Annotated in this window: 55 protein-coding genes, 1 tRNA gene and 1 pseudogene (1 of these 57 only partly in view); 40 read left to right on the forward strand and 17 right to left on the reverse strand. The window is 64.4% G+C overall.

Features of this window, described 5'->3' with window-relative positions:
• Positions 1-119: 119 nt before the first annotated feature.
• From IM738_RS06185 to IM738_RS06220, 8 genes are all read left to right on the forward strand, one after another.
• Entirely contained in the window at positions 120-359 is a 240-nt protein-coding gene (locus tag IM738_RS06185; RefSeq protein ID WP_236965016.1) for a TIGR04438 family Trp-rich protein, read from the forward strand.
• A gap of 107 nt (positions 360-466) precedes the next feature.
• Positions 467-2,326 carry a dihydroxy-acid dehydratase gene (gene ilvD, locus IM738_RS06190; protein WP_236965017.1) on the forward strand — a complete coding sequence of 620 codons (1,860 nt, stop codon included), beginning with the start codon at positions 467-469 and terminating at the stop codon, positions 2,324-2,326.
• Between the two features lie 111 nt (positions 2,327-2,437).
• Positions 2,438-3,241: a prolipoprotein diacylglyceryl transferase gene (lgt, locus tag IM738_RS06195; protein WP_236965018.1), complete on the forward strand. Its 804-nt coding sequence runs from the start codon at positions 2,438-2,440 to the stop codon at positions 3,239-3,241.
• Positions 3,242-3,396: 155 nt separating this feature from the next.
• Complete coding sequence (locus tag IM738_RS06200) at positions 3,397-4,065, forward strand: GntR family transcriptional regulator (RefSeq protein ID WP_236965019.1); 669 nt, start codon at positions 3,397-3,399, stop codon at positions 4,063-4,065.
• Positions 4,062-5,390, forward strand: coding sequence for a malonyl-CoA decarboxylase (locus tag IM738_RS06205; protein WP_236965020.1), 1,329 nt, complete (start codon positions 4,062-4,064; stop codon positions 5,388-5,390). Before IM738_RS06200 ends, IM738_RS06205 begins: the two co-directional genes overlap by 4 nt.
• 35 nt (positions 5,391-5,425) lie before the next feature.
• Positions 5,426-6,412 carry a Bug family tripartite tricarboxylate transporter substrate binding protein gene (locus tag IM738_RS06210; RefSeq protein ID WP_236965021.1) on the forward strand — a complete coding sequence of 329 codons (987 nt, stop codon included), beginning with the start codon at positions 5,426-5,428 and terminating at the stop codon, positions 6,410-6,412.
• A 19-nt stretch (positions 6,413-6,431) separates the two neighbouring features.
• Positions 6,432-7,199 (forward strand): enoyl-CoA hydratase/isomerase family protein, encoded by a 768-nt coding sequence (locus IM738_RS06215; RefSeq protein ID WP_236965022.1) that lies wholly within the window; start codon positions 6,432-6,434, stop codon positions 7,197-7,199.
• A 22-nt stretch (positions 7,200-7,221) separates the two neighbouring features.
• Positions 7,222-8,763, forward strand: a complete 1,542-nt coding sequence (locus IM738_RS06220; protein WP_236965023.1) for a malonate--CoA ligase — start codon at positions 7,222-7,224, stop codon at positions 8,761-8,763.
• A gap of 134 nt (positions 8,764-8,897) precedes the next feature.
• Here the strand turns inward: IM738_RS06220 and IM738_RS06225 are convergent, their stop codons facing one another.
• Positions 8,898-9,341 carry a universal stress protein gene (locus IM738_RS06225; RefSeq protein WP_236965024.1) on the reverse strand — a complete coding sequence of 148 codons (444 nt, stop codon included), beginning with the start codon at positions 9,339-9,341 and terminating at the stop codon, positions 8,898-8,900.
• 197 nt (positions 9,342-9,538) lie between these two features.
• Here IM738_RS06225 and IM738_RS06230 point away from each other — a divergent pair, with 197 nt between their 5' ends.
• The 10 genes and pseudogenes from IM738_RS06230 (at position 9,539) to IM738_RS06275 (ending at position 17,916) form a co-directional block, all read left to right on the forward strand.
• On the forward strand, positions 9,539-11,872 hold the full coding sequence (locus IM738_RS06230) for a heavy metal translocating P-type ATPase (protein WP_236965025.1): 2,334 nt from the start codon (positions 9,539-9,541) through the stop codon (positions 11,870-11,872).
• A gap of 54 nt (positions 11,873-11,926) precedes the next feature.
• Entirely contained in the window at positions 11,927-12,049 is a 123-nt protein-coding gene (gene ccoS / locus IM738_RS06235) for a cbb3-type cytochrome oxidase assembly protein CcoS (protein ID WP_422290279.1), read from the forward strand.
• 67 nt (positions 12,050-12,116) lie between these two features.
• On the forward strand, positions 12,117-13,562 hold the full coding sequence (gene ccoN, locus IM738_RS06240; RefSeq protein WP_236965027.1) for a cytochrome-c oxidase, cbb3-type subunit I: 1,446 nt from the start codon (positions 12,117-12,119) through the stop codon (positions 13,560-13,562).
• 13 nt (positions 13,563-13,575) lie between these two features.
• A pseudogene (ccoO, locus tag IM738_RS06245) lies at positions 13,576-14,187 on the forward strand (cytochrome-c oxidase, cbb3-type subunit II); the annotation flags it as partial.
• Positions 14,188-14,298: 111 nt separating this feature from the next.
• On the forward strand, positions 14,299-14,598 hold the full coding sequence (locus tag IM738_RS06250) for an OmpA family protein (protein ID WP_236966257.1): 300 nt from the start codon (positions 14,299-14,301) through the stop codon (positions 14,596-14,598).
• 14 nt (positions 14,599-14,612) lie between these two features.
• Positions 14,613-14,750 carry a cbb3-type cytochrome oxidase subunit 3 gene (locus IM738_RS06255; protein ID WP_236965028.1) on the forward strand — a complete coding sequence of 46 codons (138 nt, stop codon included), beginning with the start codon at positions 14,613-14,615 and terminating at the stop codon, positions 14,748-14,750.
• 27 nt (positions 14,751-14,777) lie between these two features.
• Entirely contained in the window at positions 14,778-15,686 is a 909-nt protein-coding gene (gene ccoP, locus IM738_RS06260) for a cytochrome-c oxidase, cbb3-type subunit III (protein ID WP_236965029.1), read from the forward strand.
• A gap of 104 nt (positions 15,687-15,790) precedes the next feature.
• Complete coding sequence (gene ccoG / locus IM738_RS06265) at positions 15,791-17,218, forward strand: cytochrome c oxidase accessory protein CcoG (protein ID WP_236965030.1); 1,428 nt, start codon at positions 15,791-15,793, stop codon at positions 17,216-17,218.
• Positions 17,219-17,250: 32 nt separating this feature from the next.
• Positions 17,251-17,550, forward strand: a complete 300-nt coding sequence (locus tag IM738_RS06270) for a nitrogen fixation protein FixH (RefSeq protein WP_236965031.1) — start codon at positions 17,251-17,253, stop codon at positions 17,548-17,550.
• Positions 17,551-17,622: 72 nt separating this feature from the next.
• On the forward strand, positions 17,623-17,916 hold the full coding sequence (locus IM738_RS06275) for a hypothetical protein (RefSeq protein WP_236965032.1): 294 nt from the start codon (positions 17,623-17,625) through the stop codon (positions 17,914-17,916).
• 66 nt (positions 17,917-17,982) lie between these two features.
• Here IM738_RS06275 and fnr read toward each other — a convergent pair whose 3' ends face one another.
• On the reverse strand, positions 17,983-18,702 hold the full coding sequence (gene fnr / locus IM738_RS06280; RefSeq protein ID WP_236965033.1) for a fumarate/nitrate reduction transcriptional regulator Fnr: 720 nt from the start codon (positions 18,700-18,702) through the stop codon (positions 17,983-17,985).
• 176 nt (positions 18,703-18,878) lie between these two features.
• Here fnr and hemN point away from each other — a divergent pair, with 176 nt between their 5' ends.
• Complete coding sequence (hemN, locus tag IM738_RS06285) at positions 18,879-20,258, forward strand: oxygen-independent coproporphyrinogen III oxidase (protein ID WP_236965034.1); 1,380 nt, start codon at positions 18,879-18,881, stop codon at positions 20,256-20,258.
• A gap of 120 nt (positions 20,259-20,378) precedes the next feature.
• The gene (locus tag IM738_RS06290) at positions 20,379-21,050 is read left to right on the forward strand and encodes a sulfite exporter TauE/SafE family protein (RefSeq protein WP_236965035.1); all 672 of its coding nucleotides are present in this window, start codon (positions 20,379-20,381) and stop codon (positions 21,048-21,050) included.
• On the opposite strand, the gene IM738_RS06295 is transcribed toward IM738_RS06290, so the two are convergent.
• Positions 21,051-21,929, reverse strand: coding sequence for a DMT family transporter (locus tag IM738_RS06295; protein WP_442908489.1), 879 nt, complete (start codon positions 21,927-21,929; stop codon positions 21,051-21,053). It lies immediately after the preceding gene.
• 363 nt (positions 21,930-22,292) lie between these two features.
• Here IM738_RS06295 and aceA point away from each other — a divergent pair, with 363 nt between their 5' ends.
• Both aceA and IM738_RS06305 read left to right on the forward strand, forming a co-directional pair.
• Positions 22,293-23,624: an isocitrate lyase gene (aceA, locus tag IM738_RS06300; RefSeq protein ID WP_236965037.1), complete on the forward strand. Its 1,332-nt coding sequence runs from the start codon at positions 22,293-22,295 to the stop codon at positions 23,622-23,624.
• A gap of 271 nt (positions 23,625-23,895) precedes the next feature.
• Entirely contained in the window at positions 23,896-24,291 is a 396-nt protein-coding gene (locus IM738_RS06305; protein WP_236965038.1) for a DUF4189 domain-containing protein, read from the forward strand.
• An 83-nt stretch (positions 24,292-24,374) separates the two neighbouring features.
• Here IM738_RS06305 and IM738_RS06310 read toward each other — a convergent pair whose 3' ends face one another.
• Together IM738_RS06310 and IM738_RS06315 are read right to left on the reverse strand one after the other, a co-directional pair.
• Complete coding sequence (locus IM738_RS06310) at positions 24,375-25,079, reverse strand: hypothetical protein (RefSeq protein ID WP_236965039.1); 705 nt, start codon at positions 25,077-25,079, stop codon at positions 24,375-24,377.
• 47 nt (positions 25,080-25,126) lie between these two features.
• Positions 25,127-27,568, reverse strand: coding sequence for a glycosyltransferase (locus IM738_RS06315; protein ID WP_236965040.1), 2,442 nt, complete (start codon positions 27,566-27,568; stop codon positions 25,127-25,129).
• Positions 27,569-27,588: 20 nt separating this feature from the next.
• Between IM738_RS06315 and IM738_RS25900 the strand changes: the two genes are divergently transcribed.
• The 10 genes from IM738_RS25900 (at position 27,589) to IM738_RS06360 (ending at position 36,072) form a co-directional block, all read left to right on the forward strand.
• Positions 27,589-27,711, forward strand: coding sequence for a hypothetical protein (locus IM738_RS25900; protein WP_272907806.1), 123 nt, complete (start codon positions 27,589-27,591; stop codon positions 27,709-27,711).
• 210 nt (positions 27,712-27,921) lie between these two features.
• Entirely contained in the window at positions 27,922-29,829 is a 1,908-nt protein-coding gene (gene thrS / locus IM738_RS06320) for a threonine--tRNA ligase (protein WP_236965041.1), read from the forward strand.
• A 108-nt stretch (positions 29,830-29,937) separates the two neighbouring features.
• A complete protein-coding gene (gene infC / locus IM738_RS06325) occupies positions 29,938-30,546 on the forward strand; it encodes a translation initiation factor IF-3 (RefSeq protein WP_272907868.1) in 609 nt (202 codons plus the stop codon).
• Between the two features lie 182 nt (positions 30,547-30,728).
• Positions 30,729-30,932 (forward strand): 50S ribosomal protein L35, encoded by a 204-nt coding sequence (gene rpmI, locus IM738_RS06330; RefSeq protein WP_066151481.1) that lies wholly within the window; start codon positions 30,729-30,731, stop codon positions 30,930-30,932.
• Positions 30,933-30,956: 24 nt separating this feature from the next.
• Entirely contained in the window at positions 30,957-31,316 is a 360-nt protein-coding gene (gene rplT / locus IM738_RS06335) for a 50S ribosomal protein L20 (protein WP_066151478.1), read from the forward strand.
• Between the two features lie 128 nt (positions 31,317-31,444).
• Positions 31,445-32,497, forward strand: a complete 1,053-nt coding sequence (pheS, locus tag IM738_RS06340) for a phenylalanine--tRNA ligase subunit alpha (protein ID WP_236965043.1) — start codon at positions 31,445-31,447, stop codon at positions 32,495-32,497.
• Positions 32,498-32,515: 18 nt separating this feature from the next.
• Positions 32,516-34,942 (forward strand): phenylalanine--tRNA ligase subunit beta, encoded by a 2,427-nt coding sequence (gene pheT, locus IM738_RS06345; protein WP_236965044.1) that lies wholly within the window; start codon positions 32,516-32,518, stop codon positions 34,940-34,942.
• Positions 34,943-34,980: 38 nt separating this feature from the next.
• On the forward strand, positions 34,981-35,307 hold the full coding sequence (locus IM738_RS06350; protein ID WP_159594477.1) for an integration host factor subunit alpha: 327 nt from the start codon (positions 34,981-34,983) through the stop codon (positions 35,305-35,307).
• Positions 35,308-35,507: 200 nt separating this feature from the next.
• On the forward strand, positions 35,508-35,960 hold the full coding sequence (locus IM738_RS06355; protein WP_236965045.1) for a MerR family transcriptional regulator: 453 nt from the start codon (positions 35,508-35,510) through the stop codon (positions 35,958-35,960).
• A gap of 35 nt (positions 35,961-35,995) precedes the next feature.
• Positions 35,996-36,072 (forward strand) — tRNA-Pro (locus IM738_RS06360).
• Between the two features lie 205 nt (positions 36,073-36,277).
• On the opposite strand, the gene IM738_RS06365 is transcribed toward IM738_RS06360, so the two are convergent.
• From IM738_RS06365 to IM738_RS06415, 11 genes are all read right to left on the reverse strand, one after another.
• Positions 36,278-37,252: a Bug family tripartite tricarboxylate transporter substrate binding protein gene (locus IM738_RS06365; protein WP_236965046.1), complete on the reverse strand. Its 975-nt coding sequence runs from the start codon at positions 37,250-37,252 to the stop codon at positions 36,278-36,280.
• Positions 37,253-37,287: 35 nt separating this feature from the next.
• Positions 37,288-38,757 carry an NAD-dependent succinate-semialdehyde dehydrogenase gene (locus IM738_RS06370; protein WP_236965047.1) on the reverse strand — a complete coding sequence of 490 codons (1,470 nt, stop codon included), beginning with the start codon at positions 38,755-38,757 and terminating at the stop codon, positions 37,288-37,290.
• Between the two features lie 12 nt (positions 38,758-38,769).
• Positions 38,770-39,789 (reverse strand): dihydrodipicolinate synthase family protein, encoded by a 1,020-nt coding sequence (locus tag IM738_RS06375; RefSeq protein ID WP_236965048.1) that lies wholly within the window; start codon positions 39,787-39,789, stop codon positions 38,770-38,772.
• Positions 39,790-39,816: 27 nt separating this feature from the next.
• On the reverse strand, positions 39,817-40,836 hold the full coding sequence (locus IM738_RS06380; RefSeq protein ID WP_236965049.1) for an ornithine cyclodeaminase family protein: 1,020 nt from the start codon (positions 40,834-40,836) through the stop codon (positions 39,817-39,819).
• A 109-nt stretch (positions 40,837-40,945) separates the two neighbouring features.
• The gene (locus IM738_RS06385; protein WP_236965050.1) at positions 40,946-41,848 is read right to left on the reverse strand and encodes a LysR family transcriptional regulator; all 903 of its coding nucleotides are present in this window, start codon (positions 41,846-41,848) and stop codon (positions 40,946-40,948) included.
• Positions 41,849-41,928: 80 nt separating this feature from the next.
• Positions 41,929-42,483 (reverse strand): NUDIX hydrolase, encoded by a 555-nt coding sequence (locus tag IM738_RS06390; RefSeq protein WP_236965051.1) that lies wholly within the window; start codon positions 42,481-42,483, stop codon positions 41,929-41,931.
• Between the two features lie 81 nt (positions 42,484-42,564).
• Positions 42,565-43,662, reverse strand: coding sequence for a TRAP transporter substrate-binding protein (locus IM738_RS06395; RefSeq protein WP_236965052.1), 1,098 nt, complete (start codon positions 43,660-43,662; stop codon positions 42,565-42,567).
• A gap of 202 nt (positions 43,663-43,864) precedes the next feature.
• Positions 43,865-44,560: a fumarylacetoacetate hydrolase family protein gene (locus tag IM738_RS06400; RefSeq protein WP_236965053.1), complete on the reverse strand. Its 696-nt coding sequence runs from the start codon at positions 44,558-44,560 to the stop codon at positions 43,865-43,867.
• A gap of 78 nt (positions 44,561-44,638) precedes the next feature.
• Positions 44,639-44,962, reverse strand: coding sequence for a 2Fe-2S iron-sulfur cluster-binding protein (locus IM738_RS06405; protein ID WP_236965054.1), 324 nt, complete (start codon positions 44,960-44,962; stop codon positions 44,639-44,641).
• Positions 44,963-44,982: 20 nt separating this feature from the next.
• Positions 44,983-46,461 (reverse strand): glutamine synthetase family protein, encoded by a 1,479-nt coding sequence (locus IM738_RS06410; protein WP_236965055.1) that lies wholly within the window; start codon positions 46,459-46,461, stop codon positions 44,983-44,985.
• Positions 46,458-47,846: an aromatic ring-hydroxylating dioxygenase subunit alpha gene (locus tag IM738_RS06415; protein ID WP_236965056.1), complete on the reverse strand. Its 1,389-nt coding sequence runs from the start codon at positions 47,844-47,846 to the stop codon at positions 46,458-46,460. The genes IM738_RS06410 and IM738_RS06415 overlap by 4 nt, the downstream gene beginning before the upstream one ends.
• A gap of 78 nt (positions 47,847-47,924) precedes the next feature.
• Between IM738_RS06415 and IM738_RS06420 the strand changes: the two genes are divergently transcribed.
• From IM738_RS06420 to pgeF, 6 genes are all read left to right on the forward strand, one after another.
• The gene (locus tag IM738_RS06420; RefSeq protein WP_236965057.1) at positions 47,925-48,644 is read left to right on the forward strand and encodes a GntR family transcriptional regulator; all 720 of its coding nucleotides are present in this window, start codon (positions 47,925-47,927) and stop codon (positions 48,642-48,644) included.
• Between the two features lie 148 nt (positions 48,645-48,792).
• On the forward strand, positions 48,793-50,364 hold the full coding sequence (locus tag IM738_RS06425; RefSeq protein ID WP_236965058.1) for a thymidine phosphorylase family protein: 1,572 nt from the start codon (positions 48,793-48,795) through the stop codon (positions 50,362-50,364).
• A 4-nt stretch (positions 50,365-50,368) separates the two neighbouring features.
• The gene (locus IM738_RS06430; RefSeq protein ID WP_236965059.1) at positions 50,369-51,283 is read left to right on the forward strand and encodes a ribose-phosphate diphosphokinase; all 915 of its coding nucleotides are present in this window, start codon (positions 50,369-50,371) and stop codon (positions 51,281-51,283) included.
• Between the two features lie 270 nt (positions 51,284-51,553).
• Positions 51,554-51,934: a hypothetical protein gene (locus tag IM738_RS06435; RefSeq protein ID WP_236965060.1), complete on the forward strand. Its 381-nt coding sequence runs from the start codon at positions 51,554-51,556 to the stop codon at positions 51,932-51,934.
• 226 nt (positions 51,935-52,160) lie between these two features.
• Positions 52,161-52,802, forward strand: a complete 642-nt coding sequence (maiA, locus tag IM738_RS06440; protein ID WP_236965061.1) for a maleylacetoacetate isomerase — start codon at positions 52,161-52,163, stop codon at positions 52,800-52,802.
• Positions 52,799-53,629 (forward strand): peptidoglycan editing factor PgeF, encoded by an 831-nt coding sequence (pgeF, locus tag IM738_RS06445; RefSeq protein ID WP_442908490.1) that lies wholly within the window; start codon positions 52,799-52,801, stop codon positions 53,627-53,629. Before maiA ends, pgeF begins: the two co-directional genes overlap by 4 nt.
• On the opposite strand, the gene IM738_RS06450 is transcribed toward pgeF, so the two are convergent.
• Positions 53,549-53,872 (reverse strand): hypothetical protein, encoded by a 324-nt coding sequence (locus tag IM738_RS06450; protein WP_236965062.1) that lies wholly within the window; start codon positions 53,870-53,872, stop codon positions 53,549-53,551. The genes pgeF and IM738_RS06450 overlap by 81 nt on opposite strands.
• Before the next feature lie 132 nt (positions 53,873-54,004).
• Between IM738_RS06450 and phaC the strand changes: the two genes are divergently transcribed.
• Both phaC and IM738_RS06460 read left to right on the forward strand, forming a co-directional pair.
• Complete coding sequence (phaC, locus tag IM738_RS06455; protein ID WP_442908491.1) at positions 54,005-55,846, forward strand: class I poly(R)-hydroxyalkanoic acid synthase; 1,842 nt, start codon at positions 54,005-54,007, stop codon at positions 55,844-55,846.
• Between the two features lie 41 nt (positions 55,847-55,887).
• Positions 55,888-56,962, forward strand: the 5' portion of a protein-coding gene (locus IM738_RS06460; protein WP_236965063.1) for an acetyl-CoA C-acetyltransferase. Its footprint extends 104 nt past the window's final position; 1,075 of the gene's 1,179 nt are visible here — the first part of the coding sequence; it begins with the start codon at positions 55,888-55,890; its stop codon lies beyond the right edge, outside the window.

Here is a 56,962-nt window from a genome sequence, read left to right on the forward strand (position 1 = left end):
CCTCGTGGGTGTGTGTCGTGAGCAGCTCACAGGACGCAATTTTAGCGAGTTGATCGAGGTGTTCCCCGGGTGCTTACAGGAACTTGCCGAGCTTTATCAGACCTTTACCGGAGACTGTGATGTATTTGCTGATTCTGGGCATCGCCCTGATGCTGTTGAAGTACCTGGAGATCGGTTTCGTTGCCGGGCTGTCCTGGTGGTGGGTGCTGTCGCCGTTTGCATTGGCGGTGGTCTGGTGGGCTTGGGCCGATGCCTCGGGCTACACCAAGCGCAAGGAAATGGAAAAGATGGACCAGAAAAAGCAGGAGCGCATCGACAAGCAGCGCGCCGCCTTGGGGATCCGGACCAAGCGCCGCTGATCCGACCGCCTGTAGCCCTTGTACTGCGTGGGGCTGCGGGCGTGGTCGCCCGTGGGGTGCGGGATAATCGCCCCTCTGTTTTTTGATCTCACACCAGCCCACACACCATGCCTGTTTACCGTTCCAAGACCTCCACCGCTGGCCGCAACATGGCGGGCGCCCGCTCGCTCTGGCGTGCCACGGGCATGAAGGATGGCGATTTCAGCAAGCCCATCATTGCCATTGCCAACTCCTTCACCCAGTTTGTGCCCGGCCATGTGCACCTGAAGGACCTCGGCCAGCTGGTGGCGCGTGAGATCGAAGCCGCAGGTGGCGTGGCCAAGGAGTTCAACACCATCGCGGTGGACGACGGTATCGCCATGGGGCACGACGGCATGCTGTATTCGCTGCCCAGCCGTGACCTGATCGCCGATTCGGTGGAGTACATGGTCAACGCCCACTGCGCAGATGCGCTGGTGTGCATCTCCAACTGCGACAAGATCACCCCCGGCATGCTCATGGCCGCGATGCGCCTGAACATCCCCGTGGTGTTCGTGTCCGGTGGTCCGATGGAGGCCGGCAAGGTGCGCCTGGCCAACCCGCAGACACACGTCATGGAGTTCAAGAAGCTTGACCTGGTGGACGCGATGGTGATGGCCGTGGATGACAAAGTGAGCGATGCCGATCTCGCTGAGGTCGAGCGCTCGGCCTGCCCGACCTGTGGCTCTTGTTCGGGCATGTTCACCGCCAACTCGATGAACTGCCTGACCGAGGCGTTGGGCCTCTCCCTGCCCGGTAACGGCACGGTGGTGGCCACGCACGCCGACCGCGAGCAGCTCTTCAAGCGCGCCGGCCGCGTGGCGGTGGAGCTGTGCCAGCGCTACTACGAGCAGGAAGACGAGTCGGTGCTGCCTCGCTCGATGGGCTTCAAGGCCTTCGAGAACGCGATCACGCTCGACATCGCCATGGGCGGCTCGACCAACACCATCCTGCACATTTTGGCGATTGCTCAGGAAGCTGAGATCGACTTCACCATGGCCGACATCGATCGCCTCTCGCGCGTCGTGCCGCAGCTTTGCAAGGTGGCGCCCAACACCAACAAGTACCACATCGAAGACGTGCACCGCGCGGGCGGCATCATGGCCATCCTGGGTGAGCTCGACCGCGCTGGCAAGCTGCACACGGACGTGCCCACCATCCACGCCAAGACCATGAAGGACGCGCTGGACCAGTGGGACATCGCGCGCCATCCGTCGGAAGAGGTCAAGACCTTCTACATGGCCGGCCCGGCCGGCATCCCCACGCAGGTGGCCTTCAGCCAGGCCACGCGCTGGCCCAGCCTGGACGTGGACCGCGCCGAAGGCTGCATCCGCGCGGGCGAACATGCGTTCTCGCAAGAAGGTGGCCTGGCCGTGCTGCACGGCAACATCGCGCTGGACGGCTGCGTGGTGAAAACCGCCGGTGTGGACGAGTCCATCCTGGTGTTCGAGGGCTCGGCCTATGTGACCGAGTCGCAGGATGAGGCCGTTGCCGAAATCCTGGCCGACAAGGTCAAAGCCGGCGACGTGGTGGTCGTGCGTTACGAGGGCCCCAAGGGTGGCCCCGGCATGCAGGAGATGCTCTACCCGACCAGCTACATCAAGTCCAAGGGTCTGGGCAAGGCCTGCGCGCTGCTGACCGATGGCCGCTTCTCGGGCGGCACCTCGGGCCTGTCGATTGGCCACTGCTCGCCGGAGGCGGCGGCGGGCGGCGCGATCGGTCTGGTGCGGCACGGCGACAGGATCCGCATCGACATCCCCAACCGCAGCATCAACCTGCTGGTGAGCGACGAAGAGCTGGCGAAGCGCCGCGCCGAGCAGGACGCCAAGGGCTGGAAGCCCGTGTTGCCGCGCCCGCGCAAGGTGTCGACGGCGCTCAAAGCCTATGCCTTGCTGGCCACCTCGGCCGACAAGGGTGCGGTGCGCGATCTGTCGCTGCTGGGCGACTGAAGCCCCACTGGCCCGGCCACCAGGCAGCCCCTTCGGGGGCTGTTTGTTTTCTGGCCGCCCGTTGACCTCGTCAGTGCGGTGCTTTGTTGGCCGCGTGCACAATCCACAGCCATGTTGATCCATCCCACCATCGATCCTGTCGCCCTGCAACTCGGCCCCATCGCCATCCACTGGTACGGGCTGACCTACCTCGCGGCGTTTGGCTTGTTTGTGCTGCTGGGCCGCGCGCGGCTGAAGCACCAGCCCTATGCATCCATCACGGTGCCGAGCCCCTGGACCGCGCGAGATGTGGAGGACATCCTCTTTCTCGGCGTCATGGGCGTGGTGCTCGGTGGCCGCATCGGCTATTGCCTGTTCTACAAACCCGCCTACTACCTCAGCCATCCGCTGGAGATCTTTGCGGTCTGGCAGGGCGGCATGAGTTTCCACGGCGGCATGCTGGGGGTGTTGGTGGCCATGGTCTGGTACGCGCGCAGCCGCCAGCGGCCCTGGCTGCAGGTGATGGACTTCGTGGCACCGTGTGTGCCCACCGGGCTGGCGGCCGGTCGCGTGGGCAACTTCATCAACGGCGAACTCTGGGGCCGGGTGGCCGACCTGTCGCTGCCCTGGGGCATGGTGTTTCGCGGCGCGGGTGACTTGCCGCGCCATCCATCTCAGGTGTACCAGTTCCTCATGGAAGGGGTGTTGCTCTTCGTGTTGCTGTGGTTGTACGCGCGCAAGCCCCGCGCGACCGGGCGGGTGAGCGCGGCCTTCCTGTTCGGCTATGGGGTGTTCCGCTTCATTGCCGAGTTCTTCCGCGAACCCGATGCCCATCTCGGCCTGCTCTCGCTGGGCATGAGCATGGGGCAGTGGTTGTGTGTGCCCATGATCCTGGGCGGGGCAGCCTTGTGGTGGTGGTGCGGTCGGCGCTCTTGAGTCGCCGCGCACGGTGAGGCGAAGGGGGGCGACCACCGGCAGGGCCGCACATGGCCATCCCGCCGTTCATCCGTGAAAGCAGGGCCTTCGGGTAAACCCCGGTTTCCGAATGTGAGTGCCGCGTTAATATTATTTGTAATTACAGATAATCACGAATGCGACTGGTGCTCAACTCCCTGCATGACGAAGTGGCCGCGAGGCTTCGCGAGCGCATCTTTGCAGGCGAACTGGCGCCTGGCAGCTTCATCGACGAGCCGGCCTTGTGCAGCGAGTGGGCCATCTCCCGAACGCCCTTGCGCGAAGCGCTCAAGGTGCTGACGGCGGAGGGCTTGCTGCGCCACGAGCCGCGCCGGGGATGCTTCGTGAGCGAGATCACCGAGCGCGATCTGGACGAGATCTTCCCCGTGATCGCCTTGCTCGAAGGGCGTTGCGCTTTCGAGGCCGCGAACAACGCGACGGATGCCGATCTGGCTGCGCTGGAGCAGCTGCACGACCGGCTGCAACGCAGCGCCAAGGCCAAGCGCATCACCGAGTACTACGACACCAACTTTGCGATCCACGAGGCCATCATCCTGCTGGCGAACAACCGCTGGCTGGCGCAGGTGATCGGCGATCTTCGCAAGATCGTCAAACTCGCCCGCCTGCAGCAGCTGCATGCGCCCGGCCGGTTGGAGCAGAGCCTGTCGGAGCACATGGCGGTGTACGCCGCGCTCAAGGCGCACGACGCCGAGGGCGCCGAAGCCGCCATGCGCACTCACCTGACCCGCCAGCGCGTGGCGCTGCGGGAACTGGCACGCAACCAGACGTCGAGGATTTCAGCATGAACACCACCGAGTGGATCGTCCAGCGTGTGTCCCGCCTGCGGGCACCGACCCCGGCGGTGACGCGCTCGACGCAGGAGCGCCTGCAAGCCAGGCTGCGGCAGGGCGAGGAGGCGATGTCGCCGCGCGCGCTGCGCCACATGCTGGACGAACTCAAGGCCACCGTGGACCCGCTCGTGAGCGAGGTGGAAGGCGGGCGCCGAGCCCAGGCGGTGGTGGACTGGTACGCCAGTGCATCACCCGCGCACCGACGTGACCTCTGGCTGCTCATGAGCGAGCGTTTCGTGGCGGACCCGGCGCAGGTGAAGGCAGCGCAGGAGACGTACCTGGCCACCGTGGGCACGCCCGACGAGGCGGCGGCCGAGGTGCTGTACCGTCGCGCCACGGTGTCGCCGCGGCGGCGCCTGCTGCAGCGCTTCAGCGCGCACCCGGAGGGCATTGCCTTTCTGGTGAACCTGCGCGCCGAGATGCAGGCTCAGCTGAAGACCGACCGGCGCCTGCGGGCGCTGGATGTCGAAATGGAGTACATGTTCTCCACTTGGTTCGACGTGGGCTTTCTGGAGCTGCGCCGCATCAGCTGGGACTCGCCTGCGTCGCTGGTGGAAAAGCTCATCAAGTACGAAGCCGTGCATGACATCCGCAGCTGGGACGATGTGAAGAACCGGCTCGACAGCGACCGCCGCTGCTACGGGTTTTTCCACCCGCGCCTGCCGGGCGAACCACTGATCTTCGTGGAGGTGGCGCTGGTCAACGAGATTGCGGCCAGCATCACCCCGCTGCTCGACGAAGCCGCCGCGCCAGCCGATCTGGACCGCGCGACCACCGCCATCTTCTATTCCATCAGCAACACGCAGGCGGGCCTTCGTGGGGTGAGTTTCGGCGACTCGCTCATCAAGCGCGTGGTCGAGACCCTGCACCAGGAGTTCCCCCGCCTCAGGACCTTTGCCACGCTCTCACCGATCCCGGGCCTGCGCGCCTGGCTGAACAAGACGGCACCCGCCGAATTGCTCAAGGCCTGGGATGGCGTGGCCGAGTTGGGCGAGAAGGCCCCGGAACGTCAGGCCTTGCTGGGCTGGACGGCGCGGTACCTGGGCATGGAGCTGCAGGATGGCAAACCGCTGGACCCGGTGGCGCGTTTCCACCTGGGCAACGGCGCGCGCGTCGAACGCCTCAACTGGGCGGGCGACCCTTCAGCCAAGGGCTTCAAGCAGTCCTACGGCTTGATGGTCAATTACCTCTACGATCCCAAGCGGCTCGACAAGAACCGGGCCGCGCTCGCGCAGGGAAAAATCCCGATAGCCTCAGCGATCAAGGACCTCTACCTTTGACGCTGCCATTCCAACCACAACAGGAGACAAACCACATGCGACAAGGTCTGAACCGACGAGACGTCCTGCGAGCGGCTGTGGCCGGCGCCACGCTGCACAGCACAGGGGGCCATGCGCAGTCCACCTGGCCGAGCAAGCCGGTCACCATGATCGTGCCGTTCCCGGCCGGCGGTGGCACTGATGCCTTTGCCCGTCCCATGGCCGCGCAGTTCACCCGTCTGTCGGGCAAGTCACTCGTCATCGACAACCGCGGTGGCGCCGGAGGCACCCTGGGGGCCGGCATCGCCGCCAAGGCTGCGCCCGATGGCTATACGCTGTTCATGGGCGCCGTGCACCACACCATCGCACCCAGCATGTATCCCCGGCTGGACTACGACATCGAAAAGGACCTGGTGCCGCTGATCCTGGTGGCCAGTGTGCCGCAGGTGCTGGTGGTCAATGCCAAGCAGTACGCCGGCATGGACTTCAAGGCCTTTCTCGCACAGGTGAAAGCCAATCCCGGCAAGCTGAACTACGGTTCGGCGGGTGGCGGCACCTCGCACCATCTGGCCGGTGAGCTGTTCAAGCAGCAGAGCAAGACGTTCATCACGCACATTCCCTACCGGGGAGCCGGCCCGGCGCTCAATGACCTGATTGCCGGCAACGTGGACATGATGTTCGACGGTCTGGGCTCGTCGGCCGCGCACATCAAGGGTGGTCGCATCAAGGCACTCATGGTGTCGGGCAACAAACGCAGCGCGGCCTTTCCCGACGTGCCCAGTGCGGCCGAGTTGGGCTTGCCGGACTACAACGTGACCACTTGGTACGGCGTGTGGGCGCCCAAGGGCACGCCGACCGATGCGCAGGCCCGCGCCATCGAAGAGGTCCGCAAGGCCGCCAGCACCGACGAGGCCAAAGCCGTGTGGGCCAGCCAGGGAGCCGAGTTCCCCAACCTCACCGGCGCGCAGTTTGACGGCTTCGTCAAGGGCGAGATCCGCAAGTGGGCGCAGGTGGTCAAGGCTTCGGGCGCCAAGCTGGACTGAGTCCCCCGAGAAGAGCCCGATGTCTGGTCACGTCCGTCTGCTGATCGAAGGTGCTGCCGCGCTCGTGACGCTGTCGAACCCGGCCAAGTTCAACGCCATGTCGCGCGCGATGTGGTGCGAACTGAAGCAGGTGTTCACCGGGTTGCAGCAGCGCACCGACGTGCGCGCCGTGCTGGTGGCTGGTGAGGGGGGGCATTTCTGCGCGGGCGGTGACATCGCCGAGTACACCGACTTCCGTTTCCACTCCGAGGGCCTGCGCGATTTTCATGAGGGCGACGTCTGGGGCGGCCTCTCGGCCATGCTGGCCTGTGACCTGCCAATCGTCGCGCAGATCGAGGGCCACTGCATGGGCGCCGGGGTCGAGATCGCCAGCTGTTGCGATGTCCGCGTGGCGGGGCAGGGCGCGCGTTTCGGCGCGCCCATCGCCAAGCTGGGCTTTCCCATGGCCCCGCGCGAGGCCGAGCTGGTCGTGCGCGAGGTGGGGTTGGCCACGGCGCGGCAGATGTTGCTGGAAGCCGCGGTGCTGGACGCGCCCACGATGCTGGCGCGCGGCTTCCTGCAGGTGGTGACGCACGATGCCGATGTGCCCGCCGAGGCCTTGCAGCGGGTGCTGCGGATGACGCGCCTGGCGCCGCAGGCCGCCAGGATGAACAAGCAGGCCTTGCGCGCCCTGTCCAGCGGGCAAAGCGCACAAGCCCTGCTGGCCACAGCTTACGACTATGCAGACAGCGCCGAGCACCGGGAGGGCATTGCCGCTTTCCTGACCAAGCGCCCACCGATTTTCTGAACGATTTTTCCGGGCCACCCATATGAGCAACCACAACCTGTTCGTCGCGCTGCGCGATGCCTTCCCCGACGACCTTGACCGCACCGCCGTTGAAACCGACGACGGGTTGATCTATTCCTGGCGCGACCTCGACTGCGCCACCGCGATGGTGGCCAACCTGATCGACTCGCTGGATCTGCCGGCGAACTCGCGGATCGCGGTTCAGGTGGAGAAATCGGTGGAGGCCATGGTGCTGTACCTGGCCACGCTGCGCGCGGGCCATGTCTTCTTGCCGCTCAACACCGCGTACCAGAGCGCCGAGATCGAGTACTTCGTCGGCAACGCCGAACCGGCGGTGGTGGTGTGCAGCCCGAAGAACCACGGCTGGGTCAGCAAGATCGCGTTCAACGCCGGCACGAAGCATGTGTTCACGCTGGGTGACGACCGAAGCGGTAGCCTGCTCGACCGCGCGGCCCACATGGGCGACCGCCACATTCCCGCCGTCAGGGACGGTGACGACCTCGCTGCCATCCTGTACACCAGCGGCACCACCGGCCGCAGCAAGGGGGCCATGCTCACGCATGGCAACATGCTCAGCAACGCGCTGGTGCTGCGCGACTACTGGGGCTGGCAACCCGATGATGTATTGATCCACGCGCTGCCGATCTTCCACGTGCATGGCCTGTTCGTGGCCATCCACGGCGCGTTGATCAACGGCAGCAAGATGATCTGGTTTTCGAAGTTCGACCCGAAGCGGGCGATTGCGAAGTTCTCGGAGGCCACCGTGTTCATGGGCGTGCCCACGCTGTACGTGCGCATGCTGACCGAGCCCACGCTCACGCCGGCGCAGGCCCGTCACATGCGACTGTTCATCTCGGGCTCTGCACCGTTGCTGATCGAGACCTTCACCGCGTGGCAGGGCCGCACCGGCCACACCATTCTCGAGCGCTACGGCATGAGCGAGACCGTCATGCTCACCTCCAACCCCTGTGGCGAAGATCCGCGGTACCCGGGGCAGACCGAGCGGCGTGGGGGAACGGTGGGTTTCCCTCTGCCGGGCGTTGAGCTGAGGGTGATGGGCGAAGGGGGTCAACCCGTCCCCCGGGGCGAGATCGGTGGCATCCAGGTGCGCGGACCCAATGTCTTCAAGGGCTACTGGCGCATGCCGGAGAAAACCGCCGAGGAGTTCACGGCCGACGGTTTCTTCAAGACCGGTGACGTGGGGTGTGTGGACGAGAGGGGCTACGTCGTCATCGTTGGTCGCAGCAAAGATCTGATCATTTCCGGGGGCTACAACGTCTACCCGGCCGAGATCGAGGGCTACATCAACGACATGCCCGGCGTGGCCGAGAGCGCGCTGGTGGGGGTGCCGCACCCGGACTTCGGCGAGGTCGGCGTCGCGGTGATCATCCCCAAACCCGGCGCCGCCGTGGACCCGGACCAGGTGATTGCCAACCTCAAGTCTCAGCTCGCCAATTTCAAGATCCCCAAACGCTGCTGGGTGGTGAGCGAACTGCCCCGCAACACCATGGGCAAGGTGCAGAAGAACCTGCTGCGCGAGCAGTACAAGAGCGAGTTTGCTTGAAAAAACGCGCAACGGACAAGCTTCCGGCGCGCGTGAATAAAACCAAGAACGCGGCGGAACCGGCTCCGCCGCGCCGCTCGCGTTGCCCCCTGGGGGGTGACGCCGAAGGCGGCGCGGGGGGCTTGTGTTGAGGTTTACCTCAACACAAGTACTGGGATGTGCGAGTGCGTCAGCACCTGCTGCGTCTCGCTGCCCAGCAGCAGGCGCTTGATGCCCTTGCGGCCGTGCGAAGCCATCACGATCAGGTCCACCTTGTTGCGCTTGGCTGCGGCAATGATGGCTTCTGCGATCAGATCGGACTTCACCGTCACCGGCTTGACCTTCACTTCCACCTTCTGGCCTGCGGCCTTCACCGCGTTGACGGCCTCCATGGCGTCGTCGTTCCATTGCTTCTCGATGCGGGCCACTTCGGCCGCCGCCAGGGCGACACCGCCTTCAAAGTAGGTCTGCGGGTAACGGGGAACCACTTTCAGCGCGATCACTTCGGCGCCGGTGATGTCGGCCAAGGCAATGGCGTGGTCGACCGCCATGTTGGAGAGTTTGGAGCCGTCGGTGGCCACCAGAATGCGCTTGTACATGTCTTCTCCTGTGGGTTGTTGTTGAAGAAGCATTAGGCTACGCAATGACCGCCCTTGGGTGGTTGACTTATATCAATCCCATGGAACCTGACCTGAATTACCCTCGCGGCATGAACGAGGCCGTCACCGCGCCCCCGGCGGGGTCATTGTTTGCGCGCTCCCAGCCTGGGCCTGTTGGAGTGGGTGGGGCGGGATCGGTGTCCGACCTGTTCGGGGCCCACCGGGGCCCGCTGACGGTGACCGACGATTTCCTGGTGCTCGACGACCCGGTGGAGCAACAGGAGTTCACCGAATTTTCAGAAACCGACGGTCGGCGGGTCGCTGAATCGGTGCTGATGGTGCAGGGCATGTACTGCGCCGCCTGTGCCGACACGGTGGAGTGCGCCTTGCAGGACCTGCCTGGTGTGCAGTTCGCCCAGGTGCACGCCGCCACACGGCGCCTCACCTTGCGCTGGGACCCTTCGCTGACCCGCATCTCCAGCCTGGCACAGGTCGTGGGGCAAACCGGGTACCGCTTGCTGCCGTTGCAGCAGGCCCTGTCCATCAGCGAGCGGCTGAAGGAAACCCGGCAGGCACTGTGGCGCCTGTTCGTGGCCGGCTTCTGTGCCATGCAGGTCATGATGTACGCGTTCCCGGCCTATGTGACGGTGCCGGGCGAGATCCCGGCCGACATCGACCAGCTGCTGCGCTGGGCCAGCTGGATCCTGAGTGTCCCGGTGGTGTTTTTCGCCAGCGGCCCGTTTTTCAGGGGCGCGTGGCGCGATCTGCGGCTCGGTCGCGTGGGCATGGACACGCCGGTGTCCATCGGCATCCTCGTGGCCTTTCTGGCGAGTTCCGCGGCCACCTTCGACCCGACCGGCCCTTGGGGACAGGAGGTCTGGTTCGACTCGCTCACGATGTTCGTGTTTTTCCTGCTGGGTGGCCGCTACTTGGAGCTCAAGGCCCGCGACCGCACTGCGGGTGCGCTGGATGCGCTGATGAACCGCCTGCCCGAAGTCTGCGACCGGCAGAAGGGCGAGGATGCGTTTGAGACCGTGTCGGTGCGCCGGCTGGTGGTCGGCGACGTGGTCCGCGTGCAGGCCGGACAGGCCTTTCCGGGCGACGGTGACTTGTTGAGCGCGTCGGCCACGGTCGATGAAGCCCTGCTCACGGGCGAATCCCGCCCTGTGACCCGCCACGCGGGCGACGCGGTGGTGGCCGGCAGTTTCAATCTGGGCGGGCCTGTCTTGCTGAGGGTGATCCGTCTGGGCCGTGACACGCGGTTTGCGCAGATCGTGGCACTGATGGAAAAAGCCTCGACCGAAAAGCCCCGGCTGGCCGTCCTGGCCGACCGCATCGCCGCGCCGTTCCTCGCGCTGGTGCTGGCGGCGGCGGCCCTGGCCTTCTGGTACTGGTGGCAGATCGATCACACCAAGGCCCTGGCGGTCGCGGTGGCGGTGTTGATCGTGACATGTCCCTGCGCGTTGTCGCTGGCCACGCCGGCGGCGATGCTGAGCGCGGCCGGTGCGCTGGCGCGGCGCGGCATTCTGGTGCGGCGCCTGCAGGCGTTCGAGAACCTGGCGGGGATCAACGCTGTGGTGTTCGACAAGACAGGGACCCTGACGCACGACCGCCTGGTGCTCCGCGGCATGACCCTGCGGGACGGCGTGGATCGCGACCAGGCCCTGGCACTGGCGGCCGCTCTGGCGGCAGGGTCGCTGCACCCGGTATCGCGGGCGCTGGTCGAGGCGGCTCGCGCGGCGGGGCTGTCGCCGGCACGATCCGCACCGGTCGAGGTGACAGAAGCGGCAGGGCAGGGCATGCAGGGCCGTTTGGACAACGGCGGCGAAGCGCGGCTCGGATCGGCCGTCTTTTGCGGGCTGCAGGCCCAGCGCGGACCACAGGACGAGAAGGGTGGTTCGCGGGTTCACCTGGCCGATGACCAAGGCTGGTTGGCGAGTTTCGATCTGCACGAGGGGCTGAGGGACGACGCGCAGGCTGCGGTGGCTGCGCTGCGCAGCATGGGCCTGGCCACTTGGCTGTTGTCCGGTGACCGCGAGAGCGCGGCTCGGGAGGTGGCTCAGGCCGTGGGTGTGGAACATGTGATCGCCGGCGCGTCACCCGAGCAGAAGCTGGCCGAGGTGGTGGCCTTGCAGGCACGGGGTGTCCGTCTGGCGATGGTGGGTGACGGTCTGAACGACGGCCCGGTGCTCGCCAGGGCCGATACCTCGTTCGCGCTGGGCCATGCCGCACCGCTGGCGCAGGCACAGTCGGACTATGTCATTCAAGGGGGCAAGGTCATGGACGTGGTGTTGACGCTCAGGCAGGCGCGCTCCACCATGCGCATCGTGCGGCAGAACCTCGCCTGGGCGGCCATCTACAACCTGGTCAGCGTGCCGCTGGCGCTGGTGGGCTGGATGCCCCCTTGGCTGGCGGGCCTGGGCATGGCGGCCAGTTCGTTGCTGGTGATCGCCAATGCACTGCGACTGACCCGCGAGATGGGGCCTGTGTCCGCCCCCCGTTCACCGGACGCGATGGCCGCTTCCTCCTGACCGAGGTGGGGTCCACCATATTTTTTAGAGGTACTTCCTGTGGACGTTTTGTATTTGCTGATTCCCGTGTCGGTGGTGCTGGTTTTCATCATCATCGGCATCTTCTGGTGGGCGCTCAACGCAGGCCAGTTTGACAACATCGATCGTGAAGGCGAGCGTGTTCTGAGGGGCGATTGACTTAAGTCAAGGCACCTATGAGGTTACATGTGGACACTTGCCCGGTGACATTAATGAGGAGTTGTGTATGTCCGTGACATCAAAGACCAGCCAGCCGGCGGTCTATAACGACAGTGTGGTCCGCGGGTTTGCCATCATGTCCGTGATCTACGGCGTGGTTGGCATGCTGGTGGGGGTGATCATCGCGGCCCAGTTGACCTGGCCCGAGCTCAACATGGGTATTGAATGGCTGACCTACGGCCGTCTTCGCCCCTTGCACACCAACGCGGTGATTTTTGCGTTCGGTGGGTCGGTCCTGTTTGCGACCAGCTACTACGTGGTGCAGCGAACCTGCCACACCAACCTGTTTTCCAACAAGCTCGCCTGGCTCACCTTCTGGGGCTGGAACGCGGTGATTGTTTCGGCGGTCATCACCTTGCCGATGGGGCTGACCCAGAGCAAAGAGTACGCTGAACTGATCTGGCCGATCGACCTGCTGATCACCGTGGTCTGGGTGTCGTATGCGATCGTGTTCTTCGGCACGGTCGGCACCCGCAAGGTCAAACACATCTACGTGGCCAACTGGTTCTTTGGTGCCTACATCATCACCATTGCCCTGCTGCACATCTTCAACAACCTGGCCATCCCGACCAGCGCCACGCACTCTTATTCGGCCTATGCCGGTGTGCAGGACGCCATGATCCAGTGGTGGTACGGCCACAACGCCGTGGGCTTCTTCCTGACGGCGGCCTTCCTGGGCATGATGTATTACTTCATCCCCAAGCAGGCCGAGCGCCCGGTCTACTCCTACCGCCTGTCCATCGTCCACTTCTGGGCGCTGATTTTCACTTACATGTGGGCGGGTCCCCACCACCTGCACTACACCGCGCTGCCCGACTGGACGCAATCGGTTGGCATGGTGTTCTCCCTGATCCTGCTGGCCCCCAGCTGGGGCGGCATGATCAACGGCATCATGACCCTCTCGGGTGCCTGGCACAAACTGCGTGACGACCCCATCCTGCGCTTCCTGATCGTGTCCCTGTCGTTCTACGGCATGTCCACCTTCGAAGGTCCGATGATGTCCATCAAGACCGTCAACGCCCTGTCGCACTACACCGACTGGACCGTGGGCCACGTGCACTCTGGCGCTCTGGGCTGGGTGGGACTGGTGTCCATGGGGTCGCTGTATTACCTGATTCCACGCCTGTACGGCCAGAAGAAGATGTACTCGGTGCCTGCGATTGAAGTCCATTTCTGGGTGGCCACCATCGGCATCGTGCTGTACATCGCAGCGATGTGGATCGCCGGTGTGATGCAGGGCCTGATGTGGCGCTCGGTCAACCCGGACGGCAGCCTGACCTACACCTTCGTTGAATCGGTCAAGGCCACCTTCCCCTTCTATGTCATCCGCCTGCTCGGTGGTCTGCTGTACCTGGGCGGCATGGTCATCATGCTGTGGAACGTGATCATGACGACCCGCCAGGGCAGGGTGCAGGATGTGCCCGTGCTCGCCGTCAACCCGGCTCATGCCTGAGGAGTAAAACAACATGTCTTCACACGAAACTCCCGTCGGCCACGCCAAGATCGAGACCAACAACTTCCTGATGATCGTCTTGATCACGCTGGTGGTGGCGGTCGGTGGTCTGGTCGAAATCGTTCCTCTGTTTTTCCAGAAATCCACCACCCAGCCGATCGAGGGCCTCAAGCCCTACACCGCGCTGCAACTGGCGGGTCGCGATGTCTATGTGAGTGAGGGTTGCTACAACTGCCACTCGCAGATGATCCGTCCCTTCCAGGCCGAGACGCTGCGTTATGGCCCGTACTCCGTGGCGGGCGAGTTTGTGTACGACCGCCCGTTCCAGTGGGGTTCCAAGCGCACGGGTCCCGATCTGCATCGCGTGGGAGGTCGCTACAGCGACGAATGGCACCGCATCCACCTGAACAATCCGCGTGATCTGGTGCCCGAGTCCAACATGCCGGCCTATCCGTTCCTGAGCGAGAAGACGGTGGACGCAGAGTCCATGCCCAAGCGCATGCAGGTGCTGCGCACGCTGGGTGCACCTTACTCGGACGAAGAGATCGCCAAGTCGGTGGAAGACACCAAGGGCAAGACGCAGATGGAAGCGGTGATCGCGTACCTGCAGGTGCTCGGAACCGCCCGCACGGCGGCACCCGTCGCGGCCGCCACGCCACCCGCTGCGGCCACCGCACCCGTGGTCGCTGCAGCCCCCGCCGCTGGTGACGACGCTCGGGTGGTGGTGGACAACGGCATGGTCAAGTTCTACTTTGCTTCTGGCAAGGCCGACCTGGCACAAGGCGGTGCGGATGCCCTGGCAGACGCGGCCAAGGCCGCCAAAGACGGCAAGAAGCTGACGGTGAGCGGTTTTCATGACTCGACCGGTGACCTCGCCACCAACCAGGAGCTGGCCAAGACGCGCGCTGTTGCGGTGCGTGACGCCCTCGTGGCTCTGGGCGTGGACGCTGCTCAGGTGGAACTGTTGAAGCCCACCGCGACCGAGGGCGGTGGTGCCAACCCCGAAGCCCGCCGGGTGGAAGTCAGCATTCAATAACGCGAGACACCATCATGGACATCAACGACCTGCGCAGCATCGTGACGGTGGTCAGCCTGCTGACCTTTGTGGGCATCGTGGTCTGGGCCTGGTCCAAACGGAACCAGGCCGGTTTCGAAGAGGCGGCGCGGCTGCCCCTCCACGACGACTAACCCGCAGCACCCAATAAGAGAAACATCATGAGCGACTTTACAAGTGAATTCTGGCATCTCTATGTGGGCGGTCTGACACTCGTCAGCATCATTGCCTGCCTGGTCCTGCTCTGGATCAGCGGCACCACCAAGGCCGCGACACACGGCGACAACACGACCGGGCACGTCTGGGACGGTGACCTGAAAGAGATGAACAACCCGCTGCCCAAGTGGTGGGTCTACCTGTTCGTCCTGACGGTGGTGTTCGCGCTGGTCTATGGCGTGCTCTACCCGACCTTTGGCAAATTCCAGGGCGTTCTGGGCTGGACGTCACAGGGCCAGCATGCCGCCGAAGTGGCCAAAGTCGAAAAGGCCATCGCGCCCATCTACGCCAAGTTCCAGGACATGAAGCCCGAAGCACTCGCCGGCGATGCCGCCGCGATGGCCATCGGCGAACGCTTGTTCATGAACAACTGCGCTCAGTGCCATGGTTCCGATGCACGCGGCGCGAAGGGCTTCCCCAACCTGGCCGACGGCGACTGGCTGTACGGCGGCTCGCCCGACGTGATCAAGACCACGCTCACCAACGGTCGCATCGGCGTGATGCCGCCCATGGCTGCCGCCGTGGGCACCGCTGAAGATGTGCGCGACGTGGCCAACTACGTGCTCAGCCTGTCCGGCAGCCCGCACGATGCGGTGCGCGCCTCACAAGGCAAGGGCAAGTTTGCGGCCTGCGCGGCCTGCCACGGGCAGGACGGCAAAGGCACCCAGGCCATGGGTGCTCCCAACCTGACCGATGGCATCTGGTTGCACGGCTGGGGCGAAGACGCCATCGTGCGCGCCGTGAACAATGGCTTCACCAACCAGATGCCCGCCCAGGCCGGCAAGCTGAACGAGAGCCAGATCAATGTGCTGGCCTCCTACGTCTGGGGCATGTCCAACAAGCCCGCGAAGTGATTCGCGCCTGATCGAGAAGGGGTCGCCGAAAGGCGGTCCCTTTTGGTGTTATTTACTGATATAGGCATGTTGTGAGCACCGCTTCTTCCGACGCCAACAAACCCATGGTTCCCGTTTCTGCTGGCAACCCCCAGGGCGGCGCCGCGGAAGATGAGGAGATGGTCTCCCTTTACGCCTCTCGGCAGAAGATCTACCCCCGATCCGTGTCGGGTCTGTTCTCCAAGTGGCGTTGGTTCACCGTCTGGATCACCCAGATCGTGTTTTATGGCCTTCCGTGGCTGGAGTGGAACGCGCGGCAGGCGGTGCTCTTTGACCTTGAAGCCCGCCGCTTTTACATTTTTGGCCTGGTGCTGTACCCGCAGGATTTCATCTACCTGACGGGGTTGCTGGTGATCTCGGCGCTGGCCCTGTTCCTTTTCACGGCCGTGGCCGGTCGCCTGTGGTGCGGCTACGCCTGCCCCCAGACGGTGTACACCGAGGTGTTCCTCTGGATCGAGAAGAAGGTCGAAGGGGATCGATCCGCCCGCATGCGGCTGGACAAAGCCGAGCTGTCTGCTCAGAAGCTGGGCAAGAAGTGGCTCAAGCACGCGTTGTGGATTCTGTTTTCGCTCTGGACGGGCTTCACCTTCGTCGGGTACTTCACGCCGATTCGCGAGCTGGCTGTGGTTTCCCTGGCCGCTTCTCTGGGGCCCTGGCAGACCTTCTGGATCTTTTTCTATGGCTTTGCCACCTATGGCAACGCCGGCTTCATGCGCGAGCAGGTGTGCAAGTACATGTGCCCCTATGCCCGCTTCCAGAGCGCGATGTTCGACAAGGACACGATGATCGTCACCTACGACGAGAAACGGGGTGAGCCGCGGGGACCGCGTTCCAAGAAAGCCGATCCCCAGGCGCTGGGCTTGGGCGCCTGTGTCGATTGCACGCTGTGTGTGCAGGTGTGCCCGACCGGCATCGACATCCGCAAGGGCCTTCAATACGAATGCATCGGGTGCGGCGCCTGCATTGACGTGTGTGACGAGGTGATGGACAAGGTGGGCTATCCCCGCGGACTGGTCAAGTACGCGACGCAGAACGGCATGGCCAATGGCTGGACGACGGCACAGATGGTCCGTCGAGGTCTGCGCCCGCGCGTGCTTGTCTACACGGGCATCCTGATGGCCATCACGACCGCCGTGATGGTGAGTCTGTACCTGCGCACCCCGCTCAAGGTGGATGTGATCCGTGACCGGGGCACGCTGGCCCGCATGGTGGAACAAGGGCGCATCGAGAACGTGTTCAGGTTGCAGGTCATGAACGCCACCGAGTCCACGCAGCGCTATGTGATTGGTGTCACCGGTCTGCCTGGCATCACCATCGCTTCCGAGAGCGAAGTGGAGGTGCTGCCCACCGAAGTGCGTTCTGCCGTCATTCGGGTGCAGGTGCCTCCGGGGGCGGCATCCACCGGTTCTCATCCCATCCAATTCGATGTCCGTTCGACAGGGGATGAGGTGTCTCAGGTGAAAGAAAAAGCCGCGTTCCTGATCCCCCGGTAAAGTGACACCCACCTTTCCACTCCGACACCCACATGAATCCCAACAACGCCGCTCCCGCCCAGTCTTCGCTGCCCATCCCCTGGTGGAAAGTGCCTCACATGTGGCTGGTGGTGGGCGGACCACTCGTGGTGGTGGTTGCAGCCATTGCCACGGCCATCATCGCCGTCAAGGGCGCTGATCCTGTGCTCAACAAGGCCGATTTCGAGCGAGACCTGAAAGCCGCTCATGCCCTGGACGGACAAGCCAAAGCCAAAGCGCTGGAAACCTTGCAGCCCGCGCAGCAGGCGCGCAACCACGCGGCCTCACCGCTGCCGGAGCCTGCGGCCAAATAACAGGGGCAGGCCGAGCCGCCGACCTCAAAGACTTCTTGAACTGACTTTCACCCCCTACGAGGAGACAAGAGCATGTGGTCACAGCGCTGGATGTGGATTGCCTGGCCAGCCTTTCTGGTGGCAGCGGTTCTGGAAATGATCGTGTTTGCGATGGTGGACCCCGGTGACTTGCATTGGTTTGGCAACCCGCTGGGGCTGTCCCGGCAGGCCATCTACACCTTGGCCTTCTTTGTGTTCTGGGGAATCACCATGGCCTCCAGCGCGCTGACCACCCTGTTGTCGATGTCACCCTTCGAGGTCAACCGATGCCCGGTGCCCGAGGCCGCGCGGCCTGAAAGCTGTGCACAAAACCGCTCCTGTCGCTGACGGCGAAAAGCCCAAAAGAAAACCCCGCCGGAGCGGTCCGGCGGGGTTTTCTTTTGAACGCTGAAATCAGCGGCAGGTCTGTGGATTCACGATCAGCTTGAGTGCTTCGGTGTCCTTGATGTGCACGTAGCGTTGCTTGACTTCAATGATGCCTTCCTCGACAAACTTCGAGAACGTGCGGCTGACCGTTTCCAGCTTCATGCCCAGGTAGCTGCCGATCTCTTCGCGCGTCATGCGCAGCACCAGCTCGGATTGCGAGAAGCCTCGGGCATGCAGGCGCTGCACCAGGTTGAGCAGGAACGCCGCCAGGCGTTCCTCGGCGCGCATGCTGCCCAGCAGCAGCATCACGCTGTGGTCTCGCACGATTTCGCGGCTCATGATCTTGTGCACATGGTGCTGCAGGGTGGTGAACTCCCGAGAAAGCTCTTCAACCTGATCGAACGGCATGATGCAGACCTCGGCGTCCTCCAGGGCGATGGCGTCACACGAGTGGCGGTCGCTCACGATGCCATCCAGGCCGATGATTTCGCCCGTCATCTGGAAGCCGGTGACCTGGTCCCGGCCGTCGGCGGTGGTCACACAGGTTTTGAAGAAACCCGAACGGACGGCATAGAGGGAGGTGAACTTGTCGCCGGTGTTGAACAAGGCCGAGCCCCGTTTGACGCGCCGACGGGCTGAAATGACGTTGTCGAGCTTGTCCATTTCGTTGGGGTTCAAGCCCATGGGCAAGCACAGCTCCCGCAAATTGCAGCTGGAACAGGCGACTTTGATGCTTTGAATGTCCATAAATATCCCGCAATTGGGCCGAAGCTTAACGCATGGGTGTCGCTGATGTCGATGTACCCATTCGTTTCGCTGGCGTCAGTCAGCAGAAACCCTTGGCTGTCATGCGCCCTTGATCTTGATCAAGGGCGCTCGAACGCGCCTGGGGCACATTCTCCTTCTGCATTGGAGAATTGCCTGTGAGTCACGCCATATCTGACGAATTGCTCAAGCGGTTCGATGTCCCTGGACCGCGCTACACCTCGTATCCGACGGCTGATCGGTTTGTGGAAGCCTTCACCGAAGCCGACTACATCCAGGCCCTGGAGCAGCGGCGAGCGGGCTCGATGGCCTTGCCGCTGTCCCTGTACGTGCATGTGCCGTTTTGCGAATCGGTTTGTTACTACTGCGCCTGCAACAAGGTGATCACCAAGCACCACGAGCGGGCGGAGGAATATTTGCGCTACCTCTCGCGTGAGGTCGACCTGCAGGTGCAGCACTTCGGCAAGGGCCACAGCGTGTCCCAGCTGCACCTTGGTGGCGGGACGCCCACCTTCCTGTCGGATGGCGAGCTCGAAGACCTGATGGCGATGATCCGCCGCAACTTCACGCTGGTGCCGGGTGGGGAGTATTCGATCGAGGTGGATCCCCGCACGGTGACCGGCCAGCGTTTGCAGACCCTCGCACGCCTTGGGTTCAATCGCCTGAGCTTTGGCGTGCAGGACTTCGATCCTGCGGTGCAAAAAGCCGTGCACCGGGTGCAGCCCGCCGAACAGGTGTTTGAACTGGTGGAAACCGCCCGCAAGATCGGCTTCGAATCGGTGAACGTGGACCTGATCTACGGCCTGCCACTGCAAACGCCGGAATCGTTCTCCCGCACGCTGGCGCAGGTCAACCAGCTGCGCCCTGACCGCATTGCGCTTTACGCCTACGCCCACCTGCCTTCGCGGTTCAAGCCGCAGCGCCGCATCATTGCGGCGGAACTGCCCAGCCCCGGGGACAAGCTGTCCATGCTCTCGGCCTCGCTGGATGCCATGAGCGAGGCCGGCTACGTGTATGTGGGCATGGATCATTTCGCGCTGCCCACCGATGCCTTGGCGGTGGCCAAGCGGCAGGGCCGCCTGCACCGCAATTTCCAGGGCTACAGCACACAACCCGACTGCGATCTCATCGCCCTGGGTGTGTCGGCCATCGGCCGCATCGGTGCGACCTACAGCCAGAACGCCAAGACGATCGAGGATTACTACGACGCTCTGGATCAGGGCCGGTTGCCGATCGTTCGCGGCTTGGCACTCACGCGCGACGATCTGTTGCGCAGGTCGGTCATCATGTCCTTGATGTGTCAGGGCCAGTTGCAGTACGAGCCCATCAACCTGGGGCATCTCATAGATTGCAAAAAGTACTTTGCCCGAGAACTTGAGGTCTTGGCCAGCTTTGCCGAACAGGGACTGGTGAGCATTGACGAGTCGGGTGTGCAGGTCACTGCCACGGGCTGGTATCTGGTGCGCGCCATTGCGATGGTGTTTGACAAGAACCTTCAAGTGGATCAGGACCGCGCCCGTTTCTCCAAAATCATCTGACCTGAAACGATCGTTGGCGCTGCCGCCCAGGCTCGCCGCGAGAGCGGTCAAGCGCCCCGCTTGCATGGAGCTTGTGGGGACTTCGTCCGCTCATCTTTCCCCGCCTGCTAGAGTTCCCTGATGCAGACTTCCATGGCGATCACGGCCCTGTTCATGGGGCTGGCCGGTGGCCCGCACTGCGTGGCCATGTGCGGGGCCGCTTGTGCGGGTATCGGCCGTGCCGCCGGCGAGCGCAGCACACAGGCGTTGTGGTCGTTTCAGGCCAGTCGCATGTTGGGCTATGCGCTTTTTGGTGCGTTTGCCGCCGGGTCGGTTCAAGGGTTGGCTTGGTTGGGCACCAACACGGCCGTCATCCGTCCGGTCTGGACGATGTTCCATGTGGCGGCGTTGCTCCTCGGTGCGGTGCTCCTCTGGCAGGCAAGGCAGCCCGCGTGGCTGGAAGGGCTCGGTCAAAGCGTCTGGCGCAAGGCGCGCCCCGTGCTCGGCCGCCTGGGCGGCAAAGCGCCCGTGGTGCTGGGTGTGGCCTGGGCCCTGATGCCTTGCGGCTTGCTGTACTCGGCGTTGTTGGTCGCCTCGCTCTCAGCCAACGCGATGGAGGGCGCGCTCATCATGGCGCTCTTTTCGACGGGCACCTCCATCTCGTTGACCGCCGGGCCTTGGCTCTTGCTGCGTTTGCGTGGGGGTCGTTCGGGTGCCTGGGGCATTCGCCTGGCCGGATTGGCGTTGGCGGCCACCTCGGGCTGGGCGCTCTGGATGGGTATCACCAATCCCACCGGGCTGTGGTGTGCCTGATCAGGGCTTTCGACCCGGCAACGTGGCGAGAACCAGGCCCAATAGGGCGATGCCGAACGCGAGCAGCTGAATGGGCGTGAGCCGCTCACCCATGAACACAACACCGATGGTTGCTGCACTGAGGGGCAGCATCACGGCGAACACACCGGCCTTGGATGCGGGAATGGTTTTCAGCCCGGTCATCCAGAGCCACACCGTCCAGACGCTCGCAGCCAGAGCGTAAAACACCAGCAGACCCCAGGTGTCAAGGCGCACGGAGCCGAAATCGAAGCGCCAAGCGGCCCAGATGCCCAGGGGGGTGACCAGCACAAAGCCCCACAGATTGATGATGGCCGAGATGCGTTTGGGCCCCAGGCCTTCCGTGAGTCGCTTGCCAATGACCACATAGGAGGCTTCGCACACCACGGCGGCAAACACCAGCAGGTTGCCCCACACCTGCAGATCCAGGCCCAGCGGCCCTGGTCGCCCCGCCGCATGCGTGTCGGCGCCTTTCTGCAGCGAGAACAGCCCGATCCCGATGGCGGCACAGGCAATGCCGCCCATGGTGCGCTTGCCGATGCGCTCCTTGAGGAACACCCTGCTCAACACCGCAACCACGGCGGGGATGGACGACATCACCACGCCCGCGGCCACAGCGGTGGTCAGGCCGACACCGAACAACATGCAGATGGAGAAAAGAAAGTTGCCCAGGAAGGATTCGAGAAAGAGCAGGCGCCGGGTGTGCGGGCTCCAGGCAGGTTCGTCCGGCGGCTTGCGCAGCCAGCGGAGCATGGCCACACCACCGATGCCAAAACGAAGCCAGGCCAGCAGAAAGACGGGGAAAACCGCCACCAGCGGTTTTGACAGCGCAACGTAGCCCCCGACCAGCGACATGCTCATGGCCAAACTCAAGTAGGCCAAACCCCTTGGGCCATGCGGGGACACGCTGTTCGGATCAGTCATGGGTGGCGATCATGCCCTACCGGGGGTTCATGGCTGCCCACTTTCGGCATGAGAGAACGCGTTTTCTTAATGTGGAAAGATGGAATGTTGCATTGCAAGAAATTTTCTTGATACAAGAAATATTATTCCGCAATGAGGAATTTGATCTGAATGATGTTGATTTTGAACGTTTATTTTTTTATCTTATATAAGACATAAGAGCTTGGAAAAGTCTTCTATAAGACTTAAAGTAGCTCCATCAGCATCCCGTTTGCATGCGGGCGCTGCCGGCCCCTTCTATCAACCTCACGGAGAGTTCAAATGCCCCAGTCCCTTACCGAACAACTGAGCCGCCAACAGCAGATCGACGCCCTGGAAAAAGACTGGGCCACCAACCCCCGCTGGAAGGGTGTGAAGCGCGGCTACTCCGCCGCTGACGTCGTGCGCCTGCGTGGCAGCATGCAGATTGAGCACACGCTGGCCAAGCGCGGCGCCGAGAAGCTTTGGGACAAGGTCAACGGCGGTGCCAAGAAGGGTTACGTCAACGCCTTCGGTGCCATCACCGCTGGCCAGGCCATGCAGCAGGCCAAGGCCGGCCTGGAAGCCGTGTACCTGTCGGGCTGGCAGGTTGCCGCCGACGGCAACACCAGCGAAACCATGTACCCCGACCAGTCGCTGTACGCCTACGACTCGGTGCCGACCATGGTCCGTCGCATCAACAACACCTTCAAGCGCGCTGATGAAATCCAGTGGGGTCGTGGCATCGAGCCGGGTTCCAAGGACTTCGTGGACTACTTCCTGCCGATCGTGGCCGATGCCGAAGCCGGTTTCGGCGGCGTGCTCAACGCCTTTGAACTGATGAAGAACATGATCGCTGCCGGTGCCGCTGGCGTTCACTTCGAAGACCAGCTGGCCGCCGTGAAGAAGTGCGGCCACATGGGTGGCAAGGTGCTCGTGCCCACGCAGGAAGCCTGCGAGAAGCTGATCGCTGCCCGTTTCGCTGCCGACGTGATGGGTGTCTCCACCATCGTGCTGGCCCGTACCGATGCCGAAGCCGCCAACCTGATCACCAGCGACCACGACGCCAACGACAAGCCCTTCCTGACCGGCGAGCGCACGCAAGAAGGTTTCTACCGCGTCAAGAACGGTCTGGAGCAAGCCATCAGCCGCGGTGTTGCCTATGCACCCTACGCTGACCTGGTGTGGTGCGAGACCGGCGTGCCCGACATCGGCTTTGCCCGTGAATTCGCCCAAGCCGTGCAGGCTGCCTGCCCGGGCAAGCTGCTGTCGTACAACTGCTCGCCGTCCTTCAACTGGAAGAAGAACCTGGACGACAAGCAGATCGCTTCCTTCCAGGAAGACCTGGCCGCGTTGGGCTACCGCTACCAGTTCATCACGCTGGCCGGCATCCACATCAACTGGTTCAACACCTTCCAGTTCGCCCACGCCTACGCCCGCGGCGAAGGCATGAAGCACTACACGGAGATGGTGCAAGAGCAGGAGTTCGCCGCTCGCGACAAGGGCTATACCTTCGTGTCACACCAGCAGGAAGTGGGCGCGGGTTACTTTGACGACGTGACCACCGTGATCCAGGGCGGCTCTTCCAGCGTGAAGGCCCTCACCGGCTCGACCGAAGAAGAGCAGTTCCACTGAAAGATCGGGGTTTGCTGCAAGCGCCGCGCCAATGCTCAGGCGCGCTCGCTGCGGCAACCCGCGACAGGGCCCCTGCGCACTGCGGTGCTTCAGGGGCCTTTCTATTTGTGGGCCGGGTAGACGCGAGCGCCCCAGACACGCTTCGTGGGGCACTGGGTGTGTCGCCAATTTCATACAGGCAGCCTCGTGGCCCGGCGATAGACTAGATGCCGTTGGCGTATTTGCCGATCTGGGCTGGCATGCCTGCCCGTCACAAACAGGAGAGATACAAGTGCTGATCAATTGGAAATGGGTGTCTGTGCTGTCCATCGCGGCAGTTTTGGCGGCTTGTGGTGGCGGTGGTGACACGACCGCCAGGGGCGCCATTGCCGTCAACACGTCGAATGGCTATGGGGCGATCGTGGTCAACTACACGTCACAACCCGAAGCCAACAGCGATGTGGTCGACAAATGCGCGGACGACAGTGGCGCTGGCTGTGCGGTGGTCCTGGAGTTTTCCGGCAACGGGACCTGCGGTTCTGCCGCGTGGGCTTCTGGCAACGGCGTGTGGGGTGTGGGCAGCGCGGGCTCCAAAGAGGTCGCTGATTCCCGTGCCTTGTCACAGTGCATCGCCAAGGGCGGCGTTTCGTGTGAAATCCCCCCTTGGCTGGAAACGCAGTGCAACTGACGTGCTGGCCGCATGTCGCGGCATGAAACAGAAAACCCGAGGCGATCTCGGGTTTTTTTTTGCCTTGTCAGGGTGAACCGGGTTCAGGGCGGGTCAGGTCGTCCCACACCATCTGCGACCAAGCCAAGCTCGGGCACACTGGGCATCCACAATGCGCCATCGTCCACATGGGGTGGCGCAAACTCGCGGCCTTTGCCGATGGTTTCGAGCTGGGCGCCGGTGTCATCCATCAAATAGTCGTACCCGATGGGTTGAAACCTCTTTTCAGGGTCCAGATGGGAGTACAGCGCAGCACGCGCCTGCCGGCGCTCCGATGTCAGCATCTTGAGGTGGTAGAGGTTGAACTCGGTGTCGACAATGCGGGCCTCGGGCACCAGCCCGGTCCAGGGTGAATGCAAGGGGGACGGGGATTCGGCCCAGCTGTGTGGCAGGCGAAGCAGGCGTGCCTGGCGTTTCTTGCCCCAGATGCCGTCGGTGCGGTAGCACTGCGTGGTGTACATCTCTCTCAGCGCAAATGAATAGGCGACCAGCCCCTCGGCTGCCGTGAGCGCGGGCATGGCGTCGGCCAGCGCGGTTTCAAATCGCTCGTCCGGATCGACTGCCAGCACCCAGCCAGCACCGGCCTGCCGCGCGGCCGCCAGCAGCTGTTTGCGCCGGGAAGGCTCGTCGCTGAACAGCTCGGTGCTGGCCCGGTCGTCGAATGCAATCCATCCGTCGACCAGAGGCTTCAGGTTGGTCAACAGGTCGGGGACCAGGTCAGCGTCATAACGAAACGAAAAAACGGCCATGACACGTTCTGCCGAAACGGTCGCGCGTGGCTGGTGATGGACGGAGATCACTTCGGTGAGCCTTTCTTTGTACCCGTGGTGGATGTCGGAGGGAGTGCCTCTTGAGAGGTTGTCATGATGCCCAATGCATAGATCACGCCGCCGAGTGCCAGCAGCGGAATGGCGATGACCGTGCTGAGCCCAGTGCCAGGCTCCACCACACGGATCGATACACGGATGGTGGAGCAGGTGCGGGCGATGACACCCCAAGCGAATGAAGCACGACCTCGTTGCTGGATGGCGTACCAGGCTTTGGCGGCACGTTGCCCGCGCTTGAATTGATCGACAAGAAACCCGCTCAGGGTGGATGGCCCACGGTGCATGGTTCTGACTTCAGGACACCAGATGGGGCGATTCTCGGGTGCGAGGCGGCTGTGAAATTCGGTGTCTTCTCCGCCCTCGATGTCCTCTCGGAATCGGCCATGCTGTTCGAACAGTTGCCGGTCGTATGAGGCCCCATATGTTTGAGCAAGCTCGATCGGCACGCGCGGCATGCGCCGACAGAAGAGACTCAGGTGGGCGGCCATCGCAATCGGATGCCTGGGGCGATGGCTCACGAGCGCACTGGCCACGGCACGGTGGCCCGCGCGATGCGCGTTCAATCGCGCTCCGATCCAGCCGGGTTGCGCCAGACAGTCCGAGGCCAGAAATGCGACATATCGGTGGGTGCTGACGTCCAAGCCGAGGTTGCGCGCACCGCCGGGATACAGGCGCTCCTGGCGTTGGACAACGGGGACGCTCAGACCGGCATCGCGGAGCAGGGCCTTCGCGTCACCCCCGCCGGAGTTGATGACGATCACATCACCGGGCGTCTGCTGATGCACCAGGGATCGCACGGCGTCAATCAGACTGGGGGGGCATTTGTGGGCGAGCACAATGGTGCAGATCTCCGGTGTGCTGATCGCCGCCGGGTCAACGTGGCTGTCCTCCGGCGTGTTTTCATCAGCGTCCAGCAAGGTGATGGCCACCAACCCGATGCCCAGAGTGCGCGCATCGGGGCTGATGCCTTCATCTCGCTGCGAAATCGAGTGATCTGTCTTGATGGACACAAACAGTGCGCCCGTTTCCCCCAGGCCTTCACCGATCGGCAGCCAGCGGGACCTGACCGTACCCACGCTCGTTCCTTCGTCTGCCCAGGTGACGGCAAGCTCCCCGTTGATGGAGCACTTGATGCTGCGATGGCTCATCAATGGCGACAGGTATGGCATGTACTCCACCCGCAGCCCCTGAGGGCGCGTGGACGGAGGGCGTAAGGCCGACAGCACCGCGTGCGGCTTGGCGCTCCAGCATCCCCACGGTTCGCGTGGGTGGAACCCAGACAGAGAGATCTTTCGGGTGTCGCCGATTTCCACCCGTTCTCCAGGCTGCAGGGGCTGCAGCCCGGTTCTGAGCGTGATCGCTGTCTCTTTGAGCAGCTGGATTTCACGCACGGATTCGGACTCGGTTGTCGAGCACCAGGTTTCCAGATGGTTGGCCACAGCCAAGCCAGAAGCCACATTGCGATTCTGGAAGAAGGATTCGATACAACTCTGGTACAGATCGAGGTAGCGCTCGATCCAGCGATCCAGCGAGCATTCGGATCGAACCAGTTGCCCGACAGCCATGGCCTGAGAAGCCGAATACCTGTCCAGTTCCGCGGCGATGAAGCGCTCTTGCAACGGTTGAATCAGTGCTCTCAATCCAAAATTCTGACTGCGCCATTGCGGGTATCGAACCGTATCCACCATGCCGGCGAGCCCTCGGTGATCACACAGCACGACAGGCCGTAGGCATGCCATTGCCTCGATGGCGGTGAGGCCGCTGGCAAAAATCAGGTCGTGGTCCGGAAACACCTGTTCAGGATGTGGCAGGAGCTTCCCCACGAGCGCGCCGGCAGTTTCCAGCGCAATGCCCTTGGCCCGGCACGCCGCCAGGATGGGCTCCAGCTGGTCTTTGCCTTTCACCATCACCAGGGCCTTGCGTGGCCTTTCGGGCAGGGGCAGACCGGGCAAGAAGCGTCGGGTGTCCACGGCGTTCTCGATCACCGTGACCCGGGCGGGATCGATGCCGCTTTCAATGGTGAGCCGGTCGTGGCTCGCATCGCCCACTGCCACATACCTGATGATGTTTTCGAGTGCGGGAGGCGCGTCATGCCACGCCGTGAAATCGTGGCAGACGAAGATGGTGGGGATGTGCGGAAAACGTGTTGCAGCGATACCCGTTTGCAGCGTGTGGTGCCCGTGAATGACGTCGGGCGTTTCCCGAATCTGATCGATCTTCGAAAGCACCGGAATGCCCAGTTGCCTCAGTTCATGTGCAATGGTGCCCAGCAGGGGGCTGTACACCATGGGCAAATGCCCCATCGCGCGCAGGCCTGCCGCCAGGTTCCTGGTGAACACCTCCGTTCCACTTCGTCCGTCCAGGCGGATGTTGGTGATCAGGACACGCAATGGCTTGTTGAACTGAGGCAACTTGAGTATCTGGTGAGCAAATGGATGTCATCGCCCCGAACAAGGGTGACCCGCTCCGTTTTTGCGGCCAGTTTATGGCGGCGTTTTTCGGTTCACGACGTTTGAAGAAACTGTATCAGCCGGCAGAGGTGAACGACCGCTGATGCATTGGCGCAGCGGGGTGAAGGCATTTTTATGGGAAAATCGCGGTTTTAGATCATGCAAGAGCGAGAAAGGCAAGTCTGGTTATGACACCGCGAACTACGAAGACGATGTCTTTGACCCACTGAGGTCTGCAGTTCGCGCCTGCCCGTTCCCTTTGTTCTCCATCTTCAGCGCGGCCTTTGCCGCGCTTTTTTGTTTCTGGACTTCCCATGCTTCACATCACGCTTCCCGACGGTTCACAACGCGAATTTCCCGGTCCGGTCACAGTGGCTGAGGTCGCTGCCTCCATCGGCACTGGGCTGGCGAAGGCCGCCTTGGCTGGGAAGATCAATGGCAAGGTGGTGGACACCAGTTTTCTGATCACTTCCAACAGCCCGCTGTCCATCATCACCGCCAAGGACGCCGATGGCCTGGAGGTGATCCGCCACTCCACGGCCCACTTGTTGGCCTATGCGGTGAAAGAGTTGTTTCCTGACGCTCAGGTGACCATCGGTCCTGTGATCGAGCACGGCTTCTTTTACGACTTTTCATACAAGCGCCCCTTCACGCCCGAAGATTTGGTGGCGATCGAAAAACGCATGACCGAACTGGCGAGCAAGGATGAGCCGGTCGTGCGTCGCGTGTTGCCGCGCGACGAGGCTGTGGCCTATTTCAAAGGGCTGGGTGAGCACTACAAGGCCGACATCATTGCCAGCATCCCGAGCGGGGAAGATGTGTCGCTGTATCGCGAAGGCAAGTTTGAAGACCTGTGCCGCGGCCCGCACGTGCCGAGCACGGGCAAGCTCAAGCATTTCAAGCTGATGAAAGTGGCCGGCGCCTACTGGCGCGGCGATCACCGCAACGAGATGCTGCAGCGCATCTACGGCACGGCTTGGGCGACCAAGGACGAGTTGCAGCAGTACCTGACGATGCTGGAAGAGGCCGAAAAACGCGATCACCGCAAGCTGGGCCGTGAGCTGGATCTGTTTCACATCGATGAACACTCGCCGGGCACGGTGTTCTGGCACCCCAAGGGGTGGACCGTTTGGCAAGAGGTTGAGCAGTACATGCGCAAGGTGTATCGCGACAACGGTTACCAGGAGGTCAAAGGCCCGCAGATTCTGGATCAAGGTCTGTGGGAGAAGACGGGCCACTGGGACAAATACCGTGAGAACATGTTCGTGACCGAGTCGGAGAAGCGTGATTACGCTTTGAAGCCGATGAACTGTCCGGGTCATATCATCATCTTCAAGCAGGGCATCAAGAGCTACCGTGATCTTCCGCTGCGTTTTGGCGAGTTCGGCCAGTGCCACCGCAACGAGCCGTCGGGCGGGCTTCACGGCATCATGCGGGTGCGCGCCTTCACCCAGGACGATGGCCACATTTTCTGTACCGAGGACCAGATCCAGGCCGAGGTGGTGGCGTTCACCACGTTGCTGCAGAAGGTCTACAAGGACTTTGGATTCACCGACATCATCTACAAGCTGTCCACCCGTCCCGAAAAGCGCATTGGCACAGAAGAGAGCTGGGACCGCGCCGAGGCAGCGCTGGCTGAGGGCTTGAAGGCCTCCGGCTGCAACTTCGAGTACTTGCCAGGCGAGGGCGCCTTCTACGGTCCGAAGATCGAGTACACCTTGAAAGACGCGCTGGGTCGGCCGTGGCAGTGCGGGACCATACAGGTGGACCCGAATCTGCCCGAGCGCCTGGATGCCGAGTACGTGGGCGAAGATGGCTTGCGCCATCGCCCGATCATGTTGCACCGCGCCATCGTGGGCAGCTTGGAGCGTTTCATCGGGATTCTGATCGAGCAGCATGCCGGTGCCTTGCCTGTTTGGCTGGCGCCGGTGCAGGTTGCGGTGCTCAATATCACGGACGCGCAGGCAGATTGCTGTCGCGAAATTGTCAAATCACTGCAAAATCAAGGGCTTAGGGTCATGACAGACCTGCGCAACGAGAAAATCACGTATAAAATACGGGAGCACGCGTTGCAAAAGCTGCCTTACATCCTCGTCGTGGGCGACAAGGAGAAGGATGCTGGCGCCGTGGCTGTACGGGCGCGGGGTAACAAAGACCTCGGTGTCATGCCGCTGGAAGACTTTTCCAGACTGATCGCGGCTGACGTTTCATCCAAGGTTTGAATTCAAACATCCGGTTGATCCCTCTGCGGCTGCTGCGCACTTCGCAGATGCTTTGGGGCGCCGAGGGGTGGCCCGCTTGTCATTTCTGCCCACACAAAGGAATTCACCATAGCTACCAACTTTCGCGACCGCCGCCAACGCGAAGAGCGCGCACACCGACTGAACCGTGAAATCATGGCTCCGGAGGTTCGTCTCAACGGGCCCGAAAACGAGCCGCTGGGCATTGTCAGTCTGATGGATGCGCTGCGCATGGCCGGTGAGCTGGATGTGGATCTGGTTGAAATTGCCGCCACCGCTGTGCCACCCGTGTGTCGCCTGATGGACTACGGCAAGTTCAAGTACCAGGAACAGAAAAAGGCGGCAGAAGCCAAGGCCAAGCAGACGGTCATCGAGATCAAGGAAATCAAGTTTCGCCCGGGCACCGATGACGGTGACTACAACATCAAGATGCGCAACATTCGGCGCTTTCTCGATGATGGAGACAAATGCAAGATCACGCTGCGCTTTCGTGGCCGCGAGATCACGCACCAGGAACTGGGTTTGGCCTTGCTCAATCGCATCCGTGATGAGCTTGCCGATTCGATTGTGATCGAGCAGTTTCCCAAGCTCGAAGGGCGCCAGATGATCATGATGATCGCGCCCGGGCGCAAAAAGGCTGGTGGTGGCGCGCCCAAGGCAGAGGCCGCAGCGCAAAGCACCGAGCAGTCGGCGTCTTGAGCGGGGTCTGAATCAACAAGATTGAACGGGCAGGGTAGTCTCCTGCCGGTTTGAGGCTCATGGTGAAAGCTGTGGTGCCGAATAGAAAGGCCGAAAGGCTTTTCATCAAAAGTGGCTCGGGGCCAACAAGTCCGCGGAAGGTTCGCGGCGCCTCACGAGCACAAATGAAAAGGAGCATGTACATGCCCAAAATGAAGACCAAGAGCAGCGCGAAGAAGCGTTTTCGCGTTCGTCCCGGTGGCACCGTCAAGCGCGGTCAAGCCTTCAAACGTCACATCCTGACCAAGAAGACCACCAAGAACAAGCGCCATCTGCGTGGTGCGGTGACTGTCCATGAGACCAATATGGGTCACATGGCACAGATGCTGCCCGGCATGGGCATTTGATCAACGACGAACAAGGAGCTACACATGCCTCGCGTCAAACGTGGTGTAACGGCACGCGCCCGTCACAAAAAAGTTCTCGCCCTAGCAAAGGGCTTTCGCGGTCGCCGCGGTAACGTCTTCCGCATCGCCAAACAGGCGGTGATGAAGGCAGGGCAATACGCCTACCGTGACCGCCGCACCAAGAAGCGCGTCTTCCGTCAGCTGTGGATCGCGCGTATCAACGCCGGTGCACGTGCTTGCGGCCTGACGTACAGCCAGTTCGCCAATGGCCTGAAGAAGGCTCAGATCGAGATTGACCGCAAGGTCTTGGCCGATCTGGCTGTTAACGACGTTGCTGCTTTCAACAGCATCGTGGAGCAAGTCAAAGCCAAGCTGGCCGCTTGATTCACGGCGGAAGCCGCTGTTGCCCGCAAGGGTGATCGTGGTTTCCCGTCGCTCAAAGGGGTTGAGGCTTGAGGGATTTCCCTCGGTGCTCTCAGCCCCTTTTTTGTTTTGCCAAACACTGAACACACATGAACGAGTTGGACGCACTGGTTGACAGCGCACGCGCTGGTTTCGCGCAAGCCGCCACCCCGGCCGATCTGGAAAACGCCAAGGCCCTGTACCTGGGCAAATCGGGCCGCATCACCGAGCTGATGAAGGGCATGGCGGCGCTGCCGGTCGAAGAAAAGAAAACCCGAGGTGCGGCCATCAACATGGCCAAGCAGGCCATCGAAGCTGCGCTGACCGATCGCCGCCAGGCGCTGGCCGACGCCGAACTCGAAACCCAGCTCAAGGCCGAAGCGCTGGACGTGACGTTGCCCGGCCGTCAGCGCGGGCAGGGCGGTCTGCACCCCGTGAGCCTGACGCTGGAGCGCATCGAGGCGATCTTCAGCTCGCAGGGCTTCGAGGTCGCCGAAGGCCCAGAGATCGAATCCGACTGGTTCAATTTCACCGCACTCAACACGCCCGAGGATCATCCGGCGCGTTCGATGCACGACACTTTTTACGTGGAAGGCGGCAGCGACAAAGCGCCCAACCTGCTGCGCACCCACACCAGCCCGATGCAGATCCGTCACGCGGTACAGCATGTGAAGCGCCACCGCGCAGCGCTGGACGTCGGCCTGCCCATGCCTGAGATCCGCGTCATCGCGCCGGGTCGCACCTACCGAGTGGACAGCGACGCGACGCACTCGCCCATGTTCCACCAGTGCGAAGGCCTATGGATCGGCGAGAACGTGAGTTTCAAGGACCTCAAGGTCGTCTTCACCGACTTCTGCCGCACCTTCTTTGAAAGCGACGATCTGGTGCTGCGTTTCCGTCCGAGCTTCTTCCCGTTCACCGAGCCCAGCGCCGAGATCGACATCCAGTTCCAGAGCGGTCCGCTGGCCGGCCGCTGGCTGGAGGTGGCCGGCTCCGGCGAGGTGCATCCGAACGTGGTGCGCAACATGGGGCTGGATCCTGAACGTTACATCGGCTTCGCCTTCGGCATGGGCCCGGACCGCCTGACCATGCTGCGCTACGGCGTGAACGACCTGCGCCTCTTTTTCGATGGCGATATCCGCTTCCTCTCGCAGTTCCGCTGACCTCTTCGGTACGACACGATGCAATTTCCCGAATCCTGGCTGCGTGCCTTCTGCAATCCTTCCCTGACCAGTCAGCAACTCGCCGACACCCTGACCATGGCCGGTTTGGAGGTCGAAGAACTGCGCCCGTTTGCGCCTGCTTTCACGGGCGTGGTGGTGGGCCAGATCCTGAGCGCTGATCAACACCCCAATGCCGACCGCCTGCGTGTGTGCCAGGTGGACGTGGGGCAAGGTGCTCCGCTGAACATCGTCTGTGGTGCGCCAAACGCCCGCGCCGGCATCAAAATTCCGTGCGCCACCGTGGGTGCCTTGCTGCCACCGGGTGAAGACGGCAAAGCCTTCGAGATCAAGCTCGGCAAACTGCGCGGCGTCGAAAGCCAGGGCATGCTGTGCTCGGCCAAAGAACTGCAGATCTCCGAAGAGAGCAATGGCCTGCTGGAGCTGGGTGACGACGCCGTGATCGGTCGCGACATCCGCGAGCAACTGGCTCTGGACGACATGCTGTTCACGCTCAAACTCACACCCAACCTGGCGCACTGCCTGAGCGTGTACGGTATCGCGCGCGAGGTGTCGGCATTGACCGACACGCCGCTGCTGCAGCCCGAGTTCCCCAAAGTCCCCGTGCAGGTGCAGGACCGCCTGCCGGTGAGCGTGCAGGCACCCGATCTGTGCGGCCGTTTCAGTGGACGCGTGGTGCGCGGCGTGAACACGAAGGCGCAGACGCCCGCCTGGATGATCGAGCGCCTCGCGCGCTGCGGTCAGCGAAGCATTTCGCCGCTGGTGGACATCTCCAACTACGTGATGTTCGAGCTGGGCCGCCCCTCGCACATCTTCGACCTCGACAAGATCCACGGTGGCTTGCAGGTGCGCTGGGGTCGCGAGGGCGAACAGCTCAAACTGCTCAATGGCAACACCGTCACGGTCGATGGCGGTGTGGGCGTGATCGCGGACGACAAGGAAGTCGAGTCGCTTGCCGGCATCATGGGCGGCGATGCCACAGCCGTCTCGGACGACACGCAGAACATCTTCATCGAAGCTGCTTTCTGGTGGCCCAAGGCCATCGCTGGCCGTTCGCGTCGCTACAACTTCAGCACCGATGCCGGTCACCGCTTCGAACGCGGTGTGGATCCGTCCACGACCGTCGAACACGTGGAGCGCATCACGCAGCTGGTGCTGGACATTTGTGGTGGTCAGGCAGGTCCGTTGGACGATCAGACACTGGCGCTGCCCGAAGGCAAGCCGGTCACCCTGCGCGTCGCGCGTGCGGCCAAGGTCATCGGCATGCCGGTCACGCAAGCGCAGTGTGCGGGAGCTTTGCGCCGCCTGGGCCTGGACGTGACCGAAGGCGAGGGTACTGTGACCGTGGCTCCGCCTGCCTTCCGTTTCGATCTGCAGATCGAGGAAGACCTGATTGAAGAGGTGGCGCGCGTCATCGGCTACGAGCAATTGCCGACCCATCCGCCGCTGGCACCGATCACTGCCAAGCTGCGCGCCGAGTCCAGGCGAGGCCCGTTTGCTGTGCGCCGTCAGCTGGCGCAACTGGGATACCAGGAAACCATCAACTTCAGCTTCGTGGAAGAGCGCTGGGAGCGCGAACTGGCAGGCAATGCCGACCCGATCAGATTGTTGAACCCGATCGCCAGCCAGATGAGCGTGATGCGCTCCTCGCTGCTCGGCAGTCTGATCGCGGTACTCAAGTTCAACCTGGACCGCAAGGCTCAGCGCGTGCGCCTGTTCGAGCTGGGCCGCGTGTTCCGCAAGGACGCCTCGGTGCCAGACAGCGACACCAGCGTGGCCGGATTTGATCAGCCCATGCGCGTTGCCGGTCTGGCCTACGGGAGTGTGGACAGCCTTCAGTGGGGCAGCGCTGAACGTGGTGCCGATTTCTTCGACGTGAAAGGTGATGTGCAAGCGCTGCTGGCGCCGCTGCAACCGGGTTTCAAGCCCGCTGAGCATCCCGCGATGCACCCCGGTCGCTGTGCCAGCGTCTGGCTGGGCGAACGTTGTGTCGGTCATGTGGGTGAACTGCATCCGAAATGGCGCCAAGCCTACGACCTCACGCAAGCGCCGGTGATGTTCGAACTGGCGCTCGACGCCGTGCTCCAGCGCGATGTGCCGGTGTTCCAGACCGTGAGTCGCCACCAGCCGGTGGAGCGCGACCTTGCCATTGTGGTCAAGGAGTCGGTGACGCATGCCGCCGTGGTGGACGCGATCCGCTCTGGCGGAGGCCTCTTGCTGCGCGACGTGGTGCTGTTCGACGTGTACCGACCCAAGCGCTTGGCCGATGGCTCCTTGTCGGGCGGTTTGACTGCGGACGAGAAGAGTCTGGCGGTGCGACTGACGCTCAACCGTGACGACGCTACACTGACCGAAGAAGAAATCGAGTCAGTGGTCAAAGACGCGCTCGATGCGCTGTCCCGCCGTGTGCACGCCCGGTTGCGTTGAGTTGGCATTGAGTCTCAGAACAAACGAGGAGAACCTTCATGGAACTTGCCGTCGAAAGCTTGGAAACTCCAGCGCTGACCAAGGCCCAACTGGCTGAGTTGCTGTTTGACCAGATCGGTCTGAACAAACGCGAATCGAAAGACATGATTGACGCGTTCTTTGATCTCATCACCGACAGCTTGGTGGAAGGCACCGACGTGAAGATTTCGGGTTTTGGCAACTTCCAGATCCGCACAAAGGCCCCCCGACCGGGTCGCAATCCCCGCACGGGAGAACCCGTAGCGATTGAAGCCCGTCGAGTGGTCACCTTCCACGCCAGCCCCAAGCTCAAGGAACAGGTTCAGACGGCCGTGATCGGAAGTTGACGGCAATCCCCTTCAAGCACAAATAAGAAAAACGGTGACTTTTGTCACCGTTTTTTTTGGAAGAGCTCGTGACCCAAGTGAGATGAAATCTTACTTCTTGTCACAATCGCAACAGTGCTCGCAGAAATTTGTCCCGTGTTGCGCGGACCAGTCATTGTTAGAGTAAATTTCAAGGTTCGGTTTGTACCGCTTTGATTTTCATGGAAAAAACCCTCCCACCCATACCGGCCAAGCGCTACTTCACCATCGGTGAAGTGGGCGAACTGTGTGGCGTCAAACCGCATGTGCTGCGGTACTGGGAGCAAGAATTTACCCAGTTGCGGCCGATGAAGCGCCGGGGTAACCGCCGCTACTACCAGCACCATGAAGTACTCATGATCCGGCGCATCCGCGAACTGCTGTACGACCAGGGTTTCACCATCAGCGGTGCACGCAACAAGCTGCAAGAGCTGGTGCAATCCGAACGTGACCGGCGGCGGACTGACGACGAGGACACGGTCGATGTGGTTGACTTTGGTATGGCCGTTGGTACAGGTGATGAAATCGTTGACGCGCCGATTGCCGAAGTTCCCTTTGCCATTCCCGTGTCGGCGTTGATCGGCATGCGGCGCGAACTTATGGAAATTCGCGAGCTTCTGAGTCTTCAAGTCTGAATTGCTCCAATTACTGGCTATAATGTGAGGCTTGTCGGCGTGTAGCGCAGCCTGGTAGCGCACTTGCATGGGGTGCAAGGGGTCGCGAGTTCGAATCCCGCCACGCCGACCAAAAACGCAATAAGCCCGGAGTCTCACGACTCCGGGCTTTTTTGTTTTTTCCTCTGCGTTCGAGCGACAAACTCCCAGAAATCACGGTCCCACAGCACCTGGCCTCTGACCAGTCGTCCGCGATGGAGCCTCAACGCTCCGTGAAACAACGACCGCAACGCGCGAAGACTCCAGTGCCATCTCCTGCATGCAGGCGCACCAAGCAGCTATGGCTTGAACGTCAGTTTGGCCTCGGTGGCGATGCGGCGGTACACCGTCATGTCTTGCTGCACCGAGGTGGCCAGGGCTGCAGGGGGGCCGCCTGCTGCGGTGATGCCCAGGTCCTCCAGTTGTTTCACCAGCGTGGGATCTGCCAGCGCGGCGTTCACCGCCTTGTTGAGCTTTTCTAACAGCGGGGCGGGGGTTCCGGGCGGTGCGAACAGACCCAGCCAGGAGCTCAGGACGTACTCTTTCAGGCCGCTCTCTGCCGCCGTGGGGACGCCGGGCAGGCGCGGGTCGCGGTGCTTGCCCGTGACCGCGATGATCTTCACCTTGCCCGCGTCGGCGTACGACTTGGCGGTCGCGTCGAAGGTCAGGTCCAGCACCCCACCGGCGACATCGATGATGGCGGCCGAAGTGGACTTGTACGGCACATGGACCATCTCCGTGCCGGTGAGCCGCTGGAAGAACTCACCGGCAAAGTGGGCCCCGCTGCCCATGCCCGCGCTGCCGTAGCTCAGCTGGCCGGGGTTTTTCCTGGCGTGGGCGATGAACTCGCCGAGTGTGTTGACGGGCAACCGGGCGCTCACCACGACGGGCAGACCGTACGTGCCCACCAGGGCCACGGGCATCAGTGCTTTCACCGGGTCGTACTTCACCGTCGAGTCCGTGATGGGCAGGATGGTGTAGCTGGGATTGGTGAAGAGCAGGGTCATGCCGTCCGGGTCGGCGCGCATGACGGTCTCGGAGCCGATGCGCGAACCCGCACCCGGCCGGTTCTCGATGACCATGGTCAACGCCAGCGACTTCGACACGCGGTCCAGGACGCCCCGCGCCACCTGGTCGGTGATGCCGCCCGCCACGAAGGGCACGACCACCTTGATCACGTTGGCGCCGGATTGCGCCAACGCCGCAGTCGTCGGGCCGAGCACAGCCGCACCGACGAGTGCTTTCAGCAGGCGACGTTTGGATGGATGGAACATGGAAGTCTCCTTGTTGTGATTCGAAAACAGGACGATCAGTCGTTGTCGATGCCGTCCCAGCACAGGTACTTGATTTCGATGAACTCCTCGATGCCGTACTGGGAGCCTTCGCGCCCCAGGCCGCTCTGCTTGACGCCGCCGAAGGGCGCGACCTCGGTCGAGATCAGGCCGGTGTTGATGCCCACCATGCCGCACTCCAGGGCCTCGGCCGTGCGCCAGATGCGGGACGCGTCCCGGCTGAACAGGTAGGACGCCAGGCCGAACTCGGTGTCGTTGGCCAGGGCGATCGCTTCGTCGTCGGTCGTGAAGCGGATCAGGGGCATCACCGGGCCGAAGGTCTCCTCAATGGCGACGGCCATGTGGGGCGCCACGTCGGCGAGCACCGTGGGCTCGTAGAAACCGCCCCCCAGGGCGTGGCGCTGTCCGCCGGTGAGCACACGCGCGCCCGCCGCGACGGCGTTGGCCACATGCGCCTCGACTTTGCGGACGGCGGCGGCGTCGATCATCGGACCGATCTGCACGCCGTCGTCCAGCCCGTTGCCAACCTTCAGGCCCGCCACGCGCTCGGCGAGGCGCCGGGCCAGCGCGTCGTGGATGCCGTCTTGCACCAGCACGCGGTTGGCCGCGATGCAGGACTGGCCTGTGTTGCGGAACTTGGCCACCAGGATGCCTTCGACGGCCCGTTCGAGGTCCGCGTCGTCGAACACGATGCAGGGCGCGTTGCCGCCCAGCTCCATCGAGCACTTTTTGATCGTCGAAGCCGACTGCTGCAACAGCACACGACCGACTTCTGTGGACCCTGTGAAGGTGATTTTGCGAACCAGGGGATGCGAGGTCAGCACGCCGCCGATGGCGCGCGTGTCGGCGCCAGTGAGCACGCTGAACACGCCGGCAGGCACACCCGCGCGCAATGCCAGCTCACCCAGGGCCAGCGCCGTCAGTGGCGTCTGGCTGGCGGGCTTGACCACCATGGTGCAGCCGGCCGCCAGCGCCGGGCCGGCCTTGCGGGCGATCATCGCGGCCGGGAAGTTCCAGGGCGTGATCGCCGCGCAGACGCCGATGGGCTGCTTGAGCGTGACGATGCGCTGCGTGTCCTTGGGCGCCGGGATGACCTCACCACGCACGCGCTTGGCTTCCTCGGCGAACCACTGCACGAAGCCGGTGGCATAGTCGATCTCGCCGCGGGCCTCGGCCAGGGGCTTGCCTTCCTCCAGCGTGATCAGCGTGGCCAGGTCGTCCTTGCTGTCCACGATGAGCTGCCACCAGCGGTACAGGATTTGCGAACGGTGCCTGGCCGTCGTCTTGCGCCAGCTGCGGAAGGCTTTGTCCGCGGCTTCCACGGCGCGCGTGGTCTCGTCGTCCTTGCAACGCGGAAGGCGGGCCAGCAGTTCCCCGTTGGCCGGATTGAAGAGATCCGAGGCGCCGTGCGGCGTGTCGGTGATCCACTGGCCGTCGATCAGCGCGGCTTCGCGCCAGAGGCCCGGGTCTTTGAGCAGGGTCTTCATTCGGGTACTTGCTCAGCAAGGGAAACGGCCAACCATGAACTGGCTGTCGGGGTCGTCGGTCACGGGCAGGCCGGACGCCACCAGGCCCTGGCGCAGTGGCTTCATGAAGCGGTCGGGAATGCGCATGGCCGGCGCACGCAGGGGGCCGCCGTTGAAGCCGGCCAGCCAGTCCTGGTACTTCCACATGGTGCGGTTCAGCACACCGGTGCCGCCGGCGTACGACTGGGCGGCCGCGCCGTTGGCGCTGCGCGCGGGGTTGACCTTCCAGTACAGCGCCATGGCGGCCTCCCATTCGCCCTGGCGGGCGAGTTCGAAGGCACGGGGGTAGTAGTCGCTCATCCACTGCGTGTTGCTGGTGCCCGAGAACTGCAGCTTCATCAGGCTCATCAGGGGAATGGCGTCGCCCTCGATGGGGCAGCTGATCACCACCTCGTCGCGGAAGTGGTGGTACATCTCGCAGATGCCAGCCGGCAGCGGAAAGCCCTGTTCGGACTTGATGGCCACGATGTTGGGGCAGTCCTTCAGGAGGCGCCGCACCAGCTCCACCGACATGCCGGACGGGTGCACGCGCTCGAAGCCCCACAGCGGGATCGGAAACAGCATCACGGCCAGGTCGGTCGCGTCGCAGAACTGTTTGGTGTAGTCGTAGATCTCCTGTTCGCTCGTGGGCCAGAACTGGGGCGGGTAGGACAGCAGAACGATGTCGGCGCCGGCCTTCTCGGCGAGCTTCACGGCCCGGATGTTTTCGGCCAGCGTGCCGAAGGCTGCGTGGAAGAAGAGACCAAAGTCCTGACCACCGGCCTCGCGCGCCAGGGACGTGAACTGCGCGTTTTCTTCGGGTGTGATGGCCACCTCGGCGCACAGCAGGGTGTAGGTGTAGCCCAGCTGCTTGGCCAGCTCAACGTCGTGGCGGATGCCGCGCTCGTTGAGCCGGGTGAGGTCGGCCGAGTAGGAGGGGATGGTGACTGCGGAGCAGCCCACCAGATGTTCACGGGCCCAGGCGCGGGCGTCACTGCGTTGGTACGAAGCCATGGTGTTCCTTGTGGAGGCGGGAGAGGGTTACTTGGAAACGGGGACGATGCTGTGGGCGAGCGGTGTGCCGACGCCCTGTTCGCGGGCGCGGGCCAGCAGCATTTCGGCGGTGACGACGTCCTGCAAGGCGGAGCCGACGGACTTGTAGACCACGATGTCGGCGGCGTTCTGGCGAACCGCCTTGCCCGACACGAAGTCGCTGAGCGAGACCAGCTTGGACGACACATCGACATCGGCCCGGCGCGCGGCCAGCAGGTCGCCGGTGTCGTGCGCGACCTCCTCGACCATGTCGGCGACGATGAGGTGGGCCCGCGCCAGCACCTGTTCGTCCACCTCACGCTGTTCGGGCAGGGTGGAGCCAATGGACACCACCGTCATGCCAGGCTCCAGCCACTCACCCCGCAGCACGGGCGACTCGTCGCGGCTGCGCGCGGCGCACAGGACCACGTCGGCGCCCTGCACAGCGTCCTGTGCGGAGGCCACCGGCACCACCTCCAGAGAGGTCTGGCTGTGCATGTCGGCGGCGAAGCGCTCGCGACTGGCGGGCGTGGGGCTGAAGACCTGGACAGCCGCCAGCGCGCGGACCGAGGCCAGGGCCAGCAGCAACCCGCGGGCCTCGAAGCCCGAGCCGATCACGGCCACGCGCAGCGGCCGCCGGGGCGCCGCCGTGTCGACCGCGACCGCGGCCGTGGCGGCGGTGCGGATGCCCGTGATCCGGTTGCCGTCGATGAGGGCGGTCAGGCCCATCGTGGTCTGGTCAAAGAGCGAGATGAGGTAGCTGGCCCGGCGGTGTGTCATCGACGCCGAGATCAGCTTGCAGCCCAGGTGGCCACCCGAGGGTGACACGGCGGTGAGCGCCCGCAGCCACAGGCCGTTGCCCCGGGCCATCGAGCGCGGAGGCAACATGGCAGGGTCGACGTCGCTGGCGTAGGCCTGGCGCAGCGCCTGAACCGCCGAGGCCCAGTCCGCGAGTTGTTCGACGTCGGCGTCGGAGATGAAGAGGGTCGGCGGCACACCGGTGGCCGCAAGGTGGTGGGTGATTCCCAAGGCATGTCTCCTGTTGATGGGAGTGCATGCTAGGGATCAACCGTGCTGCGAGGGAGCCCCGGAACGCGAAAGCAGCTGTCCGGAATCCGGTTGGCCGAGCTGCCGTGTCTTACGAATTCAGCAAGGCAGGCGCCACTTCCTGGATCAGCCTGGACACCTCGCGCAGCGCGTGGGTGGAGGGCCGGTGAAGGGTGGTGCCGAGCACCACCGAGCGCGAAAGCACGGGGTCGACGATGTGCAGGGTGGTCAGGCGTTCGCGCTGGGGTGCGCTCAGCTGGCCCGCGGTGATGGCGAACCCGCCGCCGTGCGCCACGATCTCGTGCTGGAGGTGGATGGAGTCGGCCTCCGCCGCCATCTGGAGCGACGCATCCCGCTGCCGCGCCAGGCCTTCCAGCCGCGAGCGCATCGGGTGGGGGTTGGACGGCAACACCAGCGCAAGCGCCAGGACCTCGTTGAAGCTGATGGTCTGGCGAGACGCGAGCGGGTGGGCCGCCGGAACGATCAGCGAGAGCGGCAACGTGGTCAGAACGGGCTCGTCCGGGTGGGCGGTGTTTTCCTCTCGCAGCAACAGCGAGAGGTCCAGGCGTCCCTCCTTGAGCCACTCTTCGAGCTGCGCGCTGGAACCTTCGGTGATGTGCAGCTGCACCTCGGGAAACCGCTGTTTGGCTTCAGCGAAGAGCGGCCCCGCGAGAATCGCCACGGTCGACGGCAGCAAGCCCAGACGCACCTCGCCCATCGGAACGCCCCGGCTGGCGCGGATGTCGTCGGCCAGCTGCTCGCTCGCCAGGATCATGGCCTTGATGCGGGGGTAGATCCGCTCGCCGAGTTCGGTCAGCACCACCCCGCGACCCGTGCGCCGGAACAGGCGGCTGCCGGACTCCTCTTCGAGCTGGGCAATGTGCCGGCTGACCACCGACGGGGGCATGTCCAGCGCCGCAGAGGCGCGCGACAGGCTGCCCAGTTCGGCGACTTTCGCGAACAGATGCCATTTCGGATCCAGGATGGTCTGCACGGTGGGGTGTGGGACGGGAAGCCCTGGCGGAGTGGTTCGGTTCGCCGCCGCCGCGCGCTGACCGGGGCGGCGGCGGGCGCTCAGGCGATGTCGATGGTGTGGAACCCGAACCGCCCGCGGCGGCGGTCGGCGAAATAGCACTCCAGCGTTTCGCGCACCGTGCGGAACGCGATCTCGTCCCAGGGAATCTGGTCTTCGGTGAAGAGCCGAGCCTCGATGGTTTCAAAACCGGGATCAAAGTGGTCGCTGAGCAGGCGGGCCCGGTAGTACATGTGCAACTGGCCGACGCGAGCCACGTTCATCAGGGTGAACAGCTCGCCGAGTTCGATCTGCGCCCCCGCTTCTTCGATGGTCTCGCGGTGCGCGCCCTCGGCGGTGGTTTCGCCCAGCTCCATGAAGCCGGCCGGCAGGGTCCATTTGCCCTTGCGCGGCTCGATGTTGCGCAGGCAGAGCAGCACCTGTTCGCCGGTCTCGCCCCACACCGGCACCGTGCCCACCACATTGAGCGGGTTCTCGTAGTGCACGGTGTGGCACACGGTGCAGATCGCGCGGGGTTTGGTGTCGCCGTCGTCGGGAAGCCGGTAGGTGACGCTCGCGCCGCATTGGCGGCAGTGCTGAATGGGGCTGCGTTGCATGCGGCAAAGTGTAGGGGGAAATGACCAAGGGCCCCGTGAGGAGCCCTTGGTCGGTGGGGGTGGAGACAGGGTCTCCGGTGATCAGCCCTTCTTGGCCGGCGCCGCCGTTTTGGCGGGCGCCGCAGGCGCCGCTGCGGCCACCTTGCCGTGCTTCTCGATCAGGCCCTTGGCCGTCTCCAGCAGCTGCTTGCCGTTGAAGCCGCGCTTGTCCATGTCCTGCATCCACTCCACCTCCACCAGGCGGGCCTTGCGCTTGAACTCCTGCGCTTCGGCGGCGGGGATGGTGTAGATCGAGTTGCCCTGTTTGACAGCCGATTCGCGGCCGGCGATGTCGCCGGTCTGCTGCACCTTGCCCAGCCAGGCCGAGGTCTCCAGGCCGGAATTCTTGTCGATGATGGCCTTCAGGTCGGGCGGCAGCGAGGCGTATTTGGCCTTGTTCATCGCCATCACGAACGTGGTCGTGTAGAGCGCACCGCCAGCGGGGTCGAACTCGCTGTGGAACTTGGTCAGCTCGTGCACCTTGACCGAGGGCACCACTTCCCAGGGGATCACGCAGCCGTCGATCACGCCTTTGGACAGCGCGTCGGGGATCTGCGGCAGGGGCATGCCCACCGGCGAAGCGCCGAGGTAGCTCAGCATTTTCGTGATCTGGCGCGTGGGGCCCCGCACCTTGGAGCCGACGAGGTCGGCGGCGGTCTTGACCTGCTTGTTGCGCATGTGGAACATGCCCGGGCCATGCACCTGGAGCGCCAGCACCTGCACGTCCTTGAACTCGTCCTTGGCGGCGGTCTGGGTGTATTCCCAGAAGGCTTTCGAGGTGGCTTCGGCGTTGTTCATCATGAACGGCAGCTCGAACACCTCGATGCGCGGGAAGCGGCCGGGCGTGTTGCCCGGCAGGGTCCAGACGATGTCCACCACGCCGTCGCGGGCCTGGTCGAACAGCTGCACGGGCGTGCCGCCCAGCTGCATGGCGGGGTAGGCCTCGAACTTGATGCGGCCGTCCGAGTCCTTGGTGACCTTGTCCATCCACGCCTTGTGCATGTTGAGCCACACGTTGGACTGCGGGGCCATGAAGGTGTGGAACTTGAGCGTGACGCTCTGCTGGGCCAGGCCCACCAGGGCGGGGGCGCCGAAGGCCACGGCGGCGCCGGACTGGAGCAGGGTTCTGCGTTGGATCATGGAAAAGGTCTCCTGGGTTCGGTCAATCAAAAGAGGAAAACGAGGGTGTCAACCCGACGAAGTTAAAGCCTGGCGCCGCAGGGGCGCTTCGGGTCAAACCCGCGAAGGGCGGACGTGAATGTCCATTTCGTGATTTATTTTTGTGAAATGCATTCACCCATGCGAAATTATAAGTGGGTGCTGATGGGGGTCGGGCCCGGCTTCAGGCCACCTTGACCGTGATGCCACTCAGCCCGTCGACGCCACCGGTCATGGTGTCGCCCTTGACCACCGCCGCCACGCCTTCGGGCGTGCCGGTGTAGATCAGGTCGCCGGGCTGCAGTTCCCAGGCGTTGGACAGGTGTTCGATGGTCTCGGCGATGTTCCAGATCAGCTTGGCGACGTTGCTGCGCTGGCGGTCGCTGCCGTTGACCTGCACCCAGATGGCCGCGTTGGCGATGTCGCCGGCCTCGGCCGCGGGCGTGATCGGGCCGATGGGGGCCGACTGGTCGTAACCCTTGCCGATGCACCAGGGGCGGCCCTGCTTCTTCATCTCGGTCTGCAGGTCGCGGCGGGTCATGTCCAGGCCCACGGCGTAGCCGAAGATGTGGCTTGCGGCGTCTTCGGCCTTGATGCCACGACCGCCTTTGCCCATCGCCACGACCAGCTCGATCTCGTGGTGCAGGTTGGAGGTGAGGCTGGGGTAGGGGATGACGGCGGTCTTGCCAGGGTCGGCGACCACGATGGCGTCGGCCGGCTTGAGGAAGAAAAACGGCGGCTCGCGGCCGGTGAACCCCATCTCCTTGGCATGCTCTTCGTAGTTGCGGCCGACGCAATAGATGCGGTGCACCGGAAAGCGTTCGGCACGTCCGACCACGGGCACGGAGACGACGGGCGGTGGGGTGAAAACGAAGCTCATGAAGTCCTTTCTGGCGCGGGGTGGGGCGGGCGGTCAGTATAGGCAGGCAGGGCTGGCGGGGGGGCTGGAGGTCTGGGCTCAGTACTGGCTGGCCGGCAGCCGGACCACCAGCCCGTCGAGCGCGGGCGTGAGCTGAATCTGGCAACTCAGGCGGCTGCCGGGCTCCACCGGGCTGGCCGCGAAGTCCAGCATGTCGCGCTCGTCGGGAATGGCGGGTGGCAGCCGACCGATCCAGGGCTCGTCCAGCATCACGTGGCAGGTCGCGCAGGTGAGCGAACCGCCGCAGTCGGCGTCGATGCCCTTGACATCGGCGTCCACGGCCGCTTTCATGAGGCTCTGGCCCGGTGCGGTCTGGATGGTCTGCTCCGTGCCGTCGGCGCGGATGAATCGGATCTGGATCATGGTCTCGTGGGGGTGGTTGATCAGGTGCGGCTGAAGTATTCGCGGCGCTCGAAGTCGGTGCTGTCCTTGGCGTCGGCGTGGCGGTTGATCTCGGACTGTTTGATGCGGCAGAAATGGTGCACCACGTCGCCGCCCAGGCCTTCGTTGAGCGCCGCATCGGCGCGAAGGGCGGCCAGTGCGTCGCCCAGCGTCGTGGGTATTCTGGGGTGTTCGCCGGCGTAGGGCGTGTCCGATGCGGCGGGCGGCTCCAGTCCGCGCAGCAGGCCGTCGAGCCCGGCGTGGATCTGCGAGGCGATGTACAGGTAGGGGTTGGCGGCGGGCTCGCCGATGCGGTTTTCGATGCGCGTGGCGCCATCGCCCGGCCCACCGACCACACGCAGCATGGCGCCGCGGTTGTCCTGACCCCAGAGGATGCTTTGTGGTGCGAGCGCGTTGGGCCGGAAGCGGCCGTAGCCGTTGACCGTGGGCGTGCACAAGGCGGTCATGCCTTCGGCGTGCGCCAGCAGCCCGGCCAGCCAGTGGGCGCCGGCGTCCGACAGCGCGTGGCGCGCGTCCGCCCGCGTGCGGCCGGGTTCGGCGCTGGCGCGCGCGAAGGCGTTGAGCCCGGTGCCGCGCTCCACCAGCGACTGGTGCAGGTGCCAGCCGCTGGACATGATGTTCGGGAAGGGCGGGCGGCACATGAACGTGGCGTGATAACCCGCGCGGCGCAGCGCCTGGCGCACGCCGTTGCGGAACAGCACCATCTGGTCGGCGGCCGTCATCGCGTCGGTGGCGTCGAACACCGCCTCCACCTGGCTGGGGCCGAGCTCGATTTCGAGCGACTGCAGGGGCAGGCCGAGCGCCTGCGCCGTGTCCATGACGATGCGCATCGGTTCGTCGACCATGTCCATCATGGCCTCGGACTGCAGGTTGTAGCCGGGGTGGATCATCTCCACGCTCGGCGGCAGGCCAGGCCAGCCGGCGAGTTCGGGATCGAGCTGCGGGTTGGTGTCGGTGATGCGGTAGATGTGGAACTCGACCTCCAGGCCGGTCTTGAGACCGAAGCCGGTGGTGCCCAGTTTGTCCAGCGCCTGCTGCAACACGCGGCGGCTGTCGATGGACACGGGCGTGGCGTCCTGGAACCACGGCTGGCAGCGCAGCCAGCCCGTGCCGGCGCTCCAGGGCAGGAGCGTGAAGCTGGCCGGGTCGGGCAGCAGCACCAGGTTGGCGGCCCCTTCAAAGCCGGGCAGGTCGGCCGCGCCGCCGGACTCGAACACCTTCCACGCCGTGCGGTCGGCACTGTCCTTGAGCATCATCGTGCCCACCATGCCCACGCCGTGGCGCAGCGCGTGGATCGCCGCCGACGCCATCAGCGTCTTGCCACGCAGCATGCCGTGCACGTCGCACCAGCCCATGCGCACGCGTTTCACACCGCTGGCCTCGATGAGTTGGGCGGTCTGCCGGCAAGCGGCTTCCCGCTCGGCGTCGTGCACGTCGCAGCGTTGGGCGAAGTGCGTCATGTCGCGGCCACCGTGTCGTTGGCCGTGGCTGTGGCGGCGGTGTTGTGCCAGGGCGCGCTTTCGCGCTTGCTGCGCACGGCGTCCTGCCACCAGGCGGGCCAGCCGTCGGCGGGGGCAATGCCGTCCACCGTGTCGGGGCCGGTGATGCTGGCGTGTTGTGCGGGGTCGGCGATGCCGGGCGCTGTGCCACCTTGTTCGACCGTGTCCATGGCCTGCAACAACATGCGCCGGTTCGCCATGATCACTTTGTCGGTGGTGCCCAGGTGCTCCCGCGTGCGGTCCTGGATGGCGCCCATGCTCTCGCAGGCCCACTGGTCGTGCACGTTGATGTCGTCCTCGCCCATGCCGAGGTAGGTGCGGTTCTGCTGCTCTTCGGCGTTGAAGCCCCACTGGTTGTGGCGGCCGGACTTGGGGATGTAGTCGGGCAGGGTGACGGCGGCCAGGCGCTGGTTGCGCATGGTGTCCTTGTCCACCGGTTGGTCGAAACTGGTGAAGAAGGCAAACCAGTGATTGCGCGTGTCGTCCACCGGCACGTGCATCTGCGTGATCGTCATGGTCTCGGAGAGCGGGATCACGAAGGTCTGCGGGAACACCGCGTTGGTGATGCGCACGTGGGTGAGTGCGTCGGTCATGGGGCGCAGCGCGGTCAATTGCAGGCCATAGGGCTGCTGGGTGAAGCTGATCTCAGGCTGGCCGAATTCGCGCATCACCTTGGTCATGGGCCAGCGCTCGCCGCCCACCTCGCCCACGCTGGCGCCGCGGAACTGCTTGCCGTAGCTGTCGTCGAGCGAGGCGTCGTGGAAGAAGCGGTGCAGGTACGAAGCGTGGGCCGGGTCGATGCCGACCTCGAACGCCTGCAGCCAGTTGCAGTGCCACAGGCCCTTGAACACGAAGCTGTGCGTGGACGGCGCTTCAAAGCAGTCGAGCGCGGGGAAGGGCGGTGGCGTGCTGCCTTCGGGGCCGAACCAGCCGAACAGCGCACCGGCTTTTTCGATCAGTGGGTAGCTGCGTTGCTTGACGCGGGTGCACAGCGTGCTGCCCGCGGGTTCGGCCGGGGTTTCGGTGCACTGGCCGCTCACGTCGAACTTCCAGCCGTGGAAAGGGCAGCGCAGGCCGTCGCCCTCGTTGCGGCCGAAGGCCAGGTCGGCGCCACGGTGCGGGCAGTCGCGGTCGAGCAGGCCGAAGGCGCCTTCTGCGTTCCTGAACAAGACAAAGTCCTGCCCCAGCACGCGCACCGCTTTCACCGGGCGCACGGCCATCGCCGGATCGAGTGCCGGGTTGAACTCGTCGAGCAGCGCCACCGGCTGCCAGTAGCGGCGCAGCAGTTCGCCGCCCGGTGTGCCCGGCCCGACCTGGGTGATGCGCTGGTTCAGTTCGGCTTTCATGCGGAGGCTCCTGTGGCTGTACGGTGGGTGTTGGTTAAACGGTATCCCGTTTTGTGGATTCAGTGTACAGTTTGCGGCATGAGCCTGCAAGAAACCGTTTTGATGCAACTGCGCGACCTGATCCTGAGCGGCGAGTTCGCGCCCGGCCAGCGGCTGGCGGAGCAACAACTGGCCGAGCGCCTGGGCGCTTCGCGCACGCCGGTGCGCGCCGCGCTGGTGACGCTGGAGCAGGAAGGGCTGGTTGAGGCCAACGACACCGGCAAGTACCTGGTGCGCCAGTTCACCGCCCGGGAGGTCACCGACGCGATCGCGGTGCGCGGCCACCTGGAAGGCATGGCGGCGCGGCTGGTCGCCGAGCACGGCGTGTCTCGCCAGCTGCAGGGCGATCTGCAGGCCTGCCTGGACGAGGGCGACCGGCTGCTGGCCGACAACCCGCTCACGATCGAGAGCTACGCCGCCTACGCGGCCATGAACGACCGTTTCCACGCGCTGATCCTTGCCGCCTGTGGCAACCGCGCGCTGCAGCGCGCCGTGGCGCTCAACGACAAGCTGCCGTTCGCTCCGGCGTCCGCCATGTTGCCCATGCAGGGCACGGTGGCGCTGGACCGCGACTGGATGCTCTACGCCCACCGTCAGCACCACATGCTGTTCGACGCGCTGCGCCGGGGCGAGGGCGCGCGCGCGCAGGCGCTCGGTGTGGAGCACACCGAGGTGGCGCAGATGAACATGCGCCTGGCGCTGGAGCGGCGCGCCGAGTCCGAGCGGTTCATGCCCGGGATGCGGCTGGTGGTGGGCTGAACACGGCTCCCCCTGCGCCGGCCCTGCGGGCCGTCACCCCCTTGCAGGGGGCAACACCTGCGGCCTGGCGAAGCGAGTTCCGCGGTGTTTCTGGATGGGGAGCGTCGCGCGTGGTTTGGTTGGTGTTTTTGCGGTGTATCGTGCCGACATGAGTGCTCAACCAGAACAAGAGACAAGCGACCGCGGCAGCCTCGTGCTGCGCCGCGTGGCCATCGACACCTACCACGAGAACGTGGCCTACCTGCACCGCGACTGCGCGGTCTACCGGGCTGAGGGATTTCAGGCGCTGTCCAAGGTGGAGGTGCGCGCCAACGGCAAGCGCATCCTGGCCACGCTGAACGTGGTGGACGATGAATCGATCGTCGGTTGCAACCAGCTCGGCGTGTCGGAAGACGCTTTTGCCCAGCTGGAAGTGCCCGACGGCCACCCGGCGTCGGTGTCGCAGGCCGAGCCGGCCGAGTCCATCCCGGCGCTGTTTCGCAAGATCAATGGCGAACGCCTCACACGGGATGACTTCCACGCCATCGTGCGCGACATCGCCGAGCACCGGTATTCCAAGATCGAGCTCACCGCTTTCGTGGTCGCCAGCAACCGCAGCGAGCTGGACCGCGAAGAGGTGTTTTTCCTCACCGAAGCCATGGTCGCCAGCGGCCGCAAGCTGGACTGGCACGAGCCGCTGGTGGTGGACAAACACTGCATCGGCGGCATTCCCGGCAACCGCACGTCCATGCTGGTGGTGCCCATCGTCGCGGCCTACGGGCTGGTGTTCCCCAAGACCTCGTCGCGCGCCATCACCTCGCCCGCGGGCACGGCCGACACCATGGAGGTGTTGGCCAATGTGGAGCTGCCGTTCGAGCAGCTCACCGGCATCGTGCACTCGCTCAAAGGCTGCCTGGCCTGGGGTGGCACGGCCAACCTCTCGCCGGCCGACGACGTGCTGATCTCGGTCGAACGGCCGCTGAACATCGACTCGCCCGGGCAGATGGTGGCGTCCATCCTGTCCAAGAAGATCGCGGCCGGCGCCACCCACCTGGTGCTTGACATTCCCATCGGCCCCACCGCCAAGGTGCGCTCCATGCCCGAGGCGCAGCGCCTGCGCCGGCTCTTCGAATACGTGGCGCAGCGCCTGCACCTGTCGCTGGACGTGGTCATCACCGACGGCCGCCAGCCCGTGGGGTGCGGCGTCGGCCCGGTGCTGGAGGCGCGCGACGTGATGCAGGTGCTGGAGAACCACCCCGATGCCCCCAACGACCTGCGCCAGAAGTCGCTGCGACTGGCGGGCCGCCTCATCGAATGCAGCCCCGATGTGCGCGGCGGCGACGGCTTTCGCATCGCGCGCGACATCCTCGATTCGGGCCGCGCGCTGGCGCAGATGCAGGCCATCATCACGGCGCAGGGCGCGCGCGGTTTCGACCACCATCATCCGGCACTGGGCGCGCTCACGCTGGAGCTGACCGCGCCGCGGGCGGGCGTGGTCACTGGCATCGACAACCTGCAGATCGCGCAGATCGCCCGCCTGGCCGGGGCGCCCAAGGTCCAGGGGGCGGGCGTGGACCTGTGCGCCAAGCTGGGGGATGCCGTGGCCGAGGGTGAGGTGCTGTACCGCGTGCATGCCAGCTACCCGGCCGATCTGGAGTTCGCCCGCCAAGCGACGCTGCGGGCCAGCGGCTACACCCTCGGTGAAGCCGGGCAGGTGCCGCAGGTTTTTGTGGAGTTTTGATGTGATGTCTTCCACCCCCCCGTTGTCCGCGGGCTGCCTGTTGTGTTTTGACGATGAGCAAGCCATCGCCCAGGCTGCAGCCATTGCGGCGGGCCTGTCGTTCGCCGTCATCGAGCGCCACCGTTTCCCCGACGGTGAGCTGCGCCTGCGCCTGCCCGAGGCGCTGCCGCCGCGCGTCGTGATCTGGCGTGGCCTGCACCAACCCAATGAAAAGATCGTGGAACTGCTGCTCGTGGCGCCCACCGCGCGGCAGCTTGGCGCGCAGCACCTCACGCTGGTGGCGCCGTACCTCGCCTACATGCGGCAGGACATCGCGTTCAACCCCGGCGAGGTGGTGAGCCAGCGTGTGCTGGGCGCCTGCCTCGCCACGCTGTTCGACGCCGTGATCACGGTGGACCCGCACCTGCACCGGGTGGCCACGCTGGAAGAGGCGGTGCCGGTGAAAGACGCCGTGGTACTCAGCGGCGCGCCGCTGCTCGCCGACTTCATCGCCAGCCGGCGGCAGGACGTGTTGCTGATCGGACCCGACGAAGAGTCGTTGCAGTGGGTGGCGCAGGCCGCGCAGCGCCACGGCTGGCAAAGTGGTGTGTGCCGCAAGACGCGCCACGGCGACCGCCATGTGGACATCGAACTGCCCGGCCTTCCCGTCGCCGGACGGGCGGTGGTGCTGATGGACGATGTGGCCAGCTCGGGTCACACGGTGGCGCAGGCCGCGCGGCTGTTGAAAGCGGCCGGGGCGGCGTCGGTGGACGTGGCGGTGACGCACGCGCTGTTCGCCGCCGGTGCCGTGCAGCTGATCCGCGAGGCCGGTGCCAGTCAGATCTGGAGCACCGACTGCATTCCCCACGCCAGCAACGCGGTCTGCATCGTGCCTGCGGTGGCGGCTGCCCTGGCTGCGCTGTTGCCTGCGCCCGCCTGAAGAGAGCTTCTCTCACCCCGGCGCCTCAACACCCGATCTCCTGAGCCACGGGTGGCCCACGCGCCCGGTGTGCGCTGGCACACCGACACGCGCGAGAAAACCGCGCAAGCTCGCGTCAAGCGGGGATGCCGGCCACACGGCCGCAGAACCGCCCTTACCGGGGCGAGGCCTGATCAGCCAACGCTCAAAGCCTGTGCCAGAAGCTGATCGACTCTGCAGGAACCACCGACAGGATGCGGGGGTTCTTTGTCAGCGACCCAAGGAATCACCATGCATTCGTTCAAACTCATCGCCATCGCCACCACCGCCGTGGCCCTCTCCGCCTGCTTCTCGCTGCCGCCCGGCCCGGCAGGCCCGACGGGCGCGACCGGTGCCACGGGTGCCACCGGCACGACCGGCTACACCGGCGCCACCGGCGGTGCCGGGGCCCAAGGTGCCACGGGCTACACCGGTGCGACCGGCGGGACCGGCGCCACGGGTGACACCGGGGCCACCGGCGCGACCGGCTACACCGGCGCCACGGGCGGAACCGGGGCCACCGGAGACACCGGCGCCACCGGCTACACCGGTGCCACAGGCGCCACCGGAAGCAAAGGTCCTCGTGGTGCCACCACCACCGGCGACACCCTGGTGATCGTCCCGGCACGCTGAGTTCGCCTGGGCGCACCCGCGTCGCGCTGGATCCAGCGCCCAGGGACACCCAAGCCCCCAAGCGCTGACCGGTGACGGTCGTGCCGCGCATCGGTGGGTGAGAACGCCCTTCGGGGCGTTTTGTTTGGCATGCGTGTGTGCCAACGGTTTTGACTGGGCAAGGGCCCGGTGGGGCTTTGCCGCCCGCTTGGCTCCTGCCGGGCGGTCCGGTTTATCCTTCGCCACCATGAAGCTCTACAACTACTTCCGTTCCTCGGCCTCGTTCCGCGTGCGCATCGCGCTCGCGCTCAAGGGCCTGTCGTACGACTACGTGTCGGTGCACCTGGCCAAGGGTGAGCACAAGCTGGCCGCCTACGGTGACGTGTCGGCCGACCAGCTGGTGCCGTTGCTGGAGCTGGACGACGGCACGCGGCTCTCGCAATCGATGGCCATCATCGAGTACCTGGACGAGATGCATCCCGAGCCCGCGCTGGTGCCACGCGACGCCATCGGCCGCGCGCGCGTGCGGGCACTGGCGCAGTCGATCGCCTGTGAGATCCATCCGATCAACAACCTGCGCGTGCTGAAGTACCTGTCCAGGGAGCTGAAGGTGGACGAAGAGGCGAAGAACACCTGGTACCGCCACTGGGTGCGCACAGGTCTCGAGGCGTTCGAGCGTCAGCTCGCCCAGCTGCCGGCTTCGCGCTTCTGCCACGGCGACACGCCCACCCTGGCCGACTGCTGCCTGGTGCCTCAGATCTTCAACGGCCAGCGCTTCAACACACCGCTCGACGGCCTGCCGCGCACCATGGCGGCCTTCGACGCCTGCATGGCCTTGCCCGCGTTCCAGCAGGCGCAACCGTCGGCCTGCCCGGACAACGAACCTTGACGGCCATTCCGCAAGACTGGCTTGTGCCCGACTGGCCGGCACCGGCCCGGGTGCATGCGCTGTTCACCACGCGCTCGGGCGGTGTGTCGCAGGCGCCGTTTGACAGCTTCAATCTGGGCGACCATGTCCGCGACGATCCGGTGGCCGTGGCGGCCAACCGCACGCGGTTGCGCGGCGCGACCGGTGTGCGCCCCGTGTTCCTGGCGCAGGTGCACGGCGTGGCGGTGGCGGAGCTGGATGCCGACACCGCCGATGGCACGGAGGCCGATGCCTGCCTGAGCACACGCCCGGGCGTGGCTTGCACCATCATGGTGGCGGATTGTTTGCCGGTGCTGTTCACGAACACGGCGGGCACGGCGGTGGCGGCATCCCATGCCGGCTGGCGCGGGCTGGCGGGCGAGGGTGCAGCGCCCGCAGGGCAGGGCGTGCTGGAGGCGACGTTCGATGCGTTCGTGCACGCCGTTCAACGAACGGACCCGGCGGCCCGCCACGACAGCGTGGCGGCGAACACCCTGGTCTGGCTCGGCCCGTGCATTGGCCCCGAAGCGTTTGAAGTGGGGCCGGAAGTGCGCGAGGCGTTTGTCTCGAAGCACGCCATCGCCGCAGCCTGTTTCACCCCGTCGTCAGCGCCTGGGAAATACAGGGCGAACCTGCAGGCCCTGGCCCGGCTGCGCCTGCAGGCGCTGGGCATCACCCAGGTGTCGGGCAACGATGGCACACCGCCATGGTGCACCGTCTCGCAGGCTTCAAGGTTCTTTTCGCACCGCCGCGATGCCGTCCGCCTGGGCAGCACCGGCCGCATGGCCGCCTGCATCTGGCTGGGCTGAATCGGGTGGCGCGGTCGTTTCGGCTGCGCCGGCACGGCGGGCCTGGTCCTCAACCGCTTCACGTGCCTTGATCTCTTTTCGGCGCTGGGGTGCACGCATCAGGTAAACCACCAATGCGACCGGAAGCAAACCGTACAAAAAGAAGGTCACAATGGCTCCGAGCACGGTGCCCGTCGTGTTCGACGCTTCGGCCACCGCCATCATCATCACCACGTACAGCCAACCGATCACAACCAGATACACAGCGTTCCTTGCACAGCGGGAAAGAAGTTGTCAGCTTGCTGGAAGCAGCCAGACAGACACTAGGGAAAACCCGGAACCTCTCCCCCAGGGGAACCGATAATAAGCCGCTGGTCAATACCATTGGAGACAAGCATGACATCTGGGAAAAACGCTCCTCAGCCTTGGCTTGAGGCAGCGCAGCAGTTTCAACAAAATCTCATCAACCAGTGGACACAGGCCGCCCAGGCTTTTCCAGGTGCGGTGGCGCAGGCACCTCAGGGCTCGGGCGATCCGTTCGCCGCGTTCAAGGTCTTCATGCCGCAAGCCGGCGCCGCCAACCCGTTTGGCATGGCGATGCCGCAGGCCGGTGGCACCATGGGCATGCCTGGCATGGGCGACATGTTCAACACCGCGGCGGGCCAGAAGGTCAGCTTCGATCCCGCCAAGCTGCTCGAAATCCAGAACACCTACCTCAAGGACGTGGCGGGGCTCTGGAACCACGGCCTGGACCACCAGCCGCAGGGTGACCGCCGCTTCGCAGGCGAGGCCTGGGCGAGCAACCCCGTGGCCGCGTTCTCGGCAGCGGCCTACCTGCTCAATGCCCGCACGCTGATGGCCCTGGCCGATGCGGTGGAAGGTGATGCCAAGACCAAGACGCGCGTGCGCTTTGCGGTGCAGCAGTGGATCGACGCCAGCGCACCGAGCAACTTCCTCGCCTTCAACGCCGAAGCCCAGAAGAAGGCCATCGATACCCAGGGTGAAAGCATCGCCAAGGGCGTGGCCAACCTGCTGCACGACATGAAGCAGGGTCACGTGTCCATGACGGACGAGAGCGTGTTCGAGGTGGGCAAGAATGTGGCCACCACCGAAGGCGCCGTGGTGTTCGAGAACGAGCTGTTTCAGCTGATCGAATACAAGCCGCTGACGGCCAAGGTCTATGAGCGCCCCTTCCTGCTGGTGCCGCCCTGCATCAACAAGTTCTACATCCTCGACCTGCAGCCTGCCAACTCGCTGATCCGCTACTGCGTGGAGCAGGGCCACCGCACCTTTGTGGTGAGCTGGCGCAACCCCGACGAGTCGATGTCGGGCAAGAGCTGGGATGACTACATCGAAGACGCGGTGATCAAAGCGATCGGCGTCACGCAGGACATCACCGGGGCCGAGACCATCAACGCGCTGGGCTTCTGCGTCGGCGGCACCATGCTCAGCAACGCGCTGGCCGTGCTGGCCGCGCGCGGTGAAGAGCCCGTGAACAGCGCCACCTTCCTCACCACGCTGATCGACTTCACCGACACCGGCATCCTCGACGTGTTCATCGACGAGCCCTTCGTGAAGATGCGCGAGATGCAGTTCGCCCAGGGCGGCCTGATGCCCGGGCGCGACCTCGCCACCACCTTCAGCTTCCTGCGTCCGAACGACCTGGTGTGGAACTACGTGGTAGGCAACTACCTGAAAGGCGAGTCGCCGCCACCGTTCGACCTGCTGTACTGGAACTCGGACGCCACCAACCTGCCCGGCCCTTACTACGCCTGGTACCTGCGCCAGACCTACCTGGAAAACAACCTGGTGAAGCCTGGCAAGACCACCGTCTGCGGCGAGAAGATCGACTTCCGCCTGGTCAAGCTGCCGGTCTACATCTACGGCTCGCGCGAAGACCACATCGTGCCCATCGGCGGCGCCTACGCGAGCACCCAGGTGTTCCCGGGCAAGAAGCGTTTCGTCATGGGCGCCTCCGGCCACATCGCCGGTGTGATCAACCCGCCCGCCGCGGGCAAGCGCAGCCATTGGGTGAGCAACGCCAACAAGTTCCCGGCCGACGTGAACGACTGGATCGCCGATGCCACCGAACACAAGGGCAGTTGGTGGACCGACTGGGCCGCCTGGCTCAAGCCATTGGCTGGCAAGCAGATTGCTGCGCCCAAGACCTACGGCAAAGGCAAGACCTACGCCGCCATCGAGCCGGCTCCGGGCCGCTACGTCAAAGCCAAAGCCTGATCTTTTTGTGACTTTTTTTTGACCCCTGAGGAGACACCTGCATGGAAGACATCGTCATCGTTTCAGCCGCCCGCACGGGCGTGGGCAAATTCGGCGGCTCGCTCGCCAAGACTCCGGCCACCGAGCTCGGTAGCATCGTCATCAAGGCGCTGCTGGAGCGCACCGGCCTGCCGGTCGATGCCATTGGTGAGGTGATCATGGGCCAGGTGCTGGCTGCGGGCGTGGGCCAGAATCCTGCCCGCCAGGCCATGATGAAGGCCGGTGTGGCCAAGGAAACGCCTGCACTCACCATCAACGCCGTCTGTGGCTCGGGCCTGAAGGCCGTGATGTTGGCCGCGCAGGCCGTGGCCTGGGGCGACAGCGAGATCGTGATCGCTGGCGGCCAGGAGAACATGAGCGCCAGCCCGCACGTGCTCAACGGCAGCCGCGACGGCCAGCGCATGGGCGACTGGAAGATGACCGACACCATGATCGTGGATGGCTTGTGGGACGTGTACAACCAGTACCACATGGGCATCACCGCCGAGAACGTGGCCAAGGCCCACAACATCACGCGCGAGATGCAGGATGCGCTGGCCGCCGGCAGCCAGTCGAAGGCCGCTGCTGCACAGGCCGCCGGCAAGTTCAAGGACGAGATCGTTGGCGTGAGCATTCCGCAGCGCAAGGGCGACCCGGTGCTGTTCAACAGCGACGAGTTCATCAACGCCAAGACCACCGCCGAAGTGCTGGCGGGTCTGCGACCTGCCTTCGACAAGGCCGGTTCGGTGACCGCTGGCAATGCATCAGGCATCAACGACGGCGCCGCTGCGGTGATGGTGATGACCGCCAAGAAAGCCGCCGCCCTGGGACTGACACCACTGGCGCGCATCGCCGCCTTTGGCACCAGCGGCCTCGACCCGGCCACCATGGGCATGGGTCCGGTGCCCGCCTCCCAGAAGGCCTTGGCCCGCGCGGGCTGGAAGGCGTCGGAGGTGGACCTGTTCGAGCTCAATGAAGCGTTCGCGGCTCAGGCTTGTGCCGTCAACAAGGCGTTGGACATCGATCCCGCCAAGGTCAACGTCAACGGTGGCGCCATCGCCATTGGCCACCCGATCGGGGCGTCCGGCTGTCGCATCC

Origin of the sequence: Hydrogenophaga sp. SL48, assembly GCF_021729865.1 — a bacterium.
In the GTDB taxonomy this organism is placed as follows: domain Bacteria; phylum Pseudomonadota; class Gammaproteobacteria; order Burkholderiales; family Burkholderiaceae_C; genus Hydrogenophaga.

Coding starts and splice junctions, on each gene's coding strand:
- IM738_RS06250 (WP_236966257.1), top strand. CDS start 14,299: ATGGTCAAGTTCTACTTTGCTTCTGGCAAGGCCGACCTGGCACAAGGC.
- IM738_RS06350 (WP_159594477.1), top strand. CDS start 34,981: ATGGAACTTGCCGTCGAAAGCTTGGAAACTCCAGCGCTGACCAAGGCC.
- IM738_RS06200 (WP_236965019.1), top strand. CDS start 3,397: ATGCGACTGGTGCTCAACTCCCTGCATGACGAAGTGGCCGCGAGGCTT.
- IM738_RS06375 (WP_236965048.1), bottom strand. CDS start 39,789: ATGGCTTCGTACCAACGCAGTGACGCCCGCGCCTGGGCCCGTGAACAT.
- IM738_RS06405 (WP_236965054.1), bottom strand. CDS start 44,962: ATGATCCAGATCCGATTCATCCGCGCCGACGGCACGGAGCAGACCATC.
- IM738_RS06185 (WP_236965016.1), top strand. CDS start 120: ATGTATTTGCTGATTCTGGGCATCGCCCTGATGCTGTTGAAGTACCTG.
- IM738_RS06370 (WP_236965047.1), bottom strand. CDS start 38,757: ATGAAGACCCTGCTCAAAGACCCGGGCCTCTGGCGCGAAGCCGCGCTG.
- IM738_RS06270 (WP_236965031.1), top strand. CDS start 17,251: ATGAATCCCAACAACGCCGCTCCCGCCCAGTCTTCGCTGCCCATCCCC.
- IM738_RS06255 (WP_236965028.1), top strand. CDS start 14,613: ATGGACATCAACGACCTGCGCAGCATCGTGACGGTGGTCAGCCTGCTG.
- IM738_RS06275 (WP_236965032.1), top strand. CDS start 17,623: ATGTGGTCACAGCGCTGGATGTGGATTGCCTGGCCAGCCTTTCTGGTG.
- IM738_RS06205 (WP_236965020.1), top strand. CDS start 4,062: ATGAACACCACCGAGTGGATCGTCCAGCGTGTGTCCCGCCTGCGGGCA.
- rplT (WP_066151478.1), top strand. CDS start 30,957: ATGCCTCGCGTCAAACGTGGTGTAACGGCACGCGCCCGTCACAAAAAA.
- IM738_RS06220 (WP_236965023.1), top strand. CDS start 7,222: ATGAGCAACCACAACCTGTTCGTCGCGCTGCGCGATGCCTTCCCCGAC.
- phaC (WP_442908491.1), top strand. CDS start 54,005: ATGACATCTGGGAAAAACGCTCCTCAGCCTTGGCTTGAGGCAGCGCAG.
- IM738_RS06355 (WP_236965045.1), top strand. CDS start 35,508: ATGGAAAAAACCCTCCCACCCATACCGGCCAAGCGCTACTTCACCATC.
- IM738_RS06390 (WP_236965051.1), bottom strand. CDS start 42,483: ATGCAACGCAGCCCCATTCAGCACTGCCGCCAATGCGGCGCGAGCGTC.
- IM738_RS06400 (WP_236965053.1), bottom strand. CDS start 44,560: ATGAGCTTCGTTTTCACCCCACCGCCCGTCGTCTCCGTGCCCGTGGTC.
- IM738_RS06410 (WP_236965055.1), bottom strand. CDS start 46,461: ATGACGCACTTCGCCCAACGCTGCGACGTGCACGACGCCGAGCGGGAA.
- lgt (WP_236965018.1), top strand. CDS start 2,438: ATGTTGATCCATCCCACCATCGATCCTGTCGCCCTGCAACTCGGCCCC.
- ccoG (WP_236965030.1), top strand. CDS start 15,791: ATGGTTCCCGTTTCTGCTGGCAACCCCCAGGGCGGCGCCGCGGAAGAT.
- IM738_RS06295 (WP_442908489.1), bottom strand. CDS start 21,929: ATGAGCATGTCGCTGGTCGGGGGCTACGTTGCGCTGTCAAAACCGCTG.
- IM738_RS06435 (WP_236965060.1), top strand. CDS start 51,554: ATGCATTCGTTCAAACTCATCGCCATCGCCACCACCGCCGTGGCCCTC.
- thrS (WP_236965041.1), top strand. CDS start 27,922: ATGCTTCACATCACGCTTCCCGACGGTTCACAACGCGAATTTCCCGGT.
- IM738_RS06210 (WP_236965021.1), top strand. CDS start 5,426: ATGCGACAAGGTCTGAACCGACGAGACGTCCTGCGAGCGGCTGTGGCC.
- aceA (WP_236965037.1), top strand. CDS start 22,293: ATGCCCCAGTCCCTTACCGAACAACTGAGCCGCCAACAGCAGATCGAC.
- rpmI (WP_066151481.1), top strand. CDS start 30,729: ATGCCCAAAATGAAGACCAAGAGCAGCGCGAAGAAGCGTTTTCGCGTT.
- ccoN (WP_236965027.1), top strand. CDS start 12,117: ATGTCCGTGACATCAAAGACCAGCCAGCCGGCGGTCTATAACGACAGT.
- IM738_RS25900 (WP_272907806.1), top strand. CDS start 27,589: ATGGATGTCATCGCCCCGAACAAGGGTGACCCGCTCCGTTTTTGCGGC.
- ccoP (WP_236965029.1), top strand. CDS start 14,778: ATGAGCGACTTTACAAGTGAATTCTGGCATCTCTATGTGGGCGGTCTG.
- IM738_RS06290 (WP_236965035.1), top strand. CDS start 20,379: ATGCAGACTTCCATGGCGATCACGGCCCTGTTCATGGGGCTGGCCGGT.
- IM738_RS06425 (WP_236965058.1), top strand. CDS start 48,793: ATGAGTGCTCAACCAGAACAAGAGACAAGCGACCGCGGCAGCCTCGTG.
- IM738_RS06395 (WP_236965052.1), bottom strand. CDS start 43,662: ATGATCCAACGCAGAACCCTGCTCCAGTCCGGCGCCGCCGTGGCCTTC.
- pheS (WP_236965043.1), top strand. CDS start 31,445: ATGAACGAGTTGGACGCACTGGTTGACAGCGCACGCGCTGGTTTCGCG.
- IM738_RS06310 (WP_236965039.1), bottom strand. CDS start 25,079: ATGGCCGTTTTTTCGTTTCGTTATGACGCTGACCTGGTCCCCGACCTG.
- maiA (WP_236965061.1), top strand. CDS start 52,161: ATGAAGCTCTACAACTACTTCCGTTCCTCGGCCTCGTTCCGCGTGCGC.
- IM738_RS06225 (WP_236965024.1), bottom strand. CDS start 9,341: ATGTACAAGCGCATTCTGGTGGCCACCGACGGCTCCAAACTCTCCAAC.
- fnr (WP_236965033.1), bottom strand. CDS start 18,702: ATGGACATTCAAAGCATCAAAGTCGCCTGTTCCAGCTGCAATTTGCGG.
- IM738_RS06215 (WP_236965022.1), top strand. CDS start 6,432: ATGTCTGGTCACGTCCGTCTGCTGATCGAAGGTGCTGCCGCGCTCGTG.
- pheT (WP_236965044.1), top strand. CDS start 32,516: ATGCAATTTCCCGAATCCTGGCTGCGTGCCTTCTGCAATCCTTCCCTG.
- IM738_RS06415 (WP_236965056.1), bottom strand. CDS start 47,846: ATGAAAGCCGAACTGAACCAGCGCATCACCCAGGTCGGGCCGGGCACA.
- ilvD (WP_236965017.1), top strand. CDS start 467: ATGCCTGTTTACCGTTCCAAGACCTCCACCGCTGGCCGCAACATGGCG.
- IM738_RS06430 (WP_236965059.1), top strand. CDS start 50,369: ATGTCTTCCACCCCCCCGTTGTCCGCGGGCTGCCTGTTGTGTTTTGAC.
- IM738_RS06365 (WP_236965046.1), bottom strand. CDS start 37,252: ATGTTCCATCCATCCAAACGTCGCCTGCTGAAAGCACTCGTCGGTGCG.
- IM738_RS06420 (WP_236965057.1), top strand. CDS start 47,925: ATGAGCCTGCAAGAAACCGTTTTGATGCAACTGCGCGACCTGATCCTG.